We start from the raw sequence: 57062 nt of genomic DNA, 5'->3' as shown, positions 1-57062 counted from the left end.
TGCCATGGCCATGCCAATGCGCCCCAACTCCCGTACCACCGAAGGCGGTTCGCCATGCAATACCTGCTGAAGCCCCCATGGGTGGAAGCCGACCACGCCCGTGTCCGCAATCCCTACGCCCCCTACCTCGTCGCCGCCGGCGTGACCTTCGACGTCATCGAGGTGAGCGAAACCCTCGGCCGGGCTGCCCTCGACGTCCTGCGTGCCCGCCACATCGCCCCGGGCCCGATCATCCTCGACCGGCGATACCGCCGCATCGGCTTCCTCATCCCACCCGCACCCCCCGACGCCCTGCCGCCACGCGAGCGCGGGTGCGGCCCCCGCCATCACGGTCGAGGCTGCTGGATCACCATCCCCCGCCCGAACTCCCAACCCACCGACGCCCTCGTCTGGCTCGTCCCACCCCTCGACCAAGAACAGGCCCCCTGCACGCTGCCCGAGGTCCGCGGTGCGATCCGAACCGCAGCCCAGAGCCTCGGATTCCGCGCCGACCCGGCAAACCCATCCCCTCCGGAGCCCCCGTCGTGATCATCACCCCCGCCCGACGAGACCCCACACGAACCGTCACGCACATCACCCTCGAACTCACCAACCCATGCCGACCGCCATGCCCCGTCGACCACGCCCTCATGCCGCCGGAGACCTGGTGTCGGATCATCACCGAGGCGGTCGAACTCGGCGCCGACTCGGTGCGATTCGCCGGCGGCGAGCCCACCGCCCACCCCGCGTTCACCGAGGTCCTGTGCCATACGATCCGGGCCCGCCCGGACATCGAGGTCGTCACCGATCTCATCCACGTAACCCGCTGCCACTGGACCCTGTTCACCCACGAACGAGTCCGCCTCGCCACCCGCTGGTACTCCGACGACCCCGTCCAACACGAGGCCATCACCCACCGGCCCGGCAGCCACATCCGTACCCGCACCAACATCGTCACCGCGCTCGGCCTGCACATCCCCCTGCGCGTCGACATCGTGGAGACCGTCCCCGACCAGCGCATCGGCGCCGCCCGAGCCGAACTCCTCCTCCTCGGCGTCCGCCCGGACCACATCGCCGTCGACCGCCGGCGATCCGGCATCGGCCGACCCAACCCGCCGCGCCTGCCCGCGACTTACCCGACGATCCTCGCCAACGGCGACGTCGCCACCGGCCCGATCCCCCACCGCCTGATCACCGGCAACGCCCTAAGCCACCCACTCGGCGAAATCCTCGCCACACCCGCGACATCCATCCCGGAAACCTGACCAACCATCACCGCGCAGACGGAGAGGACAGCGCGATCGATCAACCCGCGACGCGAGCAGTCGCCAAGTCCGCGAGGATGCCGTCGACCGTCCTGTCGGGGGTCAGATCGGAGGTGTCCAACCACAACCCCAGCCGTGGGGTATCCCGGCGCAGGGCCCTGTCGAGGGCGTCCACCGTCCAGGGCCCGCCGTAGCCGGTCTTGTCACGGCCGGCCTCCCGCCCCGTCACCGCTTCCGGGCTCGGGGCGAGGACGACGACGTACAGGGGCCGCGTGGCCACGGCGTCCACGAACGCGGTGAGGTGTTCGCCGAGCACCACGTCCTGGACGACCACGGTCCACCCGGCCCGGGCGTACATGTCCGCGACCGCCGCGGAAGCCCCGTGCCGCAGCCGCAGTTGCTCCGTCGCCTCGGCGGTCGGCCGCGGCGTCACCTCCTCCCGGCCGGACACGATCATCCGCCGGAAGGTGTCGCCGCGCAGATGTACGGAACGCGGCAGCCGCTCGGCCAACAGCTGGGCAACCGTGGACTTCCCGGCCGCCATGACACCCGTGACGAGCACAATCGCCGAATCCAGCTCCCGCACCGCAAACCCCCCGTAGTGAGCCTTCGTCCGAACCTCCCGAAAGCCCGGCCGAACCCGAACCGCAAGCGACACCGACAATGACACCGCAACCCCCGCCGACCCACCGAGAGTTCGCCGGTTCAGCCGCCCGCAGCGCCCGCAGCGCCCGCAGCGCCCGCAGCGCCCGCAGCGCCCGCAGCGCCCGCAGCGCCCTCGCCGCCCGCCACCGGGCGGTTCAGCCGCCAAACCACGTCGATCCCGGTCCCCGACGGAGCCACCGGCGGCGTCCCCGGTTCCCGCCGGATCTCGGTGAAGCCCAACCGCCGCGGTATCGCCTCACTCGCGGCGTTGGCCACATCGTGCGTGATCTCCACGTACTCCAACTCCGGCAGGGTGAACGTCTCTTCGACCAGCGCCGCGGTCGCCCTCGTGGCAAGGCCCTTGCCGGTGGCGGCGGGGTGCAGCCAGTAACCCATACGTCGGCCCTGCGGTTCGGGCGCACGGTAGGTCTGGCACATGCCTACGGGAGTGCCATCCCGGGTGATCGCGTAGTTGTACACGTCACCGTTCGCCCAGCCCTTCTCGAACCGTTCGAGCAGCTTGCGGGTGTACTCCTCGCTGTGCTGAGCCACCCACGGCTCCCAGGGGCGAAGGTGGTCCACGGATTCATCGATCAACGTGAACGCCGCGGCGAAGTCCTCCTGCGCCCGCCAACGTCGCAGGACGAAGTCTCCACATTCGATGATCTGCCTCGGTTGCGCCATGAACGCCATGATCGTTTGCCCAACGCCGCTCCGCAACGAGCGTCCTCCGGCCACCGCATGGACGTACATCCGCAGCGGCGGACGACCGCCGCTCACGGTTCGACGTCCGGACGACCCGCGGTCGCGGAAGGCGACGTAGCCCGCTCGACCCCGGTGGAGCCGCCCGTCACCTCACCGGACCTGATAGCGCAGCAGCGCAACCCCGCTCCCGAAGACCCGGCTCTCCACCAGCCGCAGGTCGGTCTTCTCGTCCGTGGGCCGAAACATCGGCTTCCCGCGGCCGATCAGCACCGGGTGCACGTACACCGTGTACTCGTCGATCAAGCCCAACCGCTGGAACGTGGCCGCCAGGTCCGCACCACCCACCACCATGTCGCCGCCCGGCTCCGCCTTGAGCGCCATGATCTCCTCGGGAACCACGTCCCGTTTGGTCGTGGTGTTCCAGTCGGTCCACTCGCGGGTCCGGGAGAAGACGATCTTCGGCATGTCCCGCCAGATCCCGGCGAACTCCAGCATCGGCCCAACGCTCTCCGGACCGGCGTCCGCCATCGGCCAGAAGTCGGCCATCAACTCGTGCACGACCCGCCCCTGCAGAAAGGCGCTCATCTTCCGCAGTCGCTCGTTGAAGTGTTCGTGCAACTCGTCGTCGACCGCACTCCAATCGATCTCCCGATTCGGCCCCTCCATGAACCCGTCGAGGGTCACCGACTGCCAGTACACGATCTTCCGCATCGCACACCTCATCGAACTCGTCGCGGACCGAACCACACCGCACCGCACGCGGCACGGCCACCCTCCCAGGCGCCGACGACATCACCGGGCCACCCACCCACCCGACCACTCATCCACCCGACCGAAGCGGGCACAGGATGTCGGGTCCGCCCCATCGCCCCCTCCCTAGCGTTGTCGATGCAAGGAAGAAGGCAGAACAGAAGGGAAGAAGGAACCCGCAGTGCTGGAGCAGCTGAACCAGGCCCTGGACCACATCGAGTCGCACCTCGACCAGGATCTCGACGTAGCCGAGTTGGCGCGGATCGCCATGACGTCGGAGTACCACCTCCGCCGCCTGTTCTCCGCGCTGGCCGGGATGCCGCTGTCGGAGTACATCCGACGCCGACGGCTCACCCTGGCAGCCGCCGAGGTCCTGGCCGGCGAGCCCACCCTGCTGGAGGTCGCGGTCCGCTACGGCTACTCCTCGGGCGAGGCCTTCGCCCGCGCGTTCCGCGCCATGCACGGCGTGGGTCCGGGCGAGGCCCGGCGTACCGGTGCGGTGCTCAGCGCACAGCCGCGGATGTCCTTCCGACTCGTCATCGATGGGAGCAGCACCATGCAATATCGGATCGTGCACAAGGACGCGTTCCGCGTGGTCGGCAAGAGGGCCAGGGTCCCGCTCGTCCACGAGGGCGTGAACCAGGCGATCGCCGAGTTCGTCGGGGCAATCGACCGGGAGACGACCACCCGCATCAAGGCCCTCTCCGACCAGGACCCGGACGGGATCGTCGCGGTCACCGACAACCTCGACCCCAGCCGCGCCGAGGGAACCGAACTCGACTACTACCACGGCGTTGTGACGAGCAATCAGGTTCCCGACAGCGCCGGCGACGCCAACGGCCCCGACGCCCTCGACACCCTCACCGTCCCGGCCGGCACCTGGGCCGTCTTCGAGAACTCCGGCCCGTACCCGCAGGCCCTCCAATACCTGTGGCGCGACATCTTCACCCAGTGGTTCCCGTCCAACCCGTACCGCAGCCGCCCGGGCCCGGAAATCCTCCGCGTCCGCCCCACCGCAGACGGCACCCGAGCCGACGCGGCCCTGTGGATCCCGGTGGAACCCACCGCGCCCTGACCCGAGTTCGGCAGTACCGCAGGGCAAGTCAACGACCGACCACGTCCCGAACGACCCACCGCCCCGCCACGCCGACCACACAGTCGGCGTGGCGGGGCGCGTCGTTGGTGGGCCACGGTGCCGAGGGACGTCCGGAATTCGGAGTCCGTGGCCTCGGGCGCCGATGGACGAACCCTGCGGCAGGAACCGACTCGGCAATCGCCTCAGTAGCCGACAGTGAACCGCCGCTGGACAAAACGAGGCATCTCCGCCTCGTCCACCAGCGCGACCGCCGCGTCCTCCGCCGAGATCCGGCTCCCGCCGTCCGCGTCCAGCACCGGCTGGTCACCGCCGATGCGGAAGCGGCCGGTGCGCTCGCCGGGGCCGATCTGCTCGGCGGGGCTGAAGTAGGTCCAGAGCCGGTTCGAGGCGCGCAGGACGTTCAGCGCCTCCCGGTGGCCGCGTACGGCGGCGGCGTACCCGCGAGGCAGGCCGAGTTCGTCGAGCGATGCGTGGATCAGCTCATCATGGTCGGCGCGGACGACGCCCGGCTCGATCTCCAGGCTGCCGGCGCCACCGATCACGATCAGTCGGACGCGGGTGTAACTCTCCAGGGCCTTGAGCAGGGCCCGGGCGGCGGTCGCATAGACGGTCGGGTCCGCGATCGAGCGCTCGACGGTGTCCGCGAAGTCCTTTGCCGCGTTTCCGGGCTGGAAGCCGCTGACCAGGACGTCCAGGCCCGGCAGGACGGCGGCGATGCTCGTGGCGTCCAGTACGTCGACGCTCGCCCAGTCGAGGTTTTCCCGCGGGTCGGTGATCGCGGAGGCATCCCGGCTGAACGCCGTGACGCGGTGTCCGCGCCGAAGAGCCTCGGTGACGACCCGACTGCCGATCGTGCCGGTGGCTCCGATAACGCCGATATGCATGGTTCCCCCTGGTTTCAACACGTGTTCATGCCGGGTGCACGACGCAAAGCCGGACGGACCCGCGTCTCACGCCGTGCAAAAACTATACGCCGTGTAGTTTATGCACGGCAATCAGCACAGTGACGCTGTACAGTGAACACGTGGCAGGCACCCGAAGCACCGGACGACGCGAGCGACTGCGCGTCGAGACGACCGCCGAAATCAAGCGCACGGCGCTGGAGTTGATGGGCTCGGGCGGTCCCGACGCAATCACCCTGCGGGCGATCGCCCGCGAGATGGGCATGACCGCCAACGCCATCTACGGCTACTTCGCCACCCGCGACGACCTGGTCACGGCGCTCATCGCGGACGTCTACACCGCGCTCGCCGACGCTGTCGACGCCGCGTGGGCCGCTTCCGCGCAGGACGCCCCCGCGGAGCGGATCCGCGCCTGGGCGCACGCCTTCCGCGACTGGGCGCTGGCCAACCCCGAGGGCTTCCGGCTGATCTACGGCGACCCCGTCCCCGGCTATCGGGCCCCCGACGGCGGCGCCGCACCGGATGCGGCCCGGCGGGTCTGCGTCGGCATCGCCGCGCTGGCGGACACAGCCTGGGACGGCGCCGAACGAGCCTATGGCGACAGCGACTTCGGCTGGGACGACTTCGACCCCGGCCTGCTCGACAAGGTCCGCCCGGCGTTCCCCGCGCTACCGCCGGCCGGGGTGGCCCTGGCGCTGCGGATCTGGGGACACCTGCACGGCTTGGTCGCCCTGGAGATCTACGGCCACCTGCGCGCGCAGACACATTCGCCGGACAAGCTCTTCCGCGCCGAACTCATTCAGTTGATCGCATCGTTGAATCTCGGCGCCTCGCCCTCCGACAACGCCTCGCCCCCCGACAACGCCTCGACATCCGCGCACGTCGGCGCTCCTCGGCGCCGGGGATGACCACCGTGCCCCTTCCGCGCACGCATCGGCCCGGTCGCGGTCGTCAAACGCCGTAGCCGCCGTCCACGTCCAGCTTCTGGCCGCTGATGAAGCCCGCGCGGTCGGAGGCCAGGAAGCAGACCGCCTCGGCGATGTCCGTCGCGCTCCCGAAGCGTCGCAGTGGGATGTTGCGGCGGGCCACGTCGAGTGCGCGGTCGTCGAGGTCGCCGCTGTCGATCAGCCGCGCGGCCATGCCGTCCGTGAGCATGCCGGGTCCGACGCAGTTGGCACGCACCCCGAAGCGGCCCTCCTCGGCCGCGATGCCGCGCACGATGGCCTCGACCGCGCTCTTCGTACAGGACGACAGGCCGTCCCGCACCGGGAATCGGCTGGTGGCCGCCGTGGTGACCGCGACCAGGCTGCCGTTGCCCGCCGCGCGCAGGTGCGGCAGCGACGGGTGTACCAGATTGAAGAACGCCGCGGCGTCGCCGTCCAGTTGCTCGCGGTACTGCGCCGGGGTGACCCGACTCAGGTGCAACATCGGTACGTGCGGCCCGGCCGCGTACACCACCGTGTGCACCCCGCCGAACTCCGCCGCCGCCTCCGCCACGAACATCGCCACCGCGTCCGCGTCGGTCAGGTCCACCCGCCACGCACGAGCCCGCCGCTTGTATTCGACCCGGGCCTGCTCGGCGACGGCCTCGGTCGCCGCCGCGCCGTTGCGATAGGTGACCGCCAGATCCGCCCCCCGCTCGGCGAACATGCGGCAGATCGCGGCCCCGATCCCACCCCCGGCCCCGACGACCACGACCGCCCCCGCCCGGCTCCCGAAGTCGCGCTCCATGACTGGCTCCCTAGCTGCCGAGCTGATCTGACGACCAGTCAGGAATATCCCCGGCCCCGCGAACTGTCAACGGACCGCCGCCCTGATCAGCACAAACGACGACTGCCATACTGAGCCGGCCGCACCCCACCCACCACCTCCCGCAAAGGTTCGTGCATTGGTACGTGTTCGCCCGCACCGGATGGTCGGCCCGCTCGTGATCACCCTCCTGGCCGCCGTGACGGCGTGCGCGAGTCCCGCCGAGGAGCTGGCCGACGCCTCCTCCGTGAAGCCGCGCACCGTGACCGTCCCGAGCCCGAGCACACCCGAGGCCGACGCCGGCACCGGCACCGGCACCGGGGGCGCCTTGTCGAAGGCGGAGCTCAAGCGGGTGCTGCTGAAGAAGACGGACATGCCGGAGGGTTGGCAGCTCGACGTCGACTCCGACCGCGACGACGACAAACCGCCGGCCATGTCGGACGACTGCGATCGGCTGGCCGCACAGAGCAATCCGACGTCCGGGGTCTATCAGGTCCTCGCGAAGGCATCGATCATCACCCACGATCCTGCCCCCGGCGGCAAGGCATACGCGATTCTCGGCTCCGGCCTGACCTCCCTGTCGGCCGACGAGGCGAAAAAGGTCATCCCCTCCGCCCGCGACCTGCTTCCACGATGCGTGAACCGGCACATGACGAAGGACGGCTTGTCCGGCCTTCTCACCTACCGGGCCTTCGACTTTCCCCACCTCGGTGACGAGACCCTGGCCTTCGAGGCCACCTCACGCACCGACACGGGGCAGGCCTGGGTGCACTCGATCGTCCTGGTACGTGTGGGCACCACCCTGATCCGCATCACGCGCGTCAACCTCACCGGCACCACGCCACAACACCCGGACGAAGCACTGGTCCGGAAGCAGGTCGAGCAGGTTGTCGCCGGTCCGAACAAAGCCGGCTGACTCCCGGGCCGCTCCGCCTCCGCCCGGCCCCGCATCCAGCACACAGGCATGCAAAACTTCTTTGCAAAAGATCTTTGCAACTCTCCCGTCCGCGCATAGGCTCGCCATGTGACCACCTCCCAGCCCCCGGAGCGCCAGGAGATCACCGACCTCGACGCGCTGCGCCTGCTCGCGCATCCCCTGCGCTACCGGATCGCCCGCGCGCTGCGCGACGGGCCGGCCACCTCGACCTCCCTCGGCCGCGCCCTGGGCCTGAGCAGCGGGCTGGCGAGCTACCACCTGCGGCAGTTGGCCGAGCATGGGTTCATCGAGGAGGCCCCGGAGCTGGCCAAGGGCCGCGAGCGCTGGTGGCGCGTGATCAAGACCGATCGACGCTTCCCGATGCGCAGCGAGCAGACCACCGAAATGCGGGCCGTCTTCGACGAGATGACCCGCCTCGACCTCGCCGCCGACCTCGAACAGCTGGCGCGGCTGCGGATCGAGGGCACCGACCTGCCCGGCGAATGGGCCGACGCGGTGCCGTTCTCGCACAGCGAGATCAACGTGACCTTCGACGAACTCCTCGAATTCTTCGAGGAGTACATCAAGCTGCTCTACCGCTACAAACGCTCCCCCGAGGACACCCCACCCGAGGCCCGCACCGTCTTGACCCGCTTCTTCGCGTTTCCGGAAACGGCGGAGCCGGCGCAGTCGCCGGAGTCGCCGGAGTCGCCACCCACCCAAGCCTGACCCGAAGCACGCACGAACCAATACCAAGCCGGTACCCGAACCAATACCCCAAACCAACACCCGCGCCCGGCCCCGCAACGACTCCGGGCCGTCGAGTTGCAGCTCGACGGCCCGGAAGGCGGAGGCCGCACCCCACGTCCGCGAGGACGTGTCTTCACGAGCGCGTGCATCCACCCACGAGGAGATCATCCCGTGTTCCGTACAGGCAAGTCGGTCACCCCTGCCCGCAACCACCCACCGGGCCCCGATCCGGCCATCGAGCGAACCCCCCGGCCACCGACCGGCAGGCGCCACACCTGGCCGACGCTCCTCGCCTGGCTGATCCTGATCGCCATAGCCATCCCCCTCGCCTCCCAACGCGCACCGCACTCCCGCGACAACACCACCGTCGAACTCCCCCGCGGCGCCGAATCCACCCGAGTCGCCGAACTCACCGACCGCTTCCCCGACGGCGACCTCGCGGACGGCATCCTGATCTACGCCCGCCCCGGCGGCCTCGGCCCCGCCGACCTCGCCAAGGTCGAGGCCGACCGCACCGCCCTGGCCCCGCTCGCCCGCGGCCCGATCCCCGCCGCCGGCCGCTCCGTGGACGGCGCCGCGGTCACCCTGGTCGTCCCGCTCGACGCCAAGACCAGGGCCGGCCGTACCCCCGCCGACCAGGCACGCAAGGTCCGCGACCGGGCCCGCGCAGAGCTGCCGGCCGGCCTGACCGTACGACTGACCGGCCCGGCCGGCAACGCACTCGACGCCGAGGACGCGATCGAGAGCACCGGCCGCACGCTGACCCTGGTCACCGTGCTCGTGGTGGCCGTCCTGCTCCTGTTCACCTACCGCAGCCCGATCCTGTGGCTGCTGCCCCTGGTCTGCGTCGCCGTCGCCCTCCTGCTCAGCCGAGCCGTCGGGCACCTCCTCGAACGTTTCGCCCACCTCACCGTCGACGACGGCAACACCATCACCGTCACCGCGCTGCTGTTCGGCGCCGGCACCGACTACGCGATGCTCCTCCTGGCCCGCTACCGCGAGGAACTGCTCCGACACCCCACCCCGTACACCGCGATGCGGGTCGCGCTGCGCCGGGCGCTGCCGTCGATCGCCGCCTCCGCCGCGACGGTCGCCGCCGCCCTGCTGTGCCTGCTCGCCGCCGACATGGGCTTCAACCACACCCTGGGGCCGGCCGGCGCGATCGCGATCGGCTGCGGCTTCGTGGTGATGGCCACCCTGTTCCCGGCGCTGCTCGTGGTCCTGGGCCGCCGGGTGTTCTGGCCGCTCATCCCGCGCCACGGCGCCGCGCCGAGCGCCCGCCGCTCGATCTGGCCCCGGCTGGGTCGCGGCGTGGCCCGCCACCCGCGCGTGGTCTGGATCGGCACGAGCCTGGCCCTCGGCGTACTGGCCCTGGGCGCTCTCGGCGTCGAAACCGGCCTGGACAACGCGCACACCGTGGTCGGCGAACCCGACTCCGTCGCCGGGCAGGAGCTGCTGGCCGCGCACTTCCCGGCGGGCCGGAGCCGCCCGGTCCGCATCGTCGCCGACGCCGCGTCGGCGGACGCCGTCACCCACACCCTGCGTGCGGTCCCCGGCATCGGCACACCCGGCGCACCGCTCCGCTCCACCGACGGCACGCTGGTCGAGATCCGAGCCGTCCTGGACGTACCCCCGGACAGCGACGCCGCCGTCGACCGGCTGTCCGCGATCAAGGCCGCCGTACACGCCGTCCCGAACGCCCACGCCCTCGTCGGCGGCCCCACCGCAACCGGCGTGGACAAGGCGGCGGCCCAGGCGCACGACCGGCGCACGGTCATCCCGTTGGTGGTCGGCGTCGTATTCCTGATCCTGGTTCTGCTCCTGCGCGCCCTGGTCGCGCCGCTGCTCCTGATGGCGACCGTACTGCTGTCCTACCTCGCCGCCCTCGGCCTGAGTTGGCAACTCTTCCGCCACGTCCTGGACTTCCCGGCGATGGACGTACAGATCATGCTGGTCGGCTTCCTGTTCCTGGTCGCACTGGGCGCCGACTACAACATCTTCCTGATCCATCGCATCCGCGAGGAGGCCCGAACCCACGCCCACGAATCGGCCGTGTTGAGCGGCCTGACCGCCACCGGCGGCGTGATCACCGGCGCCGGCACGGTCCTGGCCGCCACCTTCGCCGCACTCACCGGCGCGCCCCAGGTCGCCTTCATCCAGATCGGCGCCCTGGTCGCCCTCGGCGTACTGATCGACACCTTCCTGGTCCGCTCGATCCTGGTCCCGGCACTGGCCCTGGACACCGGCCGCGCCTTCTGGTGGCCGACCCGCCGCCGCCCGAAGACCGCGGACCCGCGCGAAGATCCCGTAGCGTAGTCCGCGCCGGACACACAGCGACCGGCAACGACACAGCGATCAGCGGGTGTTCCACACCGGGAGGCCAAACCGATGGCGTTGCCACCGTCCGAAGCCCATTCGTCCGAAGCCCACTCGCCCGACGACCCGATCCGCGTCCTCGACGTGACCACCGACGACTACCGCCGAGCCTTCGAACTCTTCCTCGCCGGATCGGACGAAAAGGCCGTCACCCACGCCCACCTGCTCGCCCTGGTCGAACAGCTGCCCCAACGCTCGGTGTTCCTCGACATCGGGGCGGGCTCCGGGGCGACCACGCGGTACCTGGGCAGCCACTTCGAGCGCACCATCGCCATCGAACCCAGCAAGTACATGCGCGACGCCCTCCGCCTCACCTACCCGGAGGCGGAGGTGCTGAGCGACCCCGTCGAGACGGCCGCGCCGCCCGCCCTCGCCGACTTCGCGCTGTGCTCGCACATGTTCTATTTCCTGCCGGAGTCGCAGTATCTGCCCACGGTGCGCCGGCTGCTCGACTGGGTCCGCCCGGGCGGCGAACTGGTCCTCGTCCTACAGAACCCCGACAACGAATGCATGCGCCTGGTACGGCACTTCTACGACATCCGCTTCGACTTGTCACCGACGGCAAAGGCACTCGGAACCGGCCACGAGGACCTGGTCGAGTCCTGCACCCTGGAAACCCTCCCGGTCCGCTTCCACGCCGACAACCTGCCGGACACCCTCGCGGTAGCCGAGTTCATGGCCAACGTCCCGGACCTGGCCGAACGACCCACCCGCCCCACCCACGGAGACCTCGAAAACTACGTCCGTACCCACTTCACCGACCCACCCGGCACCGGCTACACCATCCACCACGACCACGACATCGTCCGAATCAAACGCCGCAAAACCCCATGACACCCCAAGCAAAGACCCCAATCACCCCACACGCCACATGAACCGAACTCCAGCAGCCCACCAGCGACAGGGGCCCCATTCAGCCCACCCCACAGGCACCCGAGCCCATCAACCCAGCCGGTATGAGCCCCAGCAGCCAGGCGGGGCTCAAACCCCATTCAGTCCAGCCGCCGCTCAAGCCCACCCAACCCAACCCACGAGCCCACCAGCCCCGCCGGCACAAGCCCCACCAGCCCGGCCAACGCTTGAGGCCCATCAGCCCGCCCGACGCTTGAGGCCACCCAACCCAACCCAACCCAACCCACGAGCCCACCAGCCCCGCCCATATGAGCTCCATCAGCCCGGCCGATGCATGAGCCCCTCAACCTGCCAAGGCTTGAGACCCATTCAGCCCGGCCGGCGTTTGAGGCCACCCAACGCAACCCAACCCCAACGCCGGCCAAACGCTCCAACCCGACCGACCCCACCAGCCGCCACACCGCCGGCACTCACAAATCCCACCGAGCCCAGCCATCGCACGACCCAATCCGCCGTCCCGGCTCGAGCCCAACCATCCCGGTCAACCCGTGCGGCCGGCCAACACACAAGCCCCACCAGCCCGGCCGGCGCTTGAGGCCAATCAGCCCGGCCGGCGCTTGAGGCTCACCGCACAAGGCCAACCCCCGCCCCGCCCCCGCACGGCTAAAGGGTCGCAGCCAATGCCGCCTCGTTCTCCTCCGCCGCCCCGAACTGCGTCGCATGCACCCACGACCGCTTCACATACAGATGCACGTCCACCTCCCAGGTGAACCCCATCCCCCCATACACCTGCGTGGCGTCCTTCCCATTCCGCGTAGCCGCGTCGTCCCCCATCACCTTCGCCGTCAGCACCGCGACCTCGACATCCCCCACCGCGGGGTCATCCAACGTCACCGCCGCCGCGTACACCGCCGCCCGAGCGATCTCGGTCCGCACCAGCATGTCCGCACACAGGTGCTTGACCGCCTGGAACCCCCCGATCACCCGACCGAACTGCTCACGCTCCTTGGCATACTGCGTAGCCAACTCGGTGAGCCGCCCCGCAATGCCCAACTGCAGCGCAGCCGTGAGCACCGCCCCGACTCGCCGCCACTCCTGCGCGACCCGCGCATCGGCCACCACCTCGCCGGCCGGCAGCTCGTCCACCGCCGTCACCGGCGTGAACGGATCCACCGGATGCGCGACCGGCGCCCCCCGCACCGATGCCGGATCCACCCGCCGGATGCCCTCGTCCGTCAGCACCAACAAACAATCCAGCGCGTCCAGATGCTCCACCAGCAGCGGCCACGAGTCGCCCTCGATCAGCCCGACCACCACGTCACCCGCAGCGGCCTCCTCACCCAACCGCCCCGGCAGTGACGCGGCCAGATGCGTGGCCACCAGCGGCCCGGGCAACAACACCCGCCCGGCCTCCTCGTACACCAGCGCCGCCTCGGCCACCCCGAGTCCGACTCCGCCCGCCTCCTCGGCGATCCGCAGCGAGAAGAACCCGGTCTCGGCCAGTTCCCGCCACAGCGCACGGTCCACCATGCCGGGCACCGGCGCGGTGTCCACCAGCACCCGCATCCGCTCCCGGTCGAACCGGCCCTCGCAGAACTCCCTTACCCCGGACCGCAGATCGCGCTGGTCCTCGCTCAGTTGGAAATCCATGTCCCGACCACCTCCTCGCTCAGCCCCGGCCGAAATCCCACGACCCCGCTCACCGTTCCTTCGGCAGACCGAGGATGCGCTCGCCCACGATGTTGCGCTGGATCTGCGACGTACCCGCCGCGATCGTGTACGACAGCGACGACAGCCGCTCGTCCATCAGCGTCGCGCCCGGCAACCCCGCGACGTCGTCCACGGCCAGGGCGGCCCGCCCGAGCAGCCGGTGCGCGAGTTCGTACACCTTCTGCTTCGTCTCGGAGAACCGCAGCTTGAATACCGAGCCGCCGACCCCGGGCACCCCGGACCGCTGCGCCTCGGACACGTTCCACTTGGTCAGCGCCCACAGTGCCTCGAACTCAGCGGTCAGATGGCCCAGTTCGCGCCGCAACGCGACGTCGTCCCAGGCGGTGGCCTGACGCCGCGTCACCTTCTTCGCCAGCGCCGCCAGTTCGCGCAACAGCCGCTGACACGCCACCACTTCGCTGACGAACGCGGTGCCGCGCTCGAACGACAGGGTGACCATGGTGACCCGCCAGCCGTCGTTCTCCTCACCCACCCGGTTGGCCACCGGCACCCGTACGTCGTCGAAGAACACCTCGGCGAACTCCGAGGTCCCCATCACCGTTTCCAGCGGCCGGATGGTGATCCCCGGCGTGTCCATCGGCACGATCAGCCAGGTGATGCCCTTGTGCTTGGGCGCGTCCGGGTCGGTGCGCACCAACATCTCGCAGTAGTCCGCCACTTCGGCGTGCGACGTCCAGATCTTCGAACCGTTGACCACGTAGTCGTCGCCGTCCCGCACCGCCCGGGTGCGCAGCGAGGCGAGGTCGCTGCCCGCTCCCGGCTCGGAGAAGCCCTGGCACCACACGTCGTCGCCGCGCAGGATCCCCGGCAGATACCGCCGCCGCTGCTCGTCGGTGCCGGCCGCGTCGATCGTCGGCCCCGCGTGCAGTAGGCCGACGAAGTTCGCCCCCACGTAGGGCGCGCCGGCCCGCTCGGTCTCCTCCAGGAAGATCAGGTGCTCGGTGGGCGTGGCGCCCTTGCCGCCGGCCTCTACCGACCAGTGCAGGCCCGCGTATCCGGCGTCGAACAACAACCGCTGCCACGCCGTGTCGTAGGCGCGTCGCCCGGGCCAGTCGTTGCGATCGGGCTTGGGTGGCAGCAACGGAATGGCCTGATCGAGCCACGCGCGCAATTCCGCGCGAAAGCCCTCCTCGGCCTCGGTGTACCGCAGGTCCATGGTCGTCGACTCCCTGTCGAACTGGGAACGGGCAAACGAAAAAGCGAACGAAGACGGCCGAACCGAGGCGTCCGACCGCAGCGACCCGACCGAAGCAACCCGCCGGAAGCAACCCGCCGCAGCGGCCCCGCCGAACTCAGGCCCCGTACACCGGAGTCGGCGTCGGCGCCTCGTCGAGCAGCTTCGCCACCACCGGCCCCAGCTCGGCCGGCTCCCAGCGCCGGCCCGCCGTGGCCTCGGGACCGTGCTGCCATCCGGTCGCGACGGAGACCTTGTCTCCCTCGACCTCGAAGACCCGCCCCGTCACCTCCCGCGACTGGGTCGAGCCGAGCCAGACCACCAGCGGCGACACGTTCGCCGGGTCGTAGAAGTCGAAGCCGCCGTCCTCGGGCTTGCGCACCAGGTCCGGCATGGCCTCCTCGGTCATCCGGGTGCGCGCGGCCGGCGCGATCGCGTTGGCGGTCACCCCGTAGCGGCCCATCTCCACCGCGGCGATCTGGGTCAGGCAGGTGATCCCGGCCTTGGCCGCCGCGTAGTTGCCCTGTCCGACCGAGCCCATCAGCCCCGCACCCGACGTGGTGTTGATCAGCCGCGCGTCGACCTCGACGCCCGCCTTCGCCTGGGCCCGCCAGTACGCGCCGGCGTGCCGCATCACCGCGAAGTGCCCCTTGAGGTGTACCCGGATCACCGCGTCGAACTCGTCCTCGCCCAGCGAGACGAGCATGCGGTCACGCAGGAAGCCCGCGTTGTTGACCACCACGTCCAGCCGGCCGAACGTGTCGATGGCGGTCTGCACCAGGCGCTCCGCGCCCGCCCAGTCGGCGACGTCGTCCGCGTTGACCACCGCTTTGCCGCCCAGCGCCTCTATGTCGGCCACGACCTGCTGGGCCGGGCCGAGCGAACGCCCGTCGCCCTGGCGCGAGGCACCGATGTCGTTGACCACCACGTGCGCGCCCTCGCGGGCGAATGCCAGCGCGTGCTCGCGCCCGATGCCGCCGCCGGCACCGGTGACGATGACGACGCGCCCCTCGCAGATCCCACTCATTCCAGGCCCCTCTGGTGTAGAAGACCGACGCCGTACCGAGGACCGACCCACGTCGAATACCTCGGAAGCGGCCCGCCGAGAAAGTCGACGAGCCGCCCCCTGCCACCGCACCGCGAGCCACTGCCATGACCACGCGGCACGTCCGTACCGAAGAACCGACCCGACCCGACCCGACCCGAATCGAGTCGAGTCGAGTCGAGTCGAGTCGAACCACACCGACCCGAAGCGACCGCAGCGACCCGCAGCAGCGCGCAACAGCCCGCAGCGACCCACAGCACCCCGCGGCAATCAGGTGCCTCAAGCCCCCGCCGCACCCACCCGACCCCGATCCCGATCGAAATCGAGATCGAGCATCCGAATCGCATTACCTCGGATGATCTTGTAAACGGTCTCCGCCCCCAGCCCCGCCAGATGCTCCTCGGCGATCTTCTTCGTGTGCGGCCACGTGGAGTCGACGTGCGGGTAGTCGGTCTCGAACGTGACGTTGTCCTCGCCGATCACATCGAGCGAGTTGACCCCGTGCCGGTCCCGGAAGAAGCAGGCGAACATGTTCCGCCGGAAGTAGTACGACGGCGCCTCGGGCAACACCTCACCGGTGACCGCCCAGGCCCGGTGCTCCAGCCACACGTCGTCCATGCGCTCCAGGGCGTACGGGATCCAGCCCATCTGCCCCTCGGAGTAGGCCAGCTTGATCTTCGGGAACCGGGCCGGGATGCCCGCGAAGATGAAGTCGGCCATCGAGGCCATCGCGTTGTTGAAGCTCAGCGACGCCTGGACCGCCGCGGGCGCGTCCGGCGAGGCGGCCGGCATCGTCGAGGACGAGCCGATGTGCATGTTGATCGTCACGCCCAGGTCGGCGCAGGTCTCGAAGAACGGGTCCCAGTAGCCGGTGTGGATGCTCGGCAGGCCGAGGAAGGCCGGGATCTCCGAGAAGCACACGGCGGTGACCCCGCGCGCCCGATTGCGCTTGATCTCCTCGACGGCGAGCTGCACGTCCCACAGCGGGATGATGATCAGCGGGATGAGCCGCCCGCCGGAGTCGCCGCACCACTCCTCGACCATCCAGTCGTTGTAGGCGCGCACGCACGCGAGCGCGACCTCCTTGTCCGCGGCCTCCGAGAAGGTCTGGCCGCAGAAGCGCGGGAAGGTCGGGAAACACAGCGAGGCCTCGACATGGTTGACGTCCATGTCCTTCAGCCGCTCGGCCGGGTCGTACAGTCCGGGGCGCATCTCGCCGCGCGTGATGCCTTCGAGGGTCATTTCGTCCCGGCTGAAGCCGACGGCCGCGATGTTGCGCTTGTACGGAAAGCGCAGATCCTCGTAGAACCACCAGTCGGCCGGTGGGCCGTTGGGATCGGTGGTGATCTTGTAACTCGCCCCGGTGTACTCCAGCTGACCGATGCCCGTGGTGACCGGCTTCGGGCCGCGCTCGTGGTACTTCTTCGGCAACCAGCGCTCGAACAGGTGTGCCGGCTCGATGACATGGTCATCGACGCTGATGATCTTCGGCAGTTCACCGAAGGAGTTTCCGGACTGCGTGGCAGCCTGCCCGGGCTGGTTGGTGCTCATCGGCCCCTCCCGCTCACTAAATCTGATGGACCGTCAGATTTAGCGTAATCTCTGGGCGGAGGGAACCACAAGCTGACTCAACGTCAGGAGAATCACGGATGGCCCTGCGTCTCGAAGAACTGATCGACCCCGGACACACCGCGTTGATCACCCAGGAATGCCAGAACGGAGTGATCGGCACGCAGGCGGTGTTCCCCGCGCTGACCGCGCACACCGGGGGGCTGATTCCGGCCGTCGATCGGCTTGCCAAGGCCGCCCGCCGGGCCCAAGTCCCGGTCGTGCACTGCCTGGCGGTGCGCCGCCCGGACGGCCGGGGCGCCAACACCAACGCCCGGATGTTCGGCGCCGCGGCCAAGGCGCCGGTACTCCTGGCCCCCGGCTCGGACGCCGCCGCGGTGGCCGACGGGATCACCGTCCACCCCTCCGACCTGGTGCTTTCCCGCTACCACGGGCTCGGCCCGATGGCCGACACCGGACTGGCCGCCGTGCTGCGGAACCTGGGCGTGCGTACCGTCGTGGGCGTCGGCGTCTCGCTCAACGTCGGCATGCTCAACTTCGCGATGGACGCGGTGAACGCGGGATTCCAATTCGTCGTACCGCGCGAGGCGGTGGCCGGATTCCCCCCCGAATACGCCGAGGCCGTACTCGCCAACACCTTCAACGCGATCGCGACGATCACCACGGTCGACGCCGTACTGGCCGCCTGGGTCTGACCCCTGATGCCCCGTCACCAATCCGGTGACGGGGCATCAGCAGTTGTTCGGGGTGGCCCGAAAGGTCGAATCGGCGGTCAGCGCCGGGGCGTCCACGGCTTCTTGTCGTACTCCTCGCGCAACTTGAACTTCAACACCTTGCGCAGCGTCTCGTTCCGCGGCAGCGCGTCGACCAGTTCCAATTGCTCCGGGATCTTCTGCGTCATCAGCCCGGCCTCGCGCAGGTAGCCGACCATCTCGGCGAATTCCAGGTCGGATTCACCCGGTTGGCGCTCCACCACGGCGCAGACCCGCTCTCCGCGCTCGCGGTCGACCAGGCCGATCACCGCCGCGTCGGCGACCTTCGGGTGGGCGAACAGCAGGTCCTCGATCTCGCGCGCGGAGATGTTCTCCCCCTTGCGGATGATCACGTCCTTGAGCCGACCGGTGAGCGAGAGGTGCCCGTCGGCGCGCAGTCGGCCCAGATCGCCGGTGCGGAAAAAGCCGTCCTCGTCGAACGCGTCGGCGGTCAGCGCGGGGTCGGTGTACCCCTTGAACACCATCGGCCCGCGCAGCCGGACCTCACCCTCCTCACCGGTGTCCGCGACGGAGCCGTCCGCCCGCGCGATGCGCACCTCGATGCCGCTGACCGGCTTGCCCTCGGTGTACGAGCGCTGGTCCTCGGAGTCGTACGGTCCGCCCTGGGCGATCATCGGCGACTCGGTCATCCCGTACCCGTGGCACAGAATCGCCCGCATCTCGTCGCGCACCTCGCCGACCAGCTCCGGCGGCTTGGGCGCACCGCCGCCGGAGACGATCCGCAGGGTCGGGATGATCTTCTCGCCGGGCTGCTTGCGCTGCTCGTTCAGGAACGCGACGTAGAACGCGGTCGAGCCGCCGACCATGGTGACGCCGAGCCGCTTGTACACCGGCACCACGCCCGCCGGGTCGAAGTTCTCCACGATCACCGCCGGGAAGCCCGAGGCGAGCACGGTGACGATGTAGTCCGGGCCCGCGATGTGCGCGTACGGGAACGCGATCGAGCCGATGTCGCTCGGCGACATGTCCAGCGCGACGGCCAGCCCCTTGCCGCCCGCGAGCAGGGTCGAGTCGCTGTGCTGGACGCCCTTCGGGTCGGACGTGGTCCCGGAGGTGTAGTAGAGCCAGCGCACCTCGTCGCCGTCGGTCGGCGCGGGCGGCAGGTCGGCCGGGTCACCCTCGGGCAGCTCGTCGTAGGCGACCATGACGCGTGGCGCCGGGCTCAGCTCCTTGGCCAGCGCCTCGCCCATGCCGACGAAGTCGAAGCCCTTCCACTCGCGCGGACACAGGAAGAACTCGGCCCCGGTCTGCCGCAGACAGAATCCGACCTCCTTCTCCCGGTAGAACGGGATGATCGGGTTCTGCACCGCGCCGAGCCGGGCGAGCGCGAACGAGACCACGATGGACTCGATCCGCGTGGTCAACTGCCAGGTCACACGGGTCCCGGCGGTGACGCCGAGCGCGTGGAAGCCCGCGGCCACGCGCTCGGCCCACGCCTTGAACCCACCGAAGGTGACCCTGCGGTCCTCCGGGTCGAGCAGCATGGGTACATCGGGAGACGCCGCCGCGCGGCGCTCCACCAGCTCCCAGAGAGTGGTGGCGTCGTAGATCGGGTCAGACACGTGTCCTCCGCGCGGGAAGCCGGGGCCGGGGTACGTCGCCGGGGCATGGCGAAGCCGAAGCCCCGGGGCATTGACCTGACGGTACGTCAGAAGCTTTGCGGGAAGAAAGACTTCGCGTGGTCACGCGGATCACAACCGGATCTCGGCGACCTTGATCGCATACTGGCGAAGCAAGGCCGTACTGCCTAACCTGGGGCGATACCGCCAACCCCGGGGGCACGATGTCACCCTTCCGCCGGGAGCGCCCACCGGTGTGCCTGGGCCCGCTCGCGAGCCTCCCCGAAGGCGTCCCGACCCGAGTCGGCACCAGCCCCCCGGTCGCGATCCTGCGCCACGGCGACACGGTCCACGTCTTCGAGGACCGCTGCCCCCACGCCGGCGCCATCCTCTCCAGAGGCACCCTGACCAACGAACACCTCACCTGCCCGGCCCACAAGGCCACCTTCGAAATAGCCACGGGCCGCTCCCTGGGCCCGGTCCAGTGCCGCCCACTACGCACATACAAGTCCTGGACCGAAAACAACCTCGTCTACCACTCCCCATCCCCCCGCCCCACCAAAAAATCCAACTCCTCCCCCTGCCCCAACCAACCCTGACAACAACCCCGGCCCCCCAACATCCACCAAGGTCCCGCCACCCAGCCCCCTGTCGAAAGCCCCCAACCCAAGGCCACCCAAGCCAACATCACACAGCCAACCAAAAACCGAATCAACCCGGCCGCCGCTTTGAGGCCCATCCACCACACCGGCCGACCCCCGTTCAGCCCAGCCGACGCTCAAAGCCCATCCACAACACAGCCCAACCCACCCAGCCCCGCCGGCACTTGAAGCCACCCCACCCCAGCCAAGAACCCCATCAGCCACCGCTTGAAGCCGATGCACCACATCGACCAAGCCACCCGACCCGGCCGCCGCGTGAGGCGCACCACAACGGCCAACCCCACCCAGCCCGGCCGGCACTTGAGGCCACCCCAGCCAACCAACACACAACCGGCCACGAGCCCCATCGGCCCGGCCGCCACTTGAAGCCGATGCACCACACCAACCCACCCAGCCCGGCCGGCGCTTCAGGCCGCCTCAGGAAACACACAGCCGGCCACAAACCCCATCAGCCCAGCCGGCGCTTCGAGCGATGCACCACATCGACCAAACCACCCAACCCGGCCGCCGCTTAAGGCCGACGCACCACAACGGCCGACCCCACCCAGCCCGGCCGGCGTTTGAGGCCACCCCAGCCAAGCAACACACAACCGGCCAAGACCCCCGTCAGCCCGGCCGGCGCTTGAGGCCAAGGAGGGCCCGCCCGCCTCGCGCGTGGGAGCCGCCAGGCCCGGGTTCACCCCGCAAAGGCCCCGCAGCCCCTGGCCCACGCCCCCGAGAGGTCCGCCCCCGGCGGAAACCGGCCCGCCAACTCCAGCGAAACCATCCCGTGCGCAAACCCCCACACGGCCCGCGCAGCGTCGTGATCGCCCCCCACCGCCCGCATCAACGGCGCCGCCGCCCGCTCCTCCAGCCCCGACGGCAACGCGGCGCGATCCAACGGCTGCCCACTCATCAACCGATACAGATCCGGATGCGCAAGCGCGTAGGCCCGATACGCCCCCGTCAACGCCGTGATCCGTTCCAGCCGCGAACCCCCCGCGGCCGACCCCGCCGACCCGTCCGACGCCGCCTCCGCGGCCTCCAGCGTCTCCGCCAATTCCGCCATCGCCTGCGCGATCAACGCGCTCTCCACCGCGGACTTGTCCGCGAAGTGCTTGTACAACGACGGCGCCTTGATCCCGATCCGCTCCGCGATCCGCCGCATCGACACCGCCTCCGGCCCCTCCCCCTCCAGGAGTTCCCGCGCGGCGGCCACGATCTCCCGCGCCCGACCACCGACCGGAGGAGCGGAAACGTACGAAACGTCAGACATGCTTACGGAACCCTTCGGGAGTGCGCAGTCCGTACCCGGCGGCACGGTCCATCGCGATGTGGGTGAGCCAGCCGAGACCGGCGGTGAACAGCGGCGGCCACTCGATCGGCCCGACGGAGTAGCCGACCAGCACGATCAGCGGGACCCAGGCCCGGTGCAACGCGTTGTAGAACGGCACCGCACGCGCCTGCAGCCGACCCCGCTCGTGCGTGCCGTCCCGCACCGCGTCCCCGGCTCCGACGAACATGGTCAGGTCGGGCAGTACGAAGAACACCAACGCCGCCGCAGAAGTGGCGAAGCCATACTTCACGCTCTCGAACACCGCGAACGCCGCCAAAAACAGCGCCAGTACGCCCCACGCGCCGCGCCGCGTCCACCGAAGCGCCGCCGAACCGCGGATTCCCGTGCCCACGATGGTGCTCATGCCGCCTCCACCCGCCTGTGGCTAACGATGTTAGCCGCCTGCGTTCATCATCCGGCTAACACCATTAGCCGTCAAGTCCGGGCGGCATCCACATCCATCAAGAGCGCCGGCCCACCAAATCCCGCCCTCGGACCCCGAGCCCAATCCCCAAAACGAACACGAACCCGACCACAACCCCGAAAACCGACCACCCCACCGCCCCACCCACCCGCAACCCGCCCACCACCGAACGCGCCGACCCACCCGCCCGAACCGACTCGCCGACCCCACCCGGCACACCGACCTCCCCCTGCACCCCGGCATCCACAGCCAACGCAACAAACGGCCGCCGCCCCAACCCCGCCGCCTTCTGCCCACCACCGGCAACGTCGCCCAAACCCACCACCCCGGCCCGCCACCCCGACCCGAACGGCCGATCCGCAACGGCACGCCCGACCCCATCCCCCGAACCACCACCCGAGTCCACCACCGAGCCCCCACGCTCAACCGGCCAACCGACCTCTTCCCCACCCCCGCCACCCCACCTGCAACGCAGTCGGCCGCACCCCCGGCGGCCCCGCCCCCAGCGGCCCCGACTCCAACGGCCTCGCCCCCGCCGGCGTCGTCATCACCGGCCGCACCCCCACCACCCCCAACACCGGCGGCTTCGGCGCAGGCGGCTTCGGGGGCTTGGTCGCCGGCGGCCGCGGCGGTCGCGGATGCGCCGGTTTCGTCGGCGGCTTACCCACGCCCTCGACGCGTACCCCCACCCCTCCGTCACCCCGACCCCGACCACCGCCCGCACCCGCCGGCGCGTACCCGACGCCCGTCCACCCGACCCGCACCCCACACCACGCCCCGCCCGAACCCCCACCGGCCGCGACCACGACACCCGCCCGCCGCCCACACTTCTCGGCCCCCGCCGAACCGCAGCCCCCGACAACCGGCACGCACACACACGCCACCACCAGGAACCGCGCCACAACCCGAGAGTCGGCCATGGCGCAAGGCTGACCCGCCCTTCCGACCCACCCCGAACGAACCCCCGAAAATCCCACATACGAGTGACCCACCAACCCAGCCCCACCGAGCCACCCCACGCCCCACGCCCCACCAGCCCAGCCCCGCCGGCCCAGCTCCACCAGCCCGGCCCAACCGGTCCGCCGGCATCGAGGACGCCCGCACCCGTGCCCTCGCCACCACCGACGAACAGGTCCTCGCCCAGGTCACCGCAGCCCTGGCCGTCCTGGCCCGCCACCTACCCCCGGCCGCCCTGACCCGCCTGCGCCCCTGACCCCGACTCAGCGCGCGGTGATCTCCGGACCGATCGTGAAGCCCTTCAACGCGCCGCTGGGAATGGCGACCGGCGTCCCCTGTTCGACGTGAAGGGTGGATCCGTAGTCGCCCTTCCGGAAGTCGGGATCCGCGAGCACGGTCACCGTCCCGGAGCCGTCGAAGTCGTCGATGATGACGTAGATCTCGATTCCGGCACGCGCATATGCACGGCGTTTGCGCCGACGATCGCGATCACTGGCCTCGCTCCCCGGAGACACGACCTCCGCGACCAGCACCACTCCGGAAACATCCACGCCCAGACCGTCGGCGTCGGGCGCCTCGTCCAAGTCGTCGGGCGCGACGAAAAGATCCGGGATGTAGACCTTGCGGCCGTCCAGGACATTGCCGTCCTGGAAGGCGGACAGCACATCGGTTTCGAGGTGCCGATCCAAGGCACGTCGTAGCCGGTTGGCGATCATGGCGTGCCGACGGGAGCCCGTGGGAGACACCTCGATGGCTCCTTCGATGATCTCGGCGCGGAGTCCCTTGGGCAGAGTCAACGCCTTCCAGGCCCGCCACAGAAGCTCATCGAGGTCACCGGCCGGTGAAGTAGTCACCATCGGCTCATGCGTCGCAATCGCCATCGGGAAACACCTCCTCACCCCAGTGTGGGTCACGGTCGCCGGTAGCGGACAGGTTCTCGCCAACCCTACGAGTCACCCGAGTCGCGCTAACGCTCCCCGGCCACCCACCACCCGAACGAGTGATCCCCTATCGCACCCGCCGCGCCACCTCGGTCGCCCAATACGTCAGGATCGACGCCGCCCCCGCCCGCTTGATCGACGTCAGCGTCTCCAGGATCACCCGATCCCGGTCGATCCAGCCGTTCGCCGCCGCCGCCTCGACCATCGCGTACTCGCCGCTGACCTGGTACGCCGCCACCGGCACGTGCACCTCGTCCGCGATCCGCCGCACCACGTCCAGATACGACATCGCCGGCTTGACCATCACCAGGTCCGCGCCCTCGGCCACGTCCAGCAGCACCTCGCGCACCGACTCGTCGGAGTTGGCCGGGTCCTGCTGGTACGTCATCCGGTCGCCCTGCAGCGTCGACTCGACCGCCTCGCGGAACGGACCGAAGAACCCCGACGCGTACTTCGCGCTGTAGGCCAGGATCGCCACGTCCAGATACCCGGCGTCGTCCAACGCCCGCCGGATCGCCCCGACCTGACCGTCCATCATCCCGCTCGGCCCGACCATGTGCACACCCGCGTCGGCCTGCACCACGGCCATCCGCGCGTACGCCTCGAGCGTCGCGTCGTTGTCCACCGAGCCGTCGGCCGCCAACACGCCGCAATGGCCGTGGTCGGTGAACTCGTCCAGGCACAGGTCGGACATCACCACGGCGTCCGCGCCCACCTCCGCCACCACGTCGCGGATCGCGACCTGGAGCACCCCCTCGGGGTCGAACCCGGCCGAGCCGACCGCGTCCTTGACCGACGGGATGCCGAACAACATCAGCCCGCCGACGCCCGCCGCGACCGCGTCGTGCGCGGCCTTGCGCAGCGAGTCGCGGGTGTGCTGGACCACGCCCGGCATCGACGAGATCGGCACCGGCTCGCTCGCGCCCTCGCGCACGAACAGCGGCAGGATCAGGTCGGCGGGATGCAGCCGGGTCTCCGCGACCAGCCGGCGCATCGCCGGGGACGTGCGCAACCGCCGAGGACGGTGCGCGGGAAACCCTGACGATGCGTCAGCCTGGTACGACATGAGCCAATCGGCCTTTCTCACCGATCCGCCGAAACCACCACAGCCGGCGGATTCACCACGAGTACTGCGATTACTTCGCCTTGCGCCGCGACCCCGGCCGCCGCTCACTCGGTCGGGTGACCGGGTCGCCCGCCTCGATCATCGCGGCCCGTCGCGCCGTACCGAACTCCGCCAACGCCTCGGCCAGGGCGGCCACCGACGGCTCGGGCGCCAGCACGTCCACGCGCAGCCCGTGCTCCTCGGCGGTCTTCGCCGTGGCCGAGCCGATACACGCGATCACCGTCACCGCGTGCGGCTTGCCCGCGATGCCGACCAGGTTGCGCACCGTCGAGGACGACGTGAACAGGACCGCGTCGAAGCCGCCGCCCTTGATCGCCTCGCGGGTGTCCGCCGGCGGCGGCGCCGCGCGCACCGTGCGGTACGCCGTGACGTCGTCGACCTCCCAGCCCAGCTCGACCAGACCGGCCACCAGGGTCTCGGTGGCGATGTCGGCGCGCGGCAGGAACACCCGGTCGATCGGGTCGAAGACGGGGTCGTACGGCGGCCAGTCCTCCAGCAACCCCGCGGCCGACTGCTCACCCGAGGGCACCAGGTCCGGCTTGACGCCGAACTCGACCAGCGCCCGCGCGGTCGCCTCGCCCACGGCCGCCACCTTGATGCCCGCGAAGGCACGCGCGTCCAGGCCGTAGTCCTCGAACCGCTCGCGCACCGCGCGCACGGCGTTGACCGACGTGAACGCGATCCACTCGTAGCGGCCGGTCACCAGGCCCTTGATCGCCCGCTCCATCTGCTGCGGCGTGCGCGGGGGCTCGACCGCGATGGTCGGCACCTCGTGCGGCACCGCGCCGTACGAGCGCAGCTGCTCGGAGAGCGTGACCGCCTGCTCCTTGGTCCGCGGGACCAGCACCCTCCACCCGAACAGCGGTTTGGTCTCGAACCACGACAGAGTGTCGCGTTGTGCGACCACCTCGCCGACGACCACGACGGCCGGCAGCGTGATCTTCGCGGCCCGCACGTCCGAGGCGACTTGGGCGAGCGTGCTCACCAGGGTGCGCTGCTCGGTGGTGGTGCCGTTGATCGTGACCGCGACCGGCGTGGCCGGCTTGCGCCCGCCCGCGACCAGCTCCTGGGCGATCTCGGCGATCGAGTCCAGCGCGCCGCGCAGCACCAGGGTTCCCTCGACGGAGCCGACCGTGGCCCAGTCGATCGTGCCCTCGGCCATGTCCAGCACGCGCACACCGCCGCTGCCCTTGGTCGGGTGCAGCGGGATACCCGCGTAGGTGGGCACGGCCGTGCTGACCGGCACACCCGGCACGACCTCGAAGACGATCTTCGCCTTCGCGACCGCGGTGACCTCGTCGATGACCGACTGGTCCACGCACGGGTCGCCGGCCACGGCCCGGACCACCTGCCTGCCCGATCGCGCGGCGGCCACCACGACCTTGGCCCGGGCCACGGCGGACAGGAGTTCCCCGTCGTCGCCGGTCACCGGGTCCAGGACCTCGACCCCGCTCTTGCAGTGGAACAGGACCTGGCGCAGCGTCGCCTCGTCGGCGACCACCACGTCGGCCTCTGCCAGCACCTCGATGGCCCGCAGTGTGAGCAGTCGCGGGTCGCCGGGACCGGCACCCACGAAGGTCACGATGCCGCTGGGCTTCTTCTTCGCTCTGGGGCTCAAGGGACGCGCTCCCCCATCAAACCGGAGGCCCCTCGGGCGAGGAGTTCGGCCGCGAGTTCGCGCCCGATCTTCTCCGCCTCGTCGAGGGTTCCGGTGGCGGACAACCGTACGCTGTCGGTGCCGTCGACATTCGCGACTACGGCCCGCAGGTACAGCTCGGTGACCTGCTCGCCTTCGGCGACCTCGCAGAGGGCGCCGACCGGAGCCGAACATCCGGCTTCGAGGACGGCGAGCAGCGTGCGCTCGGCCAGTACGGCGGCTCGGGTGTCCGAGTCGTCCAAACCGGCGAGCAGTTCGACGAGGGCGGCATCGTGTGCCGCGCACTCGACGGCCAATGCCCCTTGACCGGGGGCAGGCAGCATGTGGAGCGGATCGAAGGTCTCGGTGACCTCCTCCGCACGGCCCAGGCGGCCGAGACCGGCCCTGGCCAGGACGACGCCGTCGAGCTTGCCCGAGCGTACGTAGCCGACCCGGGTGTCGACGTTGCCGCGGATCGGCAGGATCTCGTGGCCGAGGCCGAGCAGTCGCAACTGCGCGGCACGGCGCGGCGAGCCGGTCCCGATCCGGGATCCGGCCGGCAATTCGGCCAACGCGAGCCCGTCCCGGGCCACCAGCACATCGCGCGGATCGTGCCGCTGCGGGACGGCCGCGAGGGTGATGCCCTCGGGCTCGCCGGTGGGCAGGTCCTTGAGCGAGTGCACGACGAAGTCGACCTCGCCGGCGCGCAGCGCGTCGCGCAGCGCGTTGACGAACACGCCCGTGCCGCCGATCCGGGTCAGGTGCTCGCGCGAGACGTCGCCCTGGGTGGTGATCTCCACCAGTTCGACGGCGCGGCCGGTCAGGCGCGTGACGGCCTGGGCGACATGACCCGACTGGGCCATCGCCAGGGCGCTTCGCCTGGTGCCCAGTCGCAACGGTGCCTCGCTCACGCCACACCTTCCACGCTGTCGGGGGTGTCGGCCCGGCGGACCACCTCGGGGGTGCCCGGGTCGAGATCGAACAACATCCGCAGCGCGTCGGCGTACGACGAACCGGCGGGCTCGCCGGCCAACTGCTTGACCCGCACGGTCGGCGCGTGCAGCAGCTTGTCCACCACGCGCCGTACGGTCTGCTCGACCTCGGCGCGCACCCGCTCGTCCATCTCCGGCACCCGGCCGACCAGCCGCTCCAGTTCGGCCCGGACCACGTCCGAGCCCATGCTGCGCAGCGCGACCACGGTCGGCGCGACCTGCTGCGCCTGCCGCGCGGTCGCGAACGCCGCGACCTCCTCGCAGACGATCTTGCGCACCAGTTCCACGTCGGCCTCGCCGGCCGTACCGGCGGAGACCTCGGCGAGCAGTTCCAGGTCGATCAGCACCACACCGTCGAGCTCGCGCACGCCGGGGTCGATGTCGCGCGGCAGCGCCAGGTCGATCAGCACCAACGGCTGCTCGACCCCACGCTCGCGCCGCGCGGCGAGCACGGCCTCGATCTCGTCCCGACCGATCACCAGGCCGGCCGCGCCGGTGCAGGAGACCACCAGGTCCACCGAGCCCAGCGCCTCGGGCATCGCCGACATCGGCACCGCGCGGCCCGAGACCGCCTCGGCCAGGTGTTCGGCACGCGCGTAGGTGCGGTTCGCGACCACGATGTGGCCCACGCCCTCGCGGTGCAGCGTCTTGGCGGCCAGCGCGCTCATCGAGCCCGCGCCCACCACCAGCGCCCGGCTTCCGCCGATCGGGCCCATCGACAACTCGGCCTGCGCCAGCCCGACGGTCATCAGCGACCGACCGGCCTGGTCGATCCCGGTCTCGGCGTGGGCCCGCTTGCCGACCCGCAGCGCCTGCTGGGTCAACTCGTTCAGGACCCGCCCGGCGGTGCCGTGGGTCTGCGCGAGCGCGAGCGCGGCCTTTATCTGGCCGAGGATCTGCCCCTCGCCGACCACCATCGAGTCGAGCCCGCAGGCGACCGAGAACAGGTGCTGGACCGCGCGGTCCTCGTAGTGCACGTACAGGCACGGGGTCAGCTCGGACACCGGCACCCCGGTGTGCCGCGACAGCAGGTTGCCCAGTTCGGTGACGCCACCGTGGAAGCGGTCCACGTCCGCGTAGACCTCGACCCGGTTGCAGGTCGACAGCAGCACCGCCTCGCCGACCGGCTCGGCCGCCACCAGGTCGTGCAGAAGCGCCTCCTGGGCCGTCCCGGTCACCGAGACCCGCTCCAGGAGACCGACCTCGGCCGTTCGGTGGCTGAGGCCGACCGCCAGGACACTCATGGTGTCTTCCTACCGTTGATCGCCGTGTTCGCGGGCGCGATACCCGTGCGACAGCCGGTCACGCGGGCATCACCTCGGGGAGGTCGCCGCGTTCCCCGGGCTTCGAGGGTCGCGCCGGGACCGGCCCCGCGACGGGGTCGAGACCGGACTTGCGCTGTTCGTGGAAGGCCAGGATCTGCAACTCGATGGACAGATCCACCTTGCGCACGTCCACCCCTTCGGGCACCGAGAGCACGGTGGGCGCGAAGTTCAGGATGCTCGTGATGCCGGCGGCGACCAGTCGATCGGCCACCTCCTGCGCGGCCGGTGCCGGCGTGGTGATCACGCCGATCGACACGTGGTCCTCGCGCACGATCTGCTCGAGGTCGTCCATGTGCCGCACCGCCATGCCCGCGATCCGCTGCCCGGTGACCGCCCGATCGGCGTCGAGCAGGGCCGCGACCCGGAAGCCGCGCGAGGCGAACCCGCCGTAGTTGGCGAGGGCGTGACCCAGATTTCCTATGCCGATGATGGCGACCGGCCAGTCTTGGGTGAGCCCGAGTTCACGCGAGATTTGGTACACGAGATACTCGACGTCGTAACCGACCCCGCGGGTGCCGTAGGAGCCGAGATACGACAGGTCCTTGCGCAACTTCGCCGAATTCACCCCGGCGGCAGCGGCGAGTTCCTCGGACGAGACCGTGGGAACACCCCGCTCCGACAGCGCACTGAGCGCCCGGAGGTACAGCGGAAGCCGCGCCACCGTCGCCTCGGGGATGCCACGTCCCCGCTGCGCCGGTCGCTCGGTACGCCCTGTAGCCACGCTGCTCCTGTGGGTGGGACCTGGGATTTCGATTGCCAGGTTAGGCTTTTGTGAACGTACGCACAAAGTAGGTGTCCGATTTGCGCGCCTGTCGTGATGCTCGTCACGCCTTGGTTCCGAAGTCGGGCGTGAACTCGATCACATGAGGTGACTCGAGCATGGCCCGTGCGTAGTCGTGGTGACCGATCGCATCCACCTCCCCACCGTACGTGTCGGCGATTCGTCCCCCGGTCGGCCCCCTCCACCGGCGGACGACCGACCGTGACCGCATCGGATCGACGCGGACCCGCCTCGGACCGACTCAGCCGCCGAGCGCCTTGCGCAGCCGCCGCTCGTCGACCCGCCAGAAATCGTGCTGTTCGCCGTCCACCAGGGTCACCGGGATCTGCTCCCAGTACTTGTGCCGGAGGTCCGCGTCCTGCGTGATGTCGACTTCGGTCCAGGTCACTCCCAGCTCCGCGGTCACCCGTTCGATCACGACCCGGGCGTCGTCACACAGGTGACAGCCGGGCTTGCTCAACAGCGTCACGGAGCGGGTCGCGGCGTCGGGGCGGCGGCGGAAAGGATTCACGTCCTCGATTGTCGCCCCACCGCGGGCCGACCGGGAGACCACCTCCCGACCCCAGGGCGTGGGCGGCGCTTCACCGATGGGGCGCGCACCCGCAAGACCGGCGCCACACGAGCGCAATACGGGCCTACTAGGCTCGACACCATGGTTTTCTTGCGCCGGCGATCGAGGACCGAGAACAACCACGACAACGCCGTGCGGGCGGGCGAGGCGGCGGCGGCCGCGGCGCAGGCGAGCGCCCCGGCACGCGCCCCGGGCGAGGCCGATGCGCCCGCCCGGATCGGCGCCGCGTTCTTCGACCTGGACAACACCGTCATGCAGGGAGCGTCGATCTTCCATCTGGCCCGGGGCCTGTACGCACGCCGGTTCCTGACCACCCGCGACATCGCCCGGTTCGGCTGGCAGCAGGCCAGGTTCCGGCTCGGCGGGGAGCACATGGGGCACGTGGGCGACGCGCAGGAGAGCGCGCTGTCCTTCGCCAAGGGGCACACGGTCGAGGAGATCCGGGCGATCGGCGAGGAGATCTTCGACGAGTGCATGGCGGACAAGATCTGGCCGGGCACCCGGGCGCTGGCCCAGATGCACCTGGACGCGGGCCGCCAGGTCTGGCTGGTCACCGCCGCGCCGATCGAGATCGCCGACACCATCGCCGGCCGACTGGGCCTGACCGGTGCGCTCGGCACCGTGCCCGAGACCCGCGCCGGCGTGTACACCGGCCGCCTGGTCGGCGAACTGCTGCACGGCGAGGCCAAGGCGGAGGCGGTCCGCGCGCTCGCCGCCCGCGAGGGGCTGAACCTGGGCGACTGCTCGGCCTACAGCGACTCGGCCAACGACATACCGATGTTGACCCTGGTGGGCGATCCCTGCGCGGTCAATCCGGACGCCCGACTGCGCCGCCACGCCCGGGCGCACGGCTGGCGCGTGAAGGACTACCGCACCGGTCGCAAGGCCGCCCGGATCGGCCTGCCGGCCGCCGCCGGGATCGGCGCCGTCGCGGGCGCGGTGGCCGCCGGAACCGCCGTTCGGCGGCGGGTGCCGACCCGGATCTGAGCACCCGACCCCGGCCCCACACACCCCCCGCGACCTGCGGCAAGGGGGTCCGTTCGGGCTGCCCGGCGCCGCCCGACCAGCGGCGAGTTGTCCGCATATAGCACACCTGACACGCGACAACCCGACAAACACGCAAAGAGCACACATCAGCGGTCGATCCCGGTAGCTTCACAACGCCGATGGGCACACTTGGTATCCCTTCCTTTACTAAGCGTTATTCTCGATCGGCGCACAGCGGTATCCAAGTTCCCTACTATGGGTGATCGATTCCGCACCGAACGTAATTACCGCTGAAGCAACAGGGAGTCCCGTGCACCGAATCGTCCGGGTTGACGTGTCCGGGCTGGCGACACTGCGTGCGGCGGTGTGCGCGAGCTTTGCCCCCCCGTCCGTCGGTTTCGCCGCCACAGCCGGTTACGGCGCCGGTGTCAGTCGCGCGACTTCGGCCGGGCCGGTGGGTCTCGCCCTCGCGGCGCGCGCCGGCACCACCGAACCGACCCGTCCCACCCGAGGCTCCGGCTACACCCGGGGCCCGGGTCCGGACGGCGAGGCCCGCCGCATCATGGCCCTCGTCGAACTCGCCCAGGACGGCGACGGCGACGCGTTCGCCCAGCTCTACGACAACTACTTCGACACCGTCTACCGGTACATCTACTACCGGGTCGGCGGTCGCGCCGTCGCCGAGGACCTGACCAGCGAGACCTTCCTGCGCGCGCTGCGCCGGATCGGCACCTTCACCTGGCAGGGTCGCGACTTCGGCGCCTGGCTGGTGACCATCGCGCGCAACCTGGTCGCCGACCACTTCAAGTCCAGCCGGTTCCGCCTGGAGGTCACCACCGGGGAGATGCTCGACGCCAACGAGGTCGAGTCCAGCCCCGAGGACTGCGTCCTGGAATCGTTGTCCAACGCGGCCCTGCTCGACGCCGTGCACAAGCTCAACCCCCAGCAACAGGAATGCGTGACCCTGCGCTTCCTGCAGGGTCTATCGGTCGCGGAGACCGCACAGATCATGGGTAAGAACGAGGGGGCGATCAAGACGTTGCAGTACCGCGCCGTACGGACGCTCGCCCGTCTCTTGCCCGAGGACGTGCGGTGAATCACACTTCCGTAACCTTCGGGGTCCGCGGCTCGTTCTCCCCGATAGCGACCCCCTTCGGGGATCGTTGCGGCGGGGAGCCGCCCTGTGGCCCCCGACCCGGAGACTTCCCTGGACGGACATCCGGGGAGAGGAGGTGCGGCCTGTGAGCATTGCGGCCCTGGATCGGCGACCCGCGAGCGCCTTCGCGCGAGCCCTCGACGAGAACGACCGCGACAACCGATCGGCGGAGCCTCTGCCCGCGCTGGTACCGCTGCTGCGGACCGCCGAGATGCTGCGCGAGCGGTCCTCGGCGGCACCCGTACCGAGCGCGGACTTTCGCACCGCGCTCCGGCAACGGTTGCTGGACGAGGCCGCGGCGCTGCCCGCGACCGAGGGTGCGGCCACCGTGCCGGCACCGCGCGGCGCACATCGCCGCCGGGAGTCGCAGGCCCCGCCGCGCACCGTGCGCTGGCGGCGGCGGGCGGCGATCGCCGGCGCGTTCGTGGTGGTGACCGGCGGCGGTCTCGGCGGGGTGGCCTACGCCAGCTCCGACGCGCTGCCCGGCGACCTGACCTACGGCGTCAAGCGCACGGTCGAAGACTTCAAGATCTCGCTCGCCGACAACGACCACGAACGCGGCGAGCGTTACCTGCAACAGGCCGACACCCGGATGGGCGAGGCCGAACGGCTGCTCAGGCGGGCCGGGCGAAGCCCCGACAAGGACACCGTGCGGCATCTGCGGCAGGTGCTCGACGACTGGCGCGACGAGGCCGACAAGGGCCGTGCGCTGCTCACCGACCACTTCCGCAAGAGCGGCAGCGACGGGTCGATGCGCAACCTGGCCGACTTCGCCCGCTCCGGCAACGAGCGCATGGAGCGGATCGGCGACCGACTCCCGCCGGAGCTGCACTCCGAGCGGGACCGGGTCCGCACGCTGCTCACCGCGATCAACGAGCAGGTCGCCCCGATCGCGGGCACTCCCGGCCGGAGTTCGGCGAAGCCCGGCACCGGTGGGCACACCGACGGCGCACCGGCCGCGCCCGGTACCGCCCCGGGCGGCGCACCGGGCACCGGCGGCGTGCCGCTCGTCCCCAGGCTCCCGGGCCTGGGTGGCGGCGCGACCAATGGCGCACCGTCGCAGGGCGGCTCGACCACGACGGGCGGTGCCGCACCGCGACAGCAGCCGCAGCAGGACGGCGGCCTGCTCCCGGGGCTGAACATCCCGCTGCTCGGCGGCCCTCCGGCGGCAAACCCCTCCGACCGGTCCGACGGCTCCGGGGGCACCCCGGCCCCGGCGAAGACGCCCAAGGGTCAGATCCTCCCGCCCCTGCTGCCCGGCCTGCCGGGCATCGGGCTCAACCTGCTCGGCCCCGCCGAGGAGGAGCCACACAGCTGACGGCGCCGGTGGGCAACACCGAAGGCGGCGCGCGGACCACCGTCCACGCGCCGCCTTCGTGTTCCGGGTTCCGGAACCCGAGCCGGACCCGATCTAGAAGAAGACCGACCGCCGCTGCATCAGCAGTCGGTAGATCGTGTGCTGGATGGTCTCGCGCACCTCGTCGGTCAGGTTGAACACGACCATCGGGTCGTCCGCCGCCTCCTCCGGATACGCGTCGGTGTGGATCGGCGCGCCGAACTCGATCCGCCACCGCGTCGGCAGCGGCACCAGGCCGAGCGGGCCGAGCAGCGGGAAGGTCGGGGTGATCGGGAAGTAGGGCAGGTTGAGCAGGCGCGCGAGAGTACGCGCGTTGCCGACCATCGGGTAGATCTCCTCGGCGCCCACGATCGAGCACGGCACGATCGGCACACCGGTGCGCAGCGCCGCCGACACGAAGCCGCCGCGCCCGAAGCGCTGAAGCTTGTACCGCTCCGCGAACGGCTTACCCAGGCCCTTGTAGCCCTCGGGCCACACGCCGACCAACTCGCCCTTGCCGAGCAGCCGTTCGGCGTCGGCGTGGCAGGCGAGGGTGTGTCCGCTCTTGCGCGCCACCGAGCCCACCAGCGGCAGTTGGAAGACCAGGTCGGCGGCGAGCAGCCGCAGATTGCGCCGAGCGGGGTGGTGGTCGTGCACCGCCACCTGCGTCATCAGCGCGTCCACCGGCAGCGTGCCGGAGTGGTTGGCCACGATCAGCGCACCACCCTCGGCCGGAATGTGCTCCAGGCCGCTGACCTCGATCCGGAAGTACTGCTCGTAGACCACCCGCAGCGCGGCCATCAGCTTGTCGTTGAGTTCGGGATCGAAGCCGAACTCGTCCACCTCGTACTCACCGGTGATCCGGCGGCGCAGGAAGGCCAGTCCGTCGGCGGCGCGATCCTCCCAGCCAGGTCCGGCCACGCCGTCGAGGAGTCCGGCGGCGGCGCCACCCACCACCCCGCCGATCGCGCCCGCGAGCGACCCGAACAACGAGCGCCCGGATCCCGGCGCGCGCCGGGGCCCCACCTCGGATGCGTCCGGGTCCGCCGATCCCGTCTCCGCCGGCCCCGGCTCGGCCGGTTGCGCGGATTCCGCCCGCTTTCGACCCGGTCGCGCCTCGATCGATCGCACCGGCACCTCACCCTCGACCGGCTCGGGTACCCGGACCGCACGCGCGGTCCGGGTGGGCCGACGCCCCGACCGGGGCGCGGGCGGGCGCGCTCCGGAAGTGGCGCCGTCGAAGGGAATGATGCGGGCCTCACCCATCGGGGTTCCTCCTGGTGAGCAGCAGGTCGGCGAGTCGATCGGGCACCTGGGCCAGGCGCCTCGGGTCGAGCAGGCCGGTCGAACGACGACCCTCGGCGTAGTCGGCGAACGTCTCGGCCGTGCTCCTGGCCGCGACGAAGCCCAATTTCTCCCGGGCCCGCGCGGGGTCCACCACGCGCCCGTGGGTGAGCAGGCGTACCTGCTCGGCGGACAGGTGCACCGAACCCGCGCGCCGCAAACCCTGGTTGACCAGACCCACCGCCGCCGCCGGGAACGGCACCACCGGTCGGCCCAATCGGCGCGCGGCCTGGGACAGGAACAGCACACCCTCGGCGGCGATGTTGTACGTGCCCGGCCGATCGGCGAGCATCGCGATCCGCAGCGCCTCGCGCAGGTCGTCCTCGTGCACGAACTGCAGGCGCGGGTCGTAGCCGAGCAGCGTGGGCAACACCGGCAGCGCGAAGTAGGCGCCCATCGGCGAGTCGGTACGCGGCCCCAGCAGCGGCGCGAACCGCAACACGGTGACGGCGACATCCGGCCGACGCCGGGCGAAGCCGCGCACGTAGCCCTCTATCTCGACGGCGTCCTTGGCCCAGCCGGCCGAGGGCTGCACGCGCGGTTCGGTGTCCTCCGCGAACAGCGCGGGGTCGCGCGGCGAACCGCCGTAGACGGCGGTGGTCGAGCGCACCACCAGACGGCGGATCGACGGCGCCTTCTGGCACGCGGCGAGCAGCTGCATGGTGCCGATGACGTTGGTCTCCTTGATCGAGACCGCTCCGCCCCGAATCGGCGGCAGCTCACTGGGGCTCAGGTGCACCACGGTGTCCACGGCGGCCGAGGCGACCACCTTGGCGATCATCGGGTTGCGAATATCGGCGAGTACGAAGTCCACACCGGCCGGCTCCGAAACGGGCGCCACCATGTCGACCCCGATCACCCGGTCGACATCGGGTTCGTCACGGATCATCCGCACAAACCCGGCCCCAGGATCACCGGCAACCCCGGTAACCAGGACGACACGCCCCATCCTGCGCCCTCCCCAACCCAACCCGGCCCGCACCAAATCCACGACACACTCGGACCCCTACGGTAGGCGCACCCCGAGCCACCAGCTCCCAACGTAACCGTACGCACGCCCCACCAACCCCCACCGGGCCACCCATTAACAAGCCATTCACAAACCCCACCCCCACAACCCGGCCCCAAACCCCAAACCCCAAACCCCGCACCTCCAACCCCCACCCCAAAGCCCAAACCCAAACCCCAAACCCGAAACCCGAACCCGAAACCCGAGCTCAGAGCGCGAGCCCGAGCGCAAAGCACCGGCCCGAAGCGCGGGACGGCCGGAGCACGGGCCCAGGGCGCGAGCCGGAGCGCAGGCTCGAAGCGCCGGCCCGGGGCGCGGGGCCGGGACGCGGAGCCGGAGCGCGGGCTCGGAGCGCAAGCCCAAGGCGCGGGCCGGGGGCCGGGGCCGGGACGCAGGCTCGGGGCGCGGGGCCGAAGCGGGCTCAAAGCGCCGGCCCGGGGCTCGGGGCCGGGACGCAGGCTCGGGGCTCGGTGCCGGAGCGGGCTCGAAGCGCCGGCCCGGGGCTCGGGGCCGGAGCGCGGGACGGCCGGAGCGCGGGCCCAGGGTGCGGGCCGGGGGCGCGGGGGGCCGGGACGCGGGCGAGGGGCGCGGGACGGCCGGAGCACGGGCTCGGAGGATAGGCCCAGGGCGCGGGCCAGGGGCGCGGGGCCGGAGCTCGGAGCGTGGGGCCGGAGCGCCGGCCCGGGACGCGAACCCAGGGCACAGGTTCGGAGCGCGGGTTCGGGCGCGAACCCAGGGCGCCGAACCCGAGGGCACGAACTCGGGGCGCCGAACCCGAGGGCACGAACTCGGGGCGCTGGGCCCCGGGCGTGGACCCGGGGCGGCGGACTCAGAGCGGACTCGGAGAGTGGAACCCGAGCCTTCGAACCCAAGCCTTCGAACCCGGGGCCCGAGCGCGAAGCGTCGGAGCCGAGCCTCGGGTCCCGGAGCACCGGACCCGAGGCGCCAGGGCCAAGGCGCCGGGCCCGGCCCCGGGGCGCGGCGGCCGGGGCGCGAACCTGGCGCGTCCATCCCCCCGCGCGCACCCGCGCCCGAACGCACGGCGACCGCCCGTCGCGCCCCCGTTTCGGGAGCGCGGCGGGCGGTCGCCCAAGGCTTCAGCGGCGCAAGCCGGTGGGATGCCTACTTCTTGTTGCGACGCTGCACACGCGTCTTCTTGAGAAGCTTGCGGTGCTTCTTCTTCGCCATGCGCTTGCGACGCTTCTTGATGACAGAGCCCACCGACAACCCTCGCTCACGTGACGTTTCTACCGCGCGGAGCCGGATCAGCCCGCACAACTGGGGGTCAGCCTACTCGCCGCCCCGGCCCACCTCTAAACGAGGCGGTCCGTAATGCCCCCCTACGCTGTTTCCACGTAGGAGTCTCGCAGGTAGTCGTGGACGGCCTGCTCCGGAACTCGGAAGGACCGACCAACCCTGATGGCCGGCATCTCGCCACTGTGGACCAGGCGATACACCGTCATCTTGGACACCCGCATCACCGCGGCCACCTCGGCCACAGTCAAGAAGTTGACCTCGTTGAGAGGCCTCTCTCCAGAAGCCATGACGCACCGAACCATTCAGCACGCGTCGGGCGCCGGCTTCCCCTCCGGCGACTGCCACACGCACGTGCGTCCCTCCAGAGTAGTGGCGTGTGGTACCAGTGGGGAAGAGGAGTAGTTATCCCACCTGAATCGCCCATCAGGCTGCTTTACCGATCGATTCCGGACAGTCCGGACCGATCGAGCACGTACGCCATGACCGGCTCGTACAGGTGTGGCGCCACGTTGTCGTCCAGCGGGACGACCACCTCGACCCGCCCCTCCTCGGCCGCCACGAACAGCGCGGGGTCGTTGCAATCCGCGAGGCCGATCGCCGCAACCCCCGCCTGACCTGCGCCTCCGGCCCAGCCGTGGTCGCCGATCAGCAGATCCGGCAGCGGCTCGGACCCGGCCGCCAGCTCGGCCAGCATCGCCCGGATCCCGCGCGCGGAGTGGGTGTGTCGGAAATCTCCCGCGTCGTCCACCACCATCGCCACGTCGCCCCGATACCGGATCGCGCGACTGTGCCCACCCTCGGCCGTGGGCGTGCGATAGCTCCACCCGGCGGCGGGGCGCAGGAGCGTACACCCCGCCTCGCGCAACACGCGCGCCAGCGTGCGGTACCAATCGCCTAGCCCGTTCGGGTGGCCCGTGGCCACGATCACCCGCTCACGACGCTCGGCGGCGAGCGCGATCCGGTCCGCGTACGCGTCCAGCGCGGCCACGGTCAGGTCCGGGTCGATGGTGTCCTGCCCGCTGCGGTGGGCCGGGTCGGCCACCACTCCGCAACGGCGCGCCATCAGCGCGAGTACGTCGTCCGCGGTCCACCGACCGTCCGGCTCCAGGCCGAACAGATGGCCGGGATGCCGCTCGCTCATCAGTCGGTAGTGCCGGAGGTTGTTCTCCCTCGTGGTCGCCACGTCGCCGGCGATCCGGCCGCGCACGAGATGGGAGCGAAGCTCCGAGGGGGTGGGAACCGCAACGGTCACGCACAGCTCCTTGGGTCACGGGTCGGGGTCACCACAGGCCTCGGGACCACCGGGTCACAGGTCGAACATCGGGTCGAGGCCGTGCACCGGGAAGACCGCCCGCCGGGTGGCCAGAATCGATTGGTCGGTGCGGTCCGCCGGGTCGTATCCGGTGGAGAACGGCCGAAAATCGCCGGTCCCGCCGTCGGTCATCCGGTGCGGACCGGCCTGGCGGGTGAGCATCCGGACCTCCTCGCGCCAGTCGAGCGGCACCTCGCGGGTGGGCTCGATGGCATGACCGGCCGCCTCCGCCACCAGGTGCGTCCACGAGCGCGGCACCACGTCGACGGTCGCGTAGCCCCCGCCGCCGGTGGCTATCCAGCGCCCGCCGGCGTGTTCGTGGGCCAGCGCGTGCAGCGCGGCGTGTGCCGTGCGCTGCGCGTCGAGGCTCAGTGCGAGGTGGGCCAGCGGATCGTCCACGTGGGTGTCCGTACCGTGCTGGGTGACCAGCACGTCGGGGCGGAAGTCCGCGAGCAGCGGCGGCACCACGGCGTCGAACGCGCGCAACCACGCGGCGTCGGCGATGCCGGGCGGCAGCGCAACGTTGACCGCGAAGCCCTCGGCGTCCGGCCCGCCGATCTCGCTCGCGAAACCGGTGCCCGGGAACAGGAAGCGCGGGCTCTCGTGCAGGCTGATCGTGAGCACCCGCGGGTCGTCCCAGAACGCCCGCTGCACACCGTCGCCGTGGTGTACGTCGATGTCCACGTACGCGACCCGCTCGGCGCCGAGTTCGAGCAGGCGCGCGATCGCGAGCGCCGGGTCGTTGTAGATGCAGAACCCGCCCGCGGCGTCGGGCATCGCGTGGTGCAGCCCGCCCGCGAAGTTGATCGCGTGGTCCGCGCCGTCGGGGTCTTCCGGCCCGCGCCACACCGCCTCGGCCGCGGCGATCGAGGCGCCGGCGATCAACGCTGACGCCTCGTGCATCCCGGCGAACGCGGGGGTGTCCTCGGTGCCGAACCCGAACGTGCCGTCGGCGATCCGGGGGTCGAGCGAGGCGGCGCGCACGGCGGCGGTGTACTCGTCGGTGTGCACCATGGTCAGGTCCGCGTCGGTTGCCGACTTCGGGCTGCGCACCCGCAGTTCGGGGAGGGTATGCAGCCCGAACGCGCGGATCAGGTCGATGGTCAGGCGCAGCCGGACCGGGTTCATCGGGTGCCACGATCCGAAGTCGTACCCGGTCATCCCGTCGTCCCACAGCACGTGCACCGCTCGACTCATGCGGTCACGCTACCGCCCGGGTCGGCTCCCGATCATCGGTCGTGAGCGGGTTCACCGTGCGGGGCGAAGGCGCGGGCGAGCGGCAGTACGGCGAGCACCAGGAACAGCGGCACGAGCATCGCCAGGCGGAACGAGGCCAGGTCGGCGATCCCGCCCACGAGCGGGGTGCCGATCAGGAAGCCGACGTAGTTGAAGATGTTGAGTCGGGCGACCGCCTCGTCGGCGTCCTCCGGCGACTGCCGACCGCCCGCGGCGAAGGTCTGCGGGACCAGTACGCACAACCCCACGCCCAGGATCACGAAGCCGAGCAGGCCCACCGCGGCGTGCGGGGCGGCGAGTACGACCGCGAATCCGGCCGCCGCGACCACCGCGCCGCCGCGGACCACCTCGACCATGCCCCAGCGCCGCACCGCGAGGTCGCCGACGCTGCGGCCGACGAGGGTGGTGACCATGTACGCGATGTAGGGGACCACCGCGAACGCCTCGGAGCTGTCCAGCACCTTCTCCAGGTAGACCGCGCTCCAGTTGGCCACTGTCGAGTCGCCGATGTAGGCGAACGTCATGACCAGGCACAGCGGGATCAGCGGACGCCAGGGCAGGGTGCGGCGGGGCCGCTCCGGGTCGGCGGCCACGACCTGCGGCGCGTCGTCCGCGCACAGGTAGCCGGGGCCGACCACGAGCAGGGCCGGCACGGTCAGCGCGGCGGCGCCCGCGTACATCGCGACCAGCGGCACCCCGCCCCACGCGCACAGCCCGGCCGCGCCCGCCCCGGCAAGGCCGCCGAGGCTGTACGAGGCGTGGAAGCCGAGCATGATGCTGCGCCCCGCGCGGGCCTGGATCGCCACGCCCTGCATGTTCATCGTGGCGTCCACCGCGCCCAGGGACAGCCCGAACACGAAGAGCACGATCGCCAACTGCCACAGCCCGTCCCCGGCGCCGACCCCGATCAGGGTGGCGCAGACGAGCGGCTGGGACATCCGCAGCACGGTACGACTGCCGAATCGCCGGGCCAGGGCGCCCGCGATCACGCTGCCCACGCCCGCGACGATCGGCACCACGGAGAGCACCGCGGTGAGCGTGCCGTCGCCCATGTCGTAGCGGCGCTGGATCGCCGGGATCCGGGTGACGAGCAGCGCGAAGGACACGCCCTGGATCAAAAAGCACGCGAGCAGGCTGAACCGCGCACGGCGCAGCGTCTCGTCCTTGGCCGACCCGGCGGCCGGTTCTCTCACCCGCATGGGCGAGCACGCTACCGACGGGTCACTTCCACGGACAGGGGCCGAGGAGATCTTTTGATGAACCGTCAGATTCGCCGACCGGACAAAACCCGGCGAAATCCGTCAAATGCCCAATAGTCCCGGCAGCTCGACCATGTCCTTGAACAGCGCGTCGGCGTCCGCGAGCCGTTCCGCCGGCGTCATCGCGGCGTGACCGTACACGGTCATCCCGGCCGCCCGCGCGGCCTCGACCCCCAGCGGGCTGTCCTCGACCACCACGCAGCACGCGGGATCGACGCCCATGGCCGCCGCCGCGTGCAGGAACAGGTCCGGCGCGGGTTTGCCCCGGGCGACGTCCTGGCTGCTGAAGATCACCGATTCGGGGAAACGCCCGATCAGCCCGGTACGGGTCAGCGCGAGCCGGATCCGCTCATGCGTGCCGGAGGAGGCCAGGCAGTACGGCACGCCCGCGGCGTCCAGCGCGGCCAGCACGTCGACGACCCCCGGCACCGCTTCGAGCTCGGCCCGGAATCCGGCGAACACCCGCTCGTGGTAGACGTGATCGAAGTCCTCGGGCAGCGTGACGCCGTCCCGCTCGCGAACGATCGTATGCACCCGGGCCATGGTGCCGCCGAGGTAGTCGCGCAGCGAGTCCTCGTAGGCGGTGGGCACGCCGAGTTCGGTGAGCAGCGCGGCGAGCACCCGGTTGGCGATCGGCTCGCTGTCCACCAGCACGCCGTCGTTGTCGAACAGGACCAGCTCCGGCCTCACGAAAGGCCCTCGGCGATCTCCTGCGAACGGTTGCTCGCGGCCTCCAGGGCGGCGAGCAGCGCGGCACGCACGCCGTGGTTCTCCAACTCGCGGATCGCCGCGATCGTGGTGCCGGCCGGCGAGGTCACCGCCTCGCGCAGCAGCGTGGGGTGCTCGCCCGAGTCGCGCAGCATCACCGACGCGCCGATCGCGGCCTGCACGATCAGGTCGTGCGCGGCGGCGCGCGGCAGGCCGAGCAAAATGCCGGCGTCGGTCATCGCCTCGACCAGGAAGTAGAAGTAGGCCGGCCCCGAGCCGGACAGCGCGGTGACCGCGTCCTGCTGCTTCTCCGGGACCCGGATGGTCTTGCCGACCGATCCGAAGATCTCCTCGACCCGCTCCAGGTGCGATTCCGTGGCGTGCGCGCCGCCGGAGATCGCGCTCATCCCCTCGTCCACGAGCACGGGGGTGTTGGACATGACGCGCACCACGGGGGTGCCCGCGGCCAGACGGGCCTCCAGGAACTTGGTGGTGATGCCCGCCGCACCGCTGACCACGAGCCGGTCGGCGGGTACGTGCGGGGCCAGTTCGTCCATCAGCGCGCCCATGTCCTGCGGCTTGACGGTCAGGATCAGGATGTCGGCGGCCTTGGCGGCCTCGGCGTTGCTCACCGCCTCGACGCCGTAGCGGCGGCGCAGGTCCTCGGCCCGTTCGGCGCGACGGGTGGTGACGAGGAGGTCGTCGGGGCTCTTGCCCGCCCGGATCATCCCGGACAACAGCGCTTCACCGATTTTCCCGGTGCCGACGACGGCGACCCGCTGAGCCATGGCCCCACACTTTCTCGCGTTCCTGGTCCGTCAGGGGCACGCCCGGTGCCCACGATGGCCACCGTACGGTACGTACACGTGTCCGAGGGTGGGCCCCGGCGCGGGTCCCGGGCCGCTCAGGGGGTGCGCCGGCGCAGGGTCAGCGCCCCGAGCCCGAGCGCGGCGAGCACACAGCCGGCGATCACCGCAACATCGCGCAGCAGCAGGCCGGAGACCTCGTGCTCGGTGGAGAGCCGGGTCATCGCGTCCACCGCGTAGGACAGCGGAAGCACGTCGGAGACCGCTTCGAGCACCGGCTGCATACGATCGCGCGGCACGAACAGCCCGCACAGCAGGAACTGCGGCAGGATCACCGCGGGCAGGAACTGCACCGCCTGGAACTCGGTGTCGGCGAACGCGCTCACCAGCAGGCCCAGGGCCATCCCGAGCAGCGCGTTCAGGACCGCGACGCACAGGATCAGCCAGGTCGGCCCGACCACGTCCAGATCGAGCAGCCCGATCGCGAGCCCGGTGGCCACCGTCGCCTGGAGCACCGCGACGATCCCGAACGCGAGCGCGTAGCCGCCGATCAGCTGCATCTTGCCGATCGGCATGGTGAGCAGCCGCTCCAGCGTCCCGGTCGAGCGCTCGCGCAGCGTGGCCACCGAGGCGACCAGGAACATCACCACGAACGGGAAGATCCCCAGCAAGGGCCCGCCGATGTGGTCGAACTGCTCCGGCCGGTCGTCGTAGAGCCAGTACAGCAGCGTGAGCAGCACACACGGCACCAGGAGCATCAGCGCGACGGTGCGCGGGTCGTGCCGCAACTGGCCGAGCACCCGGCGGGCGGTGGCGGTGGTGGCGGTGCCGGTCATGGCGTGCTCCTCGGGGCCGATGCGGTCGCCGCGGTCGATGCGGCCGGTCCCGGCTCGGCGGCGGCGTCGACCAGCGCCAGGAAGGCCGCCTCCGCGTCCCGGGTCCCGGTACGGGTGAGCAGCGCCCCGGGCGTGTCGTCGGCCAGCAGCGCGCCGTCGCGCAGCAGCAACAGCCGCTCGCAGCGCTCGGCCTCGTCCATCACGTGGCTGGACACGAGCAGCGTGACGCCGCCGGCCGCGAGCCGGTGGAACAGGCCCCACAGGTCGCGGCGCAACACCGGATCCAGGCCGACCGTCGGCTCGTCCAGGACCAACAGCTCCGGTGTCCCGAGCAGCGCGGCGGCCAGCGACACCCGGGCCCGCTGCCCGCCGGACAGCCGGGCCACCGCGGCGTCCTGCCGATCGGTCAGGTCCACCTCGCGCAGCACCCGGTCGAGGTCGTCGGCCGCGGCGCCGAGGAGCCGGCCGAAGTAGCGCAGGTTCTCCCGCACGGTCAGATCCGCGTACACCGACGGCGCCTGCGTCACATAGCCGATCGCGCTGCGCAGCCGCCGATGCCCGGCGGGCAGCCCGAGCACGTCCAGCCGCCCGCTCACCCGCGCCTGCACGCCGACGATCGCCCGCATCAGCGTGCTCTTGCCGCACCCGCTCGGCCCGAGCAACCCGGTGACACTCCCGCGCGGCACGGCGAACGAGACGTCGTCGAGCACCACGCGCCCGCCGCGCACGACCCGCAGCCCTTCGGCGCGGATCGCGTCCTCGCCATAATTCATCATGTGTTGAATATGCGCTTCCCCCCTGACGCCGTCAAGCGATTCCCTACGATTTCCCCGAGTCGACAAAGGGGCGACCATGGGGGCCGGTCGACCCCGTGAGCCGAAAAGGGCGCCCCGGCCGCAGCCGGGACGCCCCTTCGAAAACGTGCTACGCGCGACGCGTCAGTCGAACAACGACACGTCCCGCACCGCGCCCTTGTCCGCGCTGGTGGCCATCGCCGCGTACGCCTTCAGCGCCGTGCTGACCACCCGCTCGCGCTTCGCCGGGCGGTACTTGCCCAGGTCGTGCAGCAGGTGCTCGCGCCGCTCGGCCAGCTCCTCGAAGGAGACCTCCAGCTCGATCCGGCGGTTGGGGATGTCGATGGTGATGATGTCGCCGTCGCGCACCAGCGCGATCGCGCCGCCGGCCGCCGCCTCGGGCGAGACGTGCCCGATGGACAGCCCCGAGGTGCCGCCGGAAAAACGCCCGTCGGTGATCAGCGCGCACTTCGCGCCGAGCCCGCGACCCTTGAGGAACGACGTCGGGTACAACATCTCCTGCATGCCCGGACCGCCCTTGGGGCCCTCGTAGCGGACCACCACCACGTCGCCCTCCTTGACCCGCTTGGTCAGGATGGCGTCGACCGCCTCCTCCTGCGACTCGACCACCACGGCCGGGCCGGAGAAGGTCCAGATCGACTCGTCCACGCCGGCGGTCTTGACCACGCAACCCGCCTCGGCGAGGTTGCCGTACAGGATGCCCAGGCCACCGTCGCGGCTGTACGCGTGCGCCACGTCGCGGATGCAGCCCGAGGCCACGTCCAGGTCGAGCGAGTCCCAGCGCTCCGACTGGCTGAACGCGGTGGCCGAGCGCACACAGCCCGGCGCCGCGTGGAACAGCTCGACCGCCTCGGCCGAGGGCGAACCGCCGCGCACGTCCCAGGTCTTGAGCCATTCGGCGAGCGAGTCGGCGTGCACCGAGGTGACGTCCTCGTGCAGCAGCCCGGCCCGGTACAGCTCGCCGAGCAGCGCCGGCACGCCGCCCGCCCGGTGCACGTCCTCCACGTGGTACGGCGCGTTGTTCGGCGCGACCTTCGCCAGGCACGGCACCCGACGCGAGAGCGCGTCGATGTCGGCCATGGTGAAGTCCAGCTCGGCCTCCTGCGCGGCGGCGAGCAGGTGCAGGATCGTGTTGGTCGAGCCGCCCATCGCGATGTCCATCGCCATCGCGTTCTCGAACGCCTGGCGGGTGGCCACATTGCGCGGCAGCACGCTCTCGTCGTCCTGCTCGTAGTAGCGCTTGGTGATCTCCACGATCGTGCGGCCCGCGCCCTCGTACAGCGCCTTGCGCGCGGTGTGCGTGGCCAGCACCGAGCCGTTGCCCGGCAGCGCCAGGCCCATCGCCTCGACCAGGAAGTTCATCGAGTTGGCGGTGAACATGCCCGCGCACGACCCGCAGGTCGGACACGCGGCGTCCTCGATCCGCTCCAGGTCCTCGTCGGAGACCTTGTCCGACGCGGAGTCGGCGATCGCGGTGATCAGGTCCAGGTGCGGACGCACCCGACCGTCCACCATCACCGCGGTGCCGGCCTCCATCGGACCGCCGGAGACGAACACGGCGGGGATGTTCAGCCGCAGCGCGGCCATCAGCATGCCGGGGGTGATCTTGTCGCAGTTGGACACGCACACGATCGCGTCGGCCTGGTGCGCGTTGACCATGTATTCGACCGCGTCGGCGATCAGCTCGCGCGAGGGCAGCGAATAGAGCATGCCCGAGTGGCCCATCGCGATGCCGTCGTCGACGGCGATCGTGTTGAACTCGCGCGGGATGCCGCCGGCGGCGGAGATCGCCTCGGAGACGATGCGGCCGACGGGCTGGAGGTGGGTGTGCCCCGGTACGAACTCGGTGAAGCTGTTGGCGACCGCGATGATCGGCTTGCCGAAGTCCGCACGCTTGACGCCTGCGGCCATGAGGAGCGCGCGAGCGCCCGCCATTTCGCGACCGTGGGTGACCGTCCGAGACCTGAGTTGCGGCACTGCACACACCCTCTCAGCAATTCACCGGTGGATCCGGGTGCTTTCGAGCTTACGTCCGCAGCCGGGAACGACGGCGCGGCCGTCCACGATGCGACCGTCGGCGGGGGTTGGAGGACATGCGCCGGCGCCGGGCCGGCCGGGGCGTCGTGCGGGTGGGCGCGCGGCGGTCGGTCAGCCGTTCAGGTGACGCTGGAGGATCGGTGCGAGCCGGCGAACGAGTTCGGCCGCCGGCGTCGAGGCGATCGGCTCCAGGCACACCACGTAGCGGGTCAGCGCGACCCCGAGCAGCTGGCTCACGCACAAATTCGCGCGCAGTGCCGCGTCCGGGCCGCCGATGCCCTCGGCCAGGCGCGTGGTCAACTCCGCGCCGACGAACTCGCGAAAGGCCGGGTTGCCGCCCCCGTCCAGCACCACGGTGCGCAGGATGGCCAACAGCCGGGTGCCGGTGTCCGGGTGTTCCCACAACGCCACGAACGACTCGGCCAGCCGCTCGCCCGCGTGCTCGACACCGTGCGCGAACACCGTGCCGACCAGTGTCGCGGGGTCCAGCGGCAGGTCCATGGCCGCGATGAACACCCGGTCCTTGGAGCCGAAGTAGTGGTGCACGAGGGCGGGATCCACCCCGGCGCCGCGGGCGATCGCCCGGACCGACGCGCCCGCGTAGCCGCGCGCGGCGAACTCGGTGCGGGCCGCCTCCAGGATCCCGGTCCGGGTCCGGGAGGCATCCCCGCGCCGACCGGGCGGCCTGCCCGGACCGCGCCGCCGGACGTCGGGCGCGTCGGCGGCGGTCTTCGGGTCAGCCATGCCGGCGCTCCGCCCCGGCCTCGGCCGCCAGGTGCAGCCGGGTGTACGCCAGCGCCTCGGCGAGGTCGGCCTCGCGCTCGGCGCGACTGCCGCACCGGCGGGTGTTCACCTCGAGCACGACCGCGCCGGCGAACGAGGTGCGGGCCAGGTGCTCCAGGACTTCCGCGCACGGTTGGGTGCCGCGTCCGGGCACCAGGTGCTCATCCTTGAGCGAGCCGCTGCCGTCGGCCAGGTGTACGTGCCCGAGCCGGTCGCCCATGCGGGCCAGCATGTCCAGCGCGTCCGAGCGCGAGGTCGCGGTGTGCGACAGGTCGAGGGTGAAGTGCCGGTAGTCCTCGTCGGCGGGGTCCCAGTCCGGCGCGTACGCCGCGACCTCCTTGTCCCGGTAGCGCAGCGGGAACATGTTCTCCACCGCGAACAGCACGTCGGTCTCGCCGGCCATGCGCTCGATCCCGCGCACGAAGTCGCGGGCGTAGCTGCGCTGCCAGCGAAACGGCGGATGCACCACGACCGTGCGCGCGCCCAGCCGCATCGCCGCGTCCCGCGCGCGCACCAGCTTGGCCCACGGGTCGGTGCCCCACACCCGCTGGGTGATCAGCAGACAGGGCGCGTGCACGGACAGGATCGGCATCGCGTGGTGGTCGGACAACCGGCGCAGCGCCTCGATGTCCTGGCTGACCGGATCGGTCGAGACCATCACCTCGACGCCGTCGTAGCCGAGCCGGGCCGCGATCTCGAAACCGTCCGCGGTGGACTCGGGGTACACGGAGGCGGTGGACAGGGCGATCTTGGCGTCGGGCACCCGCAACACCGCATCCGGCACGCGTGCCGCGGCCGGGTCGGACCCCGTACCCGTGAGTATGTCGTGGTCGGCCACGTCGCCCAGAGTAGAACCATCGACCGCCGGATCGACCTCGTCCCGCCGCATCGGCGCGTCCGATCCGAACCGAATCGCCACCCGACGCCCCGTCCGGCTCGACCTCATCGGCCCCGATCGGCCGGATTCGTCCCGACCCGACGCGTCGCCGCCGGCGGGCCTCAGTCCATCCAGTCCAACCGGCGCAGGATGATCCCCTCCCGCAGCGCCCACGGACAGATCTCCAACGTGTTCACGTCGAACAGGTCCAACGCGGCGTCGGCCACTATGGCGCCCGCCACCAGCTGCGGCGCGCGTCCCACCGACACCCCCGGCAGCGCGGCCCGCTCGGTCGCGGTCATCGTCGCCAGCCGGGGCAGCCAGTCGGCCAGCCCGGTCCGGCTCAGCGAACGTTTGACGTAGGGGCCCTCCCCCGAGGACGGCGCGCCGGCGATCCGGGCGAGCTGCTTGAACGTCTTGGACGTGGCCACCACGTGGTCGGGCCGGCCGAGTCGGCTGAACTCGGCGACCGTGCGGGCGATCTCGGCCCGCACGTGCTTGCGCAGCACCCGCACCTCGTCCGCCGTGGGCGGGTCGGTGTGCAGCCAGTTCCGGGTCAGCCGGCCCGCGCCCAGCGGCAGCGAGGCGGCCGCGTCCGGCTCCTCGTCCACGCCCGCCGCGATCTCCAGCGAGCCGCCGCCGATGTCCAGGACGAGCAGCCGACCGGAGGACCAGCCGAACCAGCGGCGCACCGCCAGGAAGGTCAGCCGGGCCTCGTCCGCGCCGGTGAGCACCTGCAGGTCCACCCCGGTCTCGCTCCGCACCCGGTCGAGCACCGCCTCGGAGTTGGCCGCCTCGCGCACCGCCGAGGTGGCGAACGGCAGCAGGTCCTCGACGCCCTTGTCCTCGGCCACCTCGAGCGCCGCCGCCATCGTGCGGACCAGCAGATCTATCCCGTGCGGGGCGATGCTCCCGTCCGGCTCCAGCAGCTCGGCCAGGCGCAGCTCGCGCTTGTGCGAGTACGCGGGAAGGGGCCGAGCACCCTGATGGGCGTCGACCACGAGCAGGTGGACCGTATTCGAGCCCACGTCGAGAACACCGAGTCGCATGGTGACGAAGGTAATCCGTCGACCCGGGCGGGCGAGCGGGGGCGTTCCCTCGCTTGCCACGCCTTTGCCGAACCGGACATCCCGCCCGGCGCTCTACGCTGGTGGTGTGCCTGAGGTAGACCTGGATTTTCCGCGTGCTTGGTTCGAGTTTCCCGACCCCGACGACGCCGATCAGCTGTTCCGCTGCGATCTGACCTGGTTGACCTCGCGTTGGCAGTGCATCTTCGGTGCCGGCTGCCATGGCGTGGTGGCCGGGCGGGCGCCCGACGGGTGTTGTTCGCTGGGCGCGCACTGGTCGGACGAGGACGACGAGAAACGGGTGCTGGCCTGGGCCGAACGGCTGACCCCGCAGACCTGGCAGTTCCACGACCTGGCCGCCCGGAAGGGGGTCAGCGAGTTCGAGGACGGCGACAAGCGCACCCGGCTGGTCGACGGCGCGTGTGTGTTCCTGAACCGGCCCGGCTTCGCCGGCGGCGCCGGGTGCTCGCTGCACGCGCTCGCGCTGCGTGAGGGTGTGCATCCGTTGGAGACCAAGCCGGACGTGTGCTGGCAACTGCCGGTGCGGCGGACCTACGACTGGATCGACCGCCCGGACGAGACGCGCGTGCTGATGGTGACGATCGGCGAGTACGACCGCCGGGGCTGGGGCCCGGGCGGCCACGACCTGCACTGGTGGTGCACCGGGAGCACCGAGGCGCACGGCGCGGGCGAGCCGGTGTACGAGTCCTACGGGCCGGAGCTGCGCGAGCTGATGGGCGAGGCGGCCTACGCGGTCCTGGTCGAGGCGTGCCGGGCCCGGCTGGCCGGCGGTCGGCCGATCGCGCCGCACCCGGCGGATCCGGTCGACTGACCGGGGCCCGGCCCGGACCGGGCCGGCTCAGCGGCCGGCGGCCGGGCGGCTCGGCGGCGGCGTGCTCGCGGGCGCGCCGGTCGGCGGCGGGCCCGACGTGGCCGGGTCGCCGGTGCGGCCCTCGATGGTGACCACCGTGCCACCCGGCTCGATCACCACCTTGGCCGACCACGACCCCCGGGGCGCCTTCGCGGCCACGACCGAGATCGTGACGGTGTCCTCCTGCCCCGGCGCGAGCGTGCCGTGCGCTCGGCTCAGGCGCAGCCAGGCCGCCCCGGTCCGGGCCTGCCAGTCGACCGGGACCGCGCCGACGTTGCGCAGCGTGATCATGGTGCGATCGCCGGTGTGTGTGGCCGTGACCAGCGGCGGCACGGGGGTGGGGTCGGCGGGCGGCGGCACGAACACGACGCCCGGCGCGATCGGGTCCGGCGGCGTCACGGGCGGCGCGACGGCGGCCGGCGCCGAGCCGCGTCCGTGCGACGGGCCGCCGACACCGGGCCGCACGGCGGTCGCGGCCGGGGAGGCCGGCGGCGCCGCGGGCACGTTCGGCACGGTCCCGTCGGCGGTGTCCACGTGCGCCGACGCGATGGTGACCACCCTGGCGGTCGGCCCGGCGGCCGACCCGCCGGAGGCCTGCCACAGGGCCAGCGCGGGCGCGGCCACCACGGCGGCCACCACGACCGCCGCGATCACCGTGGCCCGGCGGCGATTGCCGCGCTCGACCACCCGGGCCCGAAAGACCGGGAAGCCGGCCCGGTCGAACTCGGCGACCCGGCGGGCGAGCTCCGGCGGCCGCTGGGCGGAGCGGCCCTTGCCCACCTCGCCCAGCACCTCGATCCGCAGCGCCGCGGGCGGGGCGACCAGCGCGAGGGCGACCGGCGCCGCCGCGGCGCCCGTGGTCGGCGCGAGCAGGGTCGCCGCGCGGCGCACGTGCGGCCCGCACCGCCGACACGTCTCGACGTGCGCGATCAATCGTTCGCGCAGCGCCGAGGTGAGCCGCCCGGTGGCCAACTCCTGGCCCTCGGGGCAGCCGTGCGAGACCTCGGCGCCCGCGACCGCCGCCCGGGTCCGGTCCACCTCGCGCCCGGCGCACAGGAGCAGGCTGCGGGCGTGCTGCTCGTCACAGCCGAGCACGGCGGCCAGGCCACGCGGATCGAGCCCGTGCCGGACCGACAACTCCAGCACCTCGCGCCGCTCCGGCGCCAGTCCCACCGCATCGGGCCAGGCAAGTTCGTCCAGGTCGCCGCACCGAGCGGGCACGCGCCCGGCCTCGGTGCCGGGGAACAGGTCGGTCGGCTCGTCGGCGTCGCCCGCCAGCGGCGGCAGGCTGCGCTCGTGCGCCCACACCACCCGTACGTCCTCGGGCCGGGCGGGCCCGGTGCCGACTCGCACGTGGGCGTCGAGGCGGACCAGGCACTCGTAGCGGGCGAGCGCGTACAACCACGGTTTGAGCAGATCCAGGTCCGGCAGTCGGCCGATGTGACGGTCGGCGAGCACGAACGTGCTGCGGAGGGATTCCGCGGCCGCCCGATGGTCGCGCAGCACCGACAGGCAGTAGGTGTAGAGCCCTTCGGCGTAGGCGTCGTAGGCGGCGCGTCCCCACGAAAGCACCGCGGCGGGGGCCGATGCCCGGCCGGTTACCGAATCCGTCACGTTCGTGAACGTAGGTGTCGGAGAGCCGTCGACTCAGGCGATTTGCACTTTCATACGCCTTTCGAGATCGACAATCATACTTTCGAGTGAATATCCGTCACCTTTGCCGGAATTCGTTCGTCGGACCTCCGCGCGACGCCGGTCCTCCGGTGACCGTCAGCGAAACACCGGTCGGATTCGCCGAAACGGTAACTGCCCACGTGGTGGCCGGTGCCCTGTCCGGATTCGCCGAGATCGTGATCGATATCGACTGGCCGTTGGCCAGTGTGCCGGCATGCGAACTCACCGTGAGCCAGTCGTTTTCCGACACCGCCAGCGACCAGGTGACCGGCCCGCCGGTCGCGGTGAGCCGGACGGTCTGCGCGGCGCCGTCCGCGCCGAGGTCCACCGTCGAACGGGACCAGGACAGCGTGCCCGGCGCCGCCGGATTGCCCGCGTCGGTGCCGCCCGACCGGGGAAGGGTCGCCGGCCCGCCGGCGAGCGGGGCGCCGGCATTCGTCGAGGGTTTGGCGCTTCGGCTCGTCCGCGCGGTCGGCTTCGCGGCGGCGGCCCGGGTGCTCGGCGCCGAGGTCGGCACCGCCCGCGTCGTCGACGGCGCGGACGCGGTAGTCGGGACCACACTCGCCGACGCGGCCGGCGGCTCGGCCGGATGCAGCGCCGGCGGCTGCTCCGGGAGCGGCGCCGAACTCAGCGCGATCGGCGTGTCGTGCTCGGCCCCGGGCCGCAACAGCACCGCCGTGCCGAGCACCAGCGCGACGGCCGTCGCACACGCGGCCACCACCGGCACCCGCGACCTCGGCCGACCCGTGCCCTTCGGAAAGCCGCCCCGCTCGACCGGATCCACCGGATCCACCGGTTCGGCCGCGCCGTCCACGCGCAGCGCCATCCGGATCGCGTACGGCGCGTTGGCCGCCGCGCCGCCCGCGAGCAGCGCCCGCGTCTGCACCGGTCCCGGGCACAGCGCCACGCAGTCCGGGCAGGAGTCGACGTGCAGGTGCAGCGGTTGCCGCAGCCCCGCCTCGACCGCGGCCCCCGCCTCCGGCAGCAGCAGCGCGAGTTCGGGGCAGTCCCGCCGCGCGTGCGTGGCCACCGCGTACACCGCGAGCGCCTGCTCGAACTGCACCGGTCCACGCGCGAGCAGCCGCGCCGCCCGCCGCTCGGACACGCCCAGCACATCGGCCACTTCGGCGTCGCTCAGGCGGTGCCGCGCCGACAGGTCCAAGGCGATCCGCTCGTCCTCGTCGACCGCCCACAGCGCGTACGGCACCAGCGGCGCCAATCGGCGTCGATCGGGCACCGACCACCCCGCGCCACCCGCGGCCAAGACCTGCTCGACCACCCCGGGGCCGGGCCGCTCCACCGCCGCCCGCTCGGCCACGACCCGCACCAGCGCGTACAACAGCGCCCGGCTCCGGCGCGGGTCGCGCAACGCGCGGATCCGCTCCGGCGCGAGCGTCAGCGCCTCGCGCACCACCCGCTCGGCGACCCGGGGCCGGTACCCGAGCGCCACGCAGAAGCCGAACAACGCGTCACCGTGGGTGTCGTACAACGCCACCGCGTCGGGCACCGCGCCCGTTTCGTCCGTCGTTCCGGATTCCCGCACCGCACCGTCCCCCACCATGCCGCCACACGGTAGGCACAACGCCCGACCGCCACCATCGCTTTGCCCACCCGGTGACAGGATCAAGACATTCCGCCCGTGATCGATCCCGGCCCCGTCTCCATTGTCGGCGCGGGCCGTTACGGTTCCTGGCATGGCCAGGACCACCACGAAGGATCGCCCGTCGTATCGCTGCACCGAGTGCGGCTGGACCGGGCCGAAATGGCTGGGCCGCTGCAACGAGTGCCACGCGTGGGGCACGGTCGAGGAGTTCGGCGCCCCCAAGGCCCGCTCGATCGCCGCCGGGCCGGTCACCACCGCGGCGCTGCCGATCGGCCGGATCGACGTACAGCAGGCCCGGTTTCGCCCGACCGGCGTCGACGAGTTGGACCGCGTGCTCGGCGGCGGCCTGGTCCCGGGGGCGGTCGTACTGCTCGCGGGCGAGCCCGGCGTCGGCAAGTCCACCCTGCTGCTCGACGTGGCCAGCAAGTCCGCGTCGCCGGACGCCCGCACCCTCTACATCACCGGCGAGGAGTCGGCCGCCCAGGTCCGCCTGCGCGCGGGCCGGATCGGCGCGCTCAACGAGGAGCTCTACCTCGCCGCCGAGACCGACCTCGCCGCGCTGATCAGCCACGTCGACGCGGTCAAGCCCGCCCTGCTCGTGGTCGACTCGGTGCAGACCATCGCCTCGCCCGCGATCGACGGCGCGCCCGGTGGCGTGTCGCAGATCCGCGAGGTGACCGGCGCGCTGATCCGCATCGCCAAGGAACGCAACATCGCCACCGTGTTGGTCGGCCACGTCACCAAGGACGGCTCGATCGCCGGCCCGCGCCTGCTGGAGCACCTGGTCGACGTGGTGCTGCACTTCGAGGGCGACCGACACGCCCGACTGCGCCTGGTCCGCGCGATCAAGAACCGCTACGGCACCGCCGACGAGGTCGGCTGCTTCGAACTGCACGACGAGGGCATCACCGGCCTGGCCGACCCCAGCGGCCTGTTCCTGACCCAGCGCGCCGAGCCGGTCTCCGGCACCTGCGTCACGGTGACCCTGGAGGGCAAACGGCCCCTGGTGGTCGAGGTCCAGGCGCTGGTGGCCCCGTCCCAGATCCCCACCCCGCGACGGGCCACCTCGGGCCTGGACTCGGCCCGGATCGGCATGGTGCTCGCGGTCCTGGAGCGGCGCGGCGGGGTGCGCCTGGAGAAGACCGAGATCCACACCGCCACCGTCGGCGGCGTCAAGCTCACCGAACCGGCCGCCGACCTGGCCGCGGCGCTGGCCCTCGCGGGCGCCGCCGCCGACCACCCGCTGCCGACCAAGCTGGTCGCGGTCGGCGAGGTCGGCCTCGCGGGCGAGATCCGCCGCACCACCGGCGTACAGCGGCGGCTCGCCGAGGCGTTTCGGCTCGGCTTCACACACGCCCTGGTGCCGCCCGATCCCGGCAAGATCCCCAAGGGCATGAAGGTGATCGAGGTGGCCGACATCCGCGAGGCGCTGCGCGCGTTCAACCTGGTCTCCGCACGCGAGCGCCGGGACGACCGCACATGATCGGCGGGGCCCGCCGACCGGGCCCGCGACACCCTCCCCCGCGTGCCCGGCCCCGCTCCCGGGCCCCGTCCGGCAACTTTCCGGGTGCCCCGAGGAGTGACCATGTGTCGCCTCGGACATACTCGACACGCGGAGCGGCACGCGCGACCCGTGCCGAAACACGGCTTCGAGTCGGTTGCGGCGACCGGTCGGCGGCCGGGAGGCACTAGACTTTTCCACCGATCTTCCGACGTAGCGGCCGACCTGTGTCGTCCGCAGGTCCTGAGGCGCTCCCGGCCGTGCATACCGGAGCAAATGCCCGGGTGACGGCCGATGGCCGGCCGAGGATGGCAACGACCACGGGGAGTTCTGTGGCTACGAATGACCGGACCGACAAGGGCACGAGTGCCGACGCGGCTCTCGTGAGGGCCGCGCTGCAGTCCGTGGCCCCGGGCACCGCCCTGCGCGACGGCCTGGAGCGCATCCTCCGGGGCAACACGGGCGGCCTGATCGTGCTGGGTTTCGACAAGACGGTGGAGGCGCTGTCCACCGGCGGCTTCGTGCTCGACGTCGAGTTCTCCGCGACCCGGCTGCGCGAGCTGTGCAAGCTCGACGGCGGGGTGGTGGTCGACCGCGAGTGCACGAAGATCGTCCGGGCGGGCGTGCAGCTCGTCCCGGATCCGTCGATCCCGACGGAGGAGACCGGCACCCGGCACCGCACCGCCGAGCGGGTCAACAAGCAGACCGGCTACCCGGTGGTCTCGGTGAGCCAGTCCATGCGCCTGATCGCGCTCTACGTGAACGGTCGGCGACACGTCCTGGAGGACTCGGCGGCGATCCTGTCCCGGGCCAACCAGGCGCTCGCCACGCTGGAGCGCTACAAGCTGCGCCTCGACGAGGTGTCGGGCACGCTGTCCGCCCTGGAGATCGAGGACCTGGTCACCGTTCGCGACGTGTGCGCGGTGTCCCAGCGGCTGGAGATGGTGCGCCTGATCGCCCGCGAGATCGACGGCTACGTCACCGAGTTGGGGGTCGACGGCCGGTTGCTCTCGCTGCAACTCGAAGAGTTGATCGCGGGTGTCGAGGACGACCGCAAGCTGGTCGCCCGCGACTACGTGCCGGAACGCGCGATCAAGCGCGGCCGGACCGAGGCCGACGTGCTCGACGAACTCGACGGCCTGGCCCACGCCGATCTGCTCGACCTGCAGACGGTGGCCCGCGCGCTCGGTTTCACCTCGGGCCACGAGGTCCTCGACTCGGCGGTCAGCCCCCGCGGCTACCGACTGCTCGCCAAGGTCCCCCGGCTCCCACCGGTGGTGATCGAGCGGCTCGTGGAGCACTTCGGCGGCCTGCAGAAGCTGCTCGCGGCCAGCGTGGACGACCTCCAGGCGGTGGACGGCGTGGGCGAGGCCCGGGCCCGCAGCGTCCGCGAGGGCCTGTCCCGCCTCGCCGAGTCCTCGATCCTGGAGCGCTACGTCTGATCGCTCGGCGGTGACACGGGAAGGGCCCCGGCGCTCGGCGCCGGGGCCCTTCCCGTTGCGTTCTCGTCCCGCGTTCGGCTCCCGCCCTGCCGGTACGCCGCTACTTGCCGACGGTGGCGGTGAAGATGAACTCGCCGGAGGGCTCCAGGCCCGCCAGCACGCCCTTGGCCCGGTAGGCGGCCTTGTCCGCCGGGGCGGCCTTGGTCTGCCCGCCGTTGGTGGCGCACTGCCGGGGGTCGGAGCGGGTCCAGGCCCAGTCCCGGGTGATCGACACGGCCTGCGAGGCGCCCTGCTGGATCTGGCGCACGTCGGTGCCCGGACCGGCCGCGCAGTCGGCCGAGCTCCACAGCCGGTCGCTGCCGGACAGCACCTCGATGTAGGCGTGGCTCGGCGCGAGGTCGACGTAGCAGGTGGGGCCCGACTCGTTGGTGACGATCACCTTCAGGGCCACGTTCTGCGAGGCGTTGTAGGCGCTCTTGCCCGCCTCCACCGGCTGGATCTGCACCCGGATCATGGCCGGCGTGCACCAGGTGCCCCCGCCCGGTGCGGGCTTGCCACCACCCGGGACCGTGCCACCGCC

General features: G+C 71.4%; 53 protein-coding genes (1 of these 53 only partly in view). 16 read left to right on the top strand and 37 right to left on the bottom strand.

Annotated features, from left to right (window positions below; genetic code table 11):
* The first annotated feature begins 54 nt into the window (after positions 1–54).
* The gene (locus tag ACFXKZ_RS12060; protein ID WP_379999193.1) at positions 55–528 is read left to right on the top strand and encodes a hypothetical protein; all 474 of its coding nucleotides are present in this window, start codon (positions 55–57) and stop codon (positions 526–528) included.
* On the top strand, positions 525–1244 hold the full coding sequence (locus ACFXKZ_RS12055; RefSeq protein ID WP_379999191.1) for a radical SAM protein: 720 nt from the start codon (positions 525–527) through the stop codon (positions 1242–1244). Before ACFXKZ_RS12060 ends, ACFXKZ_RS12055 begins: the two co-directional genes overlap by 4 nt.
* A gap of 40 nt (positions 1245–1284) precedes the next feature.
* Here the strand turns inward: ACFXKZ_RS12055 and ACFXKZ_RS12050 are convergent, their stop codons facing one another.
* The 3 genes from ACFXKZ_RS12050 to ACFXKZ_RS12040 all read right to left on the bottom strand — a co-directional run bounded on the left by ACFXKZ_RS12050 (position 1285) and on the right by ACFXKZ_RS12040 (position 3305).
* On the bottom strand, positions 1285–1830 hold the full coding sequence (locus tag ACFXKZ_RS12050) for an AAA family ATPase (RefSeq protein ID WP_379999189.1): 546 nt from the start codon (positions 1828–1830) through the stop codon (positions 1285–1287).
* Between the two features lie 119 nt (positions 1831–1949).
* The gene (locus ACFXKZ_RS12045) at positions 1950–2573 is read right to left on the bottom strand and encodes a GNAT family N-acetyltransferase (protein ID WP_379999186.1); all 624 of its coding nucleotides are present in this window, start codon (positions 2571–2573) and stop codon (positions 1950–1952) included.
* A gap of 171 nt (positions 2574–2744) precedes the next feature.
* Positions 2745–3305: a dihydrofolate reductase family protein gene (locus ACFXKZ_RS12040; protein WP_379999185.1), complete on the bottom strand. Its 561-nt coding sequence runs from the start codon at positions 3303–3305 to the stop codon at positions 2745–2747.
* A gap of 220 nt (positions 3306–3525) precedes the next feature.
* On the opposite strand from ACFXKZ_RS12040, the gene ACFXKZ_RS12035 reads away from it, so the two are divergent.
* A complete protein-coding gene (locus ACFXKZ_RS12035; RefSeq protein ID WP_379999183.1) occupies positions 3526–4419 on the top strand; it encodes a GyrI-like domain-containing protein in 894 nt (297 codons plus the stop codon).
* 203 nt (positions 4420–4622) lie between these two features.
* Here the strand turns inward: ACFXKZ_RS12035 and ACFXKZ_RS12030 are convergent, their stop codons facing one another.
* Positions 4623–5324, bottom strand: coding sequence for an NAD(P)-dependent oxidoreductase (locus ACFXKZ_RS12030; RefSeq protein WP_379999181.1), 702 nt, complete (start codon positions 5322–5324; stop codon positions 4623–4625).
* A 140-nt stretch (positions 5325–5464) separates the two neighbouring features.
* Here ACFXKZ_RS12030 and ACFXKZ_RS12025 point away from each other — a divergent pair, with 140 nt between their 5' ends.
* Positions 5465–6250 carry a TetR/AcrR family transcriptional regulator gene (locus ACFXKZ_RS12025; RefSeq protein WP_379999179.1) on the top strand — a complete coding sequence of 262 codons (786 nt, stop codon included), beginning with the start codon at positions 5465–5467 and terminating at the stop codon, positions 6248–6250.
* Between the two features lie 43 nt (positions 6251–6293).
* Here the strand turns inward: ACFXKZ_RS12025 and ACFXKZ_RS12020 are convergent, their stop codons facing one another.
* On the bottom strand, positions 6294–7073 hold the full coding sequence (locus ACFXKZ_RS12020) for an SDR family NAD(P)-dependent oxidoreductase (RefSeq protein ID WP_379999177.1): 780 nt from the start codon (positions 7071–7073) through the stop codon (positions 6294–6296).
* Between the two features lie 157 nt (positions 7074–7230).
* Between ACFXKZ_RS12020 and ACFXKZ_RS12015 the strand changes: the two genes are divergently transcribed.
* The 4 genes from ACFXKZ_RS12015 to ACFXKZ_RS12000 all read left to right on the top strand — a co-directional run bounded on the left by ACFXKZ_RS12015 (position 7231) and on the right by ACFXKZ_RS12000 (position 11967).
* Positions 7231–8007, top strand: coding sequence for a hypothetical protein (locus ACFXKZ_RS12015; protein WP_379999175.1), 777 nt, complete (start codon positions 7231–7233; stop codon positions 8005–8007).
* Between the two features lie 108 nt (positions 8008–8115).
* Positions 8116–8736 (top strand): ArsR/SmtB family transcription factor, encoded by a 621-nt coding sequence (locus ACFXKZ_RS12010; RefSeq protein ID WP_379999173.1) that lies wholly within the window; start codon positions 8116–8118, stop codon positions 8734–8736.
* 192 nt (positions 8737–8928) lie between these two features.
* The gene (locus ACFXKZ_RS12005) at positions 8929–11073 is read left to right on the top strand and encodes an MMPL family transporter (RefSeq protein WP_379999171.1); all 2145 of its coding nucleotides are present in this window, start codon (positions 8929–8931) and stop codon (positions 11071–11073) included.
* A gap of 72 nt (positions 11074–11145) precedes the next feature.
* Positions 11146–11967 (top strand): class I SAM-dependent methyltransferase, encoded by an 822-nt coding sequence (locus tag ACFXKZ_RS12000; protein ID WP_379999169.1) that lies wholly within the window; start codon positions 11146–11148, stop codon positions 11965–11967.
* A 681-nt stretch (positions 11968–12648) separates the two neighbouring features.
* Here ACFXKZ_RS12000 and ACFXKZ_RS11995 read toward each other — a convergent pair.
* From ACFXKZ_RS11995 to ACFXKZ_RS11980, 4 genes are all read right to left on the bottom strand, one after another.
* Positions 12649–13635, bottom strand: a complete 987-nt coding sequence (locus ACFXKZ_RS11995; protein WP_379999167.1) for an acyl-CoA dehydrogenase family protein — start codon at positions 13633–13635, stop codon at positions 12649–12651.
* Positions 13636–13684: 49 nt separating this feature from the next.
* Positions 13685–14872, bottom strand: a complete 1188-nt coding sequence (locus ACFXKZ_RS11990) for an acyl-CoA dehydrogenase (RefSeq protein WP_379999165.1) — start codon at positions 14870–14872, stop codon at positions 13685–13687.
* Positions 14873–15008: 136 nt separating this feature from the next.
* Positions 15009–15917: an SDR family oxidoreductase gene (locus ACFXKZ_RS11985; RefSeq protein WP_379999163.1), complete on the bottom strand. Its 909-nt coding sequence runs from the start codon at positions 15915–15917 to the stop codon at positions 15009–15011.
* A gap of 297 nt (positions 15918–16214) precedes the next feature.
* The gene (locus tag ACFXKZ_RS11980; protein ID WP_379999161.1) at positions 16215–17486 is read right to left on the bottom strand and encodes an amidohydrolase family protein; all 1272 of its coding nucleotides are present in this window, start codon (positions 17484–17486) and stop codon (positions 16215–16217) included.
* A gap of 98 nt (positions 17487–17584) precedes the next feature.
* On the opposite strand from ACFXKZ_RS11980, the gene ACFXKZ_RS11975 reads away from it, so the two are divergent.
* Positions 17585–18199 carry an isochorismatase family protein gene (locus tag ACFXKZ_RS11975; RefSeq protein ID WP_379999159.1) on the top strand — a complete coding sequence of 205 codons (615 nt, stop codon included), beginning with the start codon at positions 17585–17587 and terminating at the stop codon, positions 18197–18199.
* Between the two features lie 77 nt (positions 18200–18276).
* On the opposite strand, the gene ACFXKZ_RS11970 is transcribed toward ACFXKZ_RS11975, so the two are convergent.
* Positions 18277–19839 (bottom strand): class I adenylate-forming enzyme family protein, encoded by a 1563-nt coding sequence (locus ACFXKZ_RS11970; protein ID WP_379999157.1) that lies wholly within the window; start codon positions 19837–19839, stop codon positions 18277–18279.
* A 221-nt stretch (positions 19840–20060) separates the two neighbouring features.
* On the opposite strand from ACFXKZ_RS11970, the gene ACFXKZ_RS11965 reads away from it, so the two are divergent.
* On the top strand, positions 20061–20435 hold the full coding sequence (locus tag ACFXKZ_RS11965) for a Rieske (2Fe-2S) protein (RefSeq protein ID WP_379999155.1): 375 nt from the start codon (positions 20061–20063) through the stop codon (positions 20433–20435).
* A 739-nt stretch (positions 20436–21174) separates the two neighbouring features.
* Here the strand turns inward: ACFXKZ_RS11965 and ACFXKZ_RS11960 are convergent.
* The 9 genes from ACFXKZ_RS11960 to ACFXKZ_RS11920 form a co-directional block, all read right to left on the bottom strand.
* On the bottom strand, positions 21175–21753 hold the full coding sequence (locus tag ACFXKZ_RS11960) for a TetR/AcrR family transcriptional regulator (protein ID WP_379999153.1): 579 nt from the start codon (positions 21751–21753) through the stop codon (positions 21175–21177).
* Positions 21746–22177 (bottom strand): DUF4260 family protein, encoded by a 432-nt coding sequence (locus ACFXKZ_RS11955; RefSeq protein WP_379999151.1) that lies wholly within the window; start codon positions 22175–22177, stop codon positions 21746–21748. The genes ACFXKZ_RS11960 and ACFXKZ_RS11955 overlap by 8 nt, the downstream gene beginning before the upstream one ends.
* 1280 nt (positions 22178–23457) lie before the next feature.
* Positions 23458–24075, bottom strand: a complete 618-nt coding sequence (locus ACFXKZ_RS11950; RefSeq protein WP_379999149.1) for a Uma2 family endonuclease — start codon at positions 24073–24075, stop codon at positions 23458–23460.
* 127 nt (positions 24076–24202) lie between these two features.
* A complete protein-coding gene (hemB, locus tag ACFXKZ_RS11945; protein ID WP_379999147.1) occupies positions 24203–25201 on the bottom strand; it encodes a porphobilinogen synthase in 999 nt (332 codons plus the stop codon).
* Between the two features lie 70 nt (positions 25202–25271).
* Positions 25272–26879 carry a uroporphyrinogen-III synthase gene (locus ACFXKZ_RS11940; protein ID WP_379999145.1) on the bottom strand — a complete coding sequence of 536 codons (1608 nt, stop codon included), beginning with the start codon at positions 26877–26879 and terminating at the stop codon, positions 25272–25274.
* On the bottom strand, positions 26876–27808 hold the full coding sequence (hemC, locus tag ACFXKZ_RS11935; RefSeq protein ID WP_379999143.1) for a hydroxymethylbilane synthase: 933 nt from the start codon (positions 27806–27808) through the stop codon (positions 26876–26878). Before hemC ends, ACFXKZ_RS11940 begins: the two co-directional genes overlap by 4 nt.
* Positions 27805–29133, bottom strand: a complete 1329-nt coding sequence (locus tag ACFXKZ_RS11930; RefSeq protein ID WP_379999141.1) for a glutamyl-tRNA reductase — start codon at positions 29131–29133, stop codon at positions 27805–27807. Before ACFXKZ_RS11930 ends, hemC begins: the two co-directional genes overlap by 4 nt.
* 58 nt (positions 29134–29191) lie before the next feature.
* Positions 29192–29935 (bottom strand): redox-sensing transcriptional repressor Rex, encoded by a 744-nt coding sequence (locus ACFXKZ_RS11925; RefSeq protein ID WP_078976624.1) that lies wholly within the window; start codon positions 29933–29935, stop codon positions 29192–29194.
* A gap of 301 nt (positions 29936–30236) precedes the next feature.
* Entirely contained in the window at positions 30237–30506 is a 270-nt protein-coding gene (locus ACFXKZ_RS11920) for a glutaredoxin family protein (protein WP_379999139.1), read from the bottom strand.
* A 141-nt stretch (positions 30507–30647) separates the two neighbouring features.
* On the opposite strand from ACFXKZ_RS11920, the gene ACFXKZ_RS11915 reads away from it, so the two are divergent.
* The 3 genes from ACFXKZ_RS11915 (at position 30648) to ACFXKZ_RS11905 (ending at position 34027) form a co-directional block, all read left to right on the top strand.
* Entirely contained in the window at positions 30648–31553 is a 906-nt protein-coding gene (locus ACFXKZ_RS11915; protein WP_379999137.1) for an HAD family hydrolase, read from the top strand.
* 310 nt (positions 31554–31863) lie between these two features.
* The gene (locus ACFXKZ_RS11910; protein ID WP_379999135.1) at positions 31864–32649 is read left to right on the top strand and encodes an ECF subfamily RNA polymerase sigma factor, BldN family; all 786 of its coding nucleotides are present in this window, start codon (positions 31864–31866) and stop codon (positions 32647–32649) included.
* Positions 32650–32794: 145 nt separating this feature from the next.
* Positions 32795–34027, top strand: a complete 1233-nt coding sequence (locus ACFXKZ_RS11905; RefSeq protein WP_379999133.1) for a DUF5667 domain-containing protein — start codon at positions 32795–32797, stop codon at positions 34025–34027.
* 93 nt (positions 34028–34120) lie between these two features.
* Here ACFXKZ_RS11905 and ACFXKZ_RS11900 read toward each other — a convergent pair whose 3' ends face one another.
* From ACFXKZ_RS11900 to ACFXKZ_RS11830, 15 genes are all read right to left on the bottom strand, one after another.
* Positions 34121–35311 (bottom strand): 1-acyl-sn-glycerol-3-phosphate acyltransferase, encoded by a 1191-nt coding sequence (locus ACFXKZ_RS11900; RefSeq protein ID WP_379999131.1) that lies wholly within the window; start codon positions 35309–35311, stop codon positions 34121–34123.
* On the bottom strand, positions 35304–36338 hold the full coding sequence (locus tag ACFXKZ_RS11895) for an NAD-dependent epimerase/dehydratase family protein (protein WP_379999129.1): 1035 nt from the start codon (positions 36336–36338) through the stop codon (positions 35304–35306). Before ACFXKZ_RS11895 ends, ACFXKZ_RS11900 begins: the two co-directional genes overlap by 8 nt.
* A gap of 1182 nt (positions 36339–37520) precedes the next feature.
* Positions 37521–37619 carry a 30S ribosomal protein bS22 gene (locus ACFXKZ_RS11890; RefSeq protein ID WP_012854759.1) on the bottom strand — a complete coding sequence of 33 codons (99 nt, stop codon included), beginning with the start codon at positions 37617–37619 and terminating at the stop codon, positions 37521–37523.
* Between the two features lie 119 nt (positions 37620–37738).
* On the bottom strand, positions 37739–37942 hold the full coding sequence (locus ACFXKZ_RS11885) for a helix-turn-helix domain-containing protein (protein WP_020549639.1): 204 nt from the start codon (positions 37940–37942) through the stop codon (positions 37739–37741).
* Positions 37943–38088: 146 nt separating this feature from the next.
* Complete coding sequence (locus ACFXKZ_RS11880) at positions 38089–38907, bottom strand: phosphatase (protein WP_379999127.1); 819 nt, start codon at positions 38905–38907, stop codon at positions 38089–38091.
* 54 nt (positions 38908–38961) lie between these two features.
* Entirely contained in the window at positions 38962–40164 is a 1203-nt protein-coding gene (locus ACFXKZ_RS11875) for an acetoin utilization protein AcuC (protein WP_379999125.1), read from the bottom strand.
* A 32-nt stretch (positions 40165–40196) separates the two neighbouring features.
* Positions 40197–41402 (bottom strand): MFS transporter, encoded by a 1206-nt coding sequence (locus ACFXKZ_RS11870; protein ID WP_379999123.1) that lies wholly within the window; start codon positions 41400–41402, stop codon positions 40197–40199.
* Positions 41403–41504: 102 nt separating this feature from the next.
* Positions 41505–42152 (bottom strand): HAD family hydrolase, encoded by a 648-nt coding sequence (locus ACFXKZ_RS11865; protein ID WP_379999121.1) that lies wholly within the window; start codon positions 42150–42152, stop codon positions 41505–41507.
* On the bottom strand, positions 42149–42958 hold the full coding sequence (proC, locus tag ACFXKZ_RS11860) for a pyrroline-5-carboxylate reductase (protein ID WP_379999118.1): 810 nt from the start codon (positions 42956–42958) through the stop codon (positions 42149–42151). Before proC ends, ACFXKZ_RS11865 begins: the two co-directional genes overlap by 4 nt.
* A 116-nt stretch (positions 42959–43074) precedes the next feature.
* Positions 43075–43812 (bottom strand): ABC transporter permease, encoded by a 738-nt coding sequence (locus ACFXKZ_RS11855; protein ID WP_379999116.1) that lies wholly within the window; start codon positions 43810–43812, stop codon positions 43075–43077.
* Positions 43809–44588, bottom strand: coding sequence for an ABC transporter ATP-binding protein (locus tag ACFXKZ_RS11850; RefSeq protein WP_379999114.1), 780 nt, complete (start codon positions 44586–44588; stop codon positions 43809–43811). Before ACFXKZ_RS11850 ends, ACFXKZ_RS11855 begins: the two co-directional genes overlap by 4 nt.
* Before the next feature lie 162 nt (positions 44589–44750).
* Entirely contained in the window at positions 44751–46604 is a 1854-nt protein-coding gene (ilvD, locus tag ACFXKZ_RS11845) for a dihydroxy-acid dehydratase (protein WP_379999112.1), read from the bottom strand.
* Positions 46605–46775: 171 nt separating this feature from the next.
* Positions 46776–47408 (bottom strand): TetR/AcrR family transcriptional regulator, encoded by a 633-nt coding sequence (locus ACFXKZ_RS11840; RefSeq protein ID WP_379999110.1) that lies wholly within the window; start codon positions 47406–47408, stop codon positions 46776–46778.
* A complete protein-coding gene (locus ACFXKZ_RS11835; protein ID WP_379999998.1) occupies positions 47401–48216 on the bottom strand; it encodes a sugar phosphate isomerase/epimerase family protein in 816 nt (271 codons plus the stop codon). Before ACFXKZ_RS11835 ends, ACFXKZ_RS11840 begins: the two co-directional genes overlap by 8 nt.
* A 230-nt stretch (positions 48217–48446) precedes the next feature.
* Positions 48447–49373 (bottom strand): Ppx/GppA family phosphatase, encoded by a 927-nt coding sequence (locus tag ACFXKZ_RS11830; protein ID WP_379999108.1) that lies wholly within the window; start codon positions 49371–49373, stop codon positions 48447–48449.
* A 106-nt stretch (positions 49374–49479) separates the two neighbouring features.
* Here ACFXKZ_RS11830 and ACFXKZ_RS11825 point away from each other — a divergent pair, with 106 nt between their 5' ends.
* A complete protein-coding gene (locus tag ACFXKZ_RS11825) occupies positions 49480–50223 on the top strand; it encodes a hypothetical protein (RefSeq protein ID WP_379999106.1) in 744 nt (247 codons plus the stop codon).
* A 27-nt stretch (positions 50224–50250) separates the two neighbouring features.
* Here the strand turns inward: ACFXKZ_RS11825 and ACFXKZ_RS11820 are convergent, their stop codons facing one another.
* The gene (locus ACFXKZ_RS11820) at positions 50251–51876 is read right to left on the bottom strand and encodes a hypothetical protein (RefSeq protein WP_379999104.1); all 1626 of its coding nucleotides are present in this window, start codon (positions 51874–51876) and stop codon (positions 50251–50253) included.
* Positions 51877–51973: 97 nt separating this feature from the next.
* On the bottom strand, positions 51974–53497 hold the full coding sequence (locus tag ACFXKZ_RS11815; protein WP_379999102.1) for a hypothetical protein: 1524 nt from the start codon (positions 53495–53497) through the stop codon (positions 51974–51976).
* Between the two features lie 133 nt (positions 53498–53630).
* On the opposite strand from ACFXKZ_RS11815, the gene radA reads away from it, so the two are divergent.
* Positions 53631–55022 (top strand): DNA repair protein RadA, encoded by a 1392-nt coding sequence (radA, locus tag ACFXKZ_RS11810; protein WP_379999100.1) that lies wholly within the window; start codon positions 53631–53633, stop codon positions 55020–55022.
* A 350-nt stretch (positions 55023–55372) separates the two neighbouring features.
* The gene (gene disA / locus ACFXKZ_RS11805; protein WP_246126866.1) at positions 55373–56482 is read left to right on the top strand and encodes a DNA integrity scanning diadenylate cyclase DisA; all 1110 of its coding nucleotides are present in this window, start codon (positions 55373–55375) and stop codon (positions 56480–56482) included.
* A 100-nt stretch (positions 56483–56582) separates the two neighbouring features.
* Here disA and ACFXKZ_RS11800 read toward each other — a convergent pair whose 3' ends face one another.
* Positions 56583–57062: the 3' portion of a hypothetical protein gene (locus ACFXKZ_RS11800; protein ID WP_379999098.1), read on the bottom strand. It continues 387 nt past the right edge of the window; 480 of the gene's 867 nt are visible here — the last part of the coding sequence; the start codon falls outside the window, past its right edge; the stop codon is at positions 56583–56585.

The sequence above is a fragment of the Embleya sp. NPDC059237 genome (genome assembly GCF_042754105.1).
Lineage (GTDB): Bacteria > Actinomycetota > Actinomycetes > Streptomycetales > Streptomycetaceae > Embleya.
The sequence above is the reverse complement of the archived record's forward strand: the minus strand, read 5'-3'. Positions and strand labels throughout refer to the sequence as shown.

Bases quoted from the DNA above. Each gene is read 5' to 3' on its own strand.
- ACFXKZ_RS11985 (WP_379999163.1), bottom strand. From the start codon at position 15,917: ATGAGTGGGATCTGCGAGGGGCGCGTCGTCATCGTCACCGGTGCCGGC.
- ACFXKZ_RS11980 (WP_379999161.1), bottom strand. From the start codon at position 17,486: ATGAGCACCAACCAGCCCGGGCAGGCTGCCACGCAGTCCGGAAACTCC.
- ACFXKZ_RS12030 (WP_379999181.1), bottom strand. From the start codon at position 5,324: ATGCATATCGGCGTTATCGGAGCCACCGGCACGATCGGCAGTCGGGTC.
- ACFXKZ_RS11975 (WP_379999159.1), top strand. From the start codon at position 17,585: ATGGCCCTGCGTCTCGAAGAACTGATCGACCCCGGACACACCGCGTTG.
- ACFXKZ_RS11885 (WP_020549639.1), bottom strand. From the start codon at position 37,942: ATGGCTTCTGGAGAGAGGCCTCTCAACGAGGTCAACTTCTTGACTGTG.
- ACFXKZ_RS11830 (WP_379999108.1), bottom strand. From the start codon at position 49,373: ATGCGACTCGGTGTTCTCGACGTGGGCTCGAATACGGTCCACCTGCTC.
- ACFXKZ_RS11915 (WP_379999137.1), top strand. From the start codon at position 30,648: ATGGTTTTCTTGCGCCGGCGATCGAGGACCGAGAACAACCACGACAAC.
- ACFXKZ_RS11950 (WP_379999149.1), bottom strand. From the start codon at position 24,075: ATGGCGATTGCGACGCATGAGCCGATGGTGACTACTTCACCGGCCGGT.
- ACFXKZ_RS11895 (WP_379999129.1), bottom strand. From the start codon at position 36,338: ATGGGGCGTGTCGTCCTGGTTACCGGGGTTGCCGGTGATCCTGGGGCC.
- ACFXKZ_RS11990 (WP_379999165.1), bottom strand. From the start codon at position 14,872: ATGGACCTGCGGTACACCGAGGCCGAGGAGGGCTTTCGCGCGGAATTG.
- ACFXKZ_RS11870 (WP_379999123.1), bottom strand. From the start codon at position 41,402: ATGCGGGTGAGAGAACCGGCCGCCGGGTCGGCCAAGGACGAGACGCTG.
- ACFXKZ_RS11995 (WP_379999167.1), bottom strand. From the start codon at position 13,635: ATGGATTTCCAACTGAGCGAGGACCAGCGCGATCTGCGGTCCGGGGTA.
- ACFXKZ_RS12000 (WP_379999169.1), top strand. From the start codon at position 11,146: ATGGCGTTGCCACCGTCCGAAGCCCATTCGTCCGAAGCCCACTCGCCC.
- ACFXKZ_RS11840 (WP_379999110.1), bottom strand. From the start codon at position 47,408: ATGGCTGACCCGAAGACCGCCGCCGACGCGCCCGACGTCCGGCGGCGC.
- radA (WP_379999100.1), top strand. From the start codon at position 53,631: ATGGCCAGGACCACCACGAAGGATCGCCCGTCGTATCGCTGCACCGAG.
- ACFXKZ_RS11875 (WP_379999125.1), bottom strand. From the start codon at position 40,164: ATGAGTCGAGCGGTGCACGTGCTGTGGGACGACGGGATGACCGGGTAC.
- proC (WP_379999118.1), bottom strand. From the start codon at position 42,958: ATGGCTCAGCGGGTCGCCGTCGTCGGCACCGGGAAAATCGGTGAAGCG.
- ACFXKZ_RS12045 (WP_379999186.1), bottom strand. From the start codon at position 2,573: ATGGCGCAACCGAGGCAGATCATCGAATGTGGAGACTTCGTCCTGCGA.
- ACFXKZ_RS12020 (WP_379999177.1), bottom strand. From the start codon at position 7,073: ATGGAGCGCGACTTCGGGAGCCGGGCGGGGGCGGTCGTGGTCGTCGGG.
- hemB (WP_379999147.1), bottom strand. From the start codon at position 25,201: ATGTCGTACCAGGCTGACGCATCGTCAGGGTTTCCCGCGCACCGTCCT.
- ACFXKZ_RS12060 (WP_379999193.1), top strand. From the start codon at position 55: ATGCAATACCTGCTGAAGCCCCCATGGGTGGAAGCCGACCACGCCCGT.
- ACFXKZ_RS12040 (WP_379999185.1), bottom strand. From the start codon at position 3,305: ATGCGGAAGATCGTGTACTGGCAGTCGGTGACCCTCGACGGGTTCATG.
- ACFXKZ_RS11855 (WP_379999116.1), bottom strand. From the start codon at position 43,812: ATGACCGGCACCGCCACCACCGCCACCGCCCGCCGGGTGCTCGGCCAG.
- ACFXKZ_RS11930 (WP_379999141.1), bottom strand. From the start codon at position 29,133: ATGAGTGTCCTGGCGGTCGGCCTCAGCCACCGAACGGCCGAGGTCGGT.
- ACFXKZ_RS11815 (WP_379999102.1), bottom strand. From the start codon at position 53,497: ATGGTGGGGGACGGTGCGGTGCGGGAATCCGGAACGACGGACGAAACG.
- ACFXKZ_RS11965 (WP_379999155.1), top strand. From the start codon at position 20,061: ATGTCACCCTTCCGCCGGGAGCGCCCACCGGTGTGCCTGGGCCCGCTC.
- ACFXKZ_RS11955 (WP_379999151.1), bottom strand. From the start codon at position 22,177: ATGAGCACCATCGTGGGCACGGGAATCCGCGGTTCGGCGGCGCTTCGG.
- ACFXKZ_RS11850 (WP_379999114.1), bottom strand. From the start codon at position 44,588: ATGATGAATTATGGCGAGGACGCGATCCGCGCCGAAGGGCTGCGGGTC.
- ACFXKZ_RS11960 (WP_379999153.1), bottom strand. From the start codon at position 21,753: ATGTCTGACGTTTCGTACGTTTCCGCTCCTCCGGTCGGTGGTCGGGCG.
- ACFXKZ_RS11900 (WP_379999131.1), bottom strand. From the start codon at position 35,311: ATGGGTGAGGCCCGCATCATTCCCTTCGACGGCGCCACTTCCGGAGCG.